Genomic DNA, 57,671 nt, shown 5'->3' with positions numbered 1-57,671 from the left:
TATTGAAACTTGAGCGAGGATTCTCTCATCTTCCCAGAGCTACTCAAGTTTCAATCCCTCATAGGGATTAATGTTTATTGAAACGTGATTTTGAATCCCTTGAAAAATACAATATTAATTGTTTCAATCCCTCATAGGGATTAATGTTTATTGAAACTATTGTTTGTTTGCATCCTAGTTTTTTTGAATAGAGTTTCAATCCCTCATAGGGATTAATGTTTATTGAAACAATAGAGAATGCTAAAGTGAGTGATGTAATTCAAATGTTTCAATCCCTCATAGGGATTAATGTTTATTGAAACCCCATCATCTAATTGCTTACAAGTTTTATCTAGTGTTTCAATCCCTCATAGGGATTAATGTTTATTGAAACTTGTTCCCCGTCACCAGTTTTAGCTCGGAGGAAGTTTCAATCCCTCATAGGGATTAATGTTTATTGAAACCCTGTTGATAGGATAAATTTTGAGTTTTTTATATAATGTTTCAATCCCTCATAGGGATTAATGTTTATTGAAACTGCCCGGTGTTGAAACCCTTACTGTATTGAGTTTTCAAGGTTCAGTTCCGTATACCGAGACTCAATGTAGCATTTCAGCCATCGATCGCGCAAGACCCTCCAGAAAAAATTGCTGAAAACCCTTGCTCAATAAAGCATTCAGCGTTTCCGGATACCCCTTAACAGGCAAAAACGGAGTCAAACCCAGACCAGACCAGACTTTGACCTCTATTGGAATGAAAAGTCCAAAATGAGACCCCCCGGTATCCGGAAAAATTGCCAAGCACAGTTCACTTGTTCTGTTAAATAAAAAATATTATTGAATCTCAACATTTAATTCGTTAAGATTGCCCCTTCAAGGTTGGCATTTTCCAAAATTGCCCCAGTCAGATCGGCTTCCGTTAAATCAGCATTTTGTAATAATACCCCGCGCAAATCTGCATAGCTGAGATCGGCTTCCCGCAGATTTGCTTCTCTGAGATCTGTTGCTGCGGATTGCATTCCCCAACTTAAGTTAGCACGACAGAGTTTTGCTCCCGCTAAATTGGCTCGACGCAGAATTGTTCGGGAGAATTTGGCGTAACTTAAATCTGCTCCCTGTAAATTTGCCCCCTCGAGATCCGTTTGATGGTCGGAAATCGGACGAAAATCTGCTTCAATGAGAAGCGCATTTTGCAAATTTGCCTTACTTAAACTTGCCCCGCTTAAACTTGCTCTCACTAAATACGCTCCTTCGAGACGCGATCGCGTTAATTTTGCACTACTCAGATCCGCATCGCGAAATTTCGCCCCCGACAAATCTGCCTCGCTTAAATCCGTTCCCCAAAGCAAAGACTCGCTGAAATCTGCATTGCAAAAACGCGATCGCGAAAAATTGGTTTTCCCCAAACGTGCTTGACGAAAATCCCCCCCCGAAAAATCAGCCCCAGACAAATCTACTCCGAGCAATTCGATTTCTTGAAAATTGCGTTCTCCGGCAGCATAACGCCGTAAAATCTCCTCAACATTCATTGATTCTCAATTTAAAATCAAACTTGTATTTTACCGTTCTCAGTTACTTTTTCTGTTGGAATAAAGAATTCCACAACAGTCGCCGATAGGGAAGCAGCCAAAACACGAACCAGAATATCCCGCCATGTTGCTGCATTAAAATCTTCCATTCTGCAAAAGGATGCAACGTGACATCCTGTAAAGCTAACCCCTTCGGCTGTCCGATTTTCTGCAATCCTTCCTGTAATTCTGGGGTACTTTCTGGGGAAGGTTTGGGGTTGCGAGGACAAGTTCCTTGGTATCCCGGCGCGATCCAAATGTTACAGCCTGCTTGTTTTGCCCGCAAGCCGTAATCCCAGTCCCCGGCATAATGAGTTAAGCGAGGATCTAAATTCCCGATCGCTTTGACAACACTGCGAGGAATCAAAACAAAATTACCGCACATCGTATCGCACCGTAAGGGCATATCGGTAGGATAAACTGCCTGCATTTTAAACGGCGGATAAAACCAGCCTTTTTGCTTCATCCCTCCATAGGTAAACTCCTGCGTTTGCGGATCCTGTGTCGAAGCAGCCACGATCGCTTGCTCAAATCCTTTCTCTGCCAAATTTGCCATCGTATCGAGAAGCGATCGCAAGGCATCGGCATATAAAATCGTATCGTCATTGAGCCATAAATAGCCATCATAATCATGAGCGATCGCCTCCCCAAAAGCTAAGCGCATTCCCCCATTCCAAAATAAATTCCCCGTCCCTTGTATGACCTTAATCTCGGGATATACTGCTCTGACCGCTTCTGTCGTCCCATCAGTGCTACCATCATCCACCAAGTAAACATCGAGGGTAATTTTGGCTAACCCTTCTTGCTGAAAAAGAGCATCGAGACATTCTAGGGTTTTTGCCTTGCGATTGTAACAGGTCAATAAAGCGGCTAAGCGTTTCATGGGATTATTGGTGTAGAGAATGGGTTAGATTTAATTTACCGCTTTAGTCCCTACCGATCATGTTGGGGAAACCGCCTCAGAACAAGAAGCCACCCCGATCCGAGAAACTGGGCGGCGTTTACCCTCATAGGTGAGGCGGAATAGATTTTTGGTTCTCGATAAGATTGATTGTAAAATTGATAATGATCGACACGATCGCAAGAAGTACATTTTAATTTTGTAAAAATGCGATCGGGACTTCCCTAATCCATTTCAATTACGATTATCCATTACGATTACCCATTACCGATTATGCAAGACTTTGGCGTTATTATTGCTTGTTGCTTTCAAGATTATCTCTTAGCTAAAGGCGCTTGTGCTAGCGTTCGCCATTTTCTCGGCGATGTTCCCCTCTGTTTACTCGTCGATGGCACATTTTCTACCGAATCTTTAGAAAAGGCTTATGATGTCACCATTATTAACCATAAAACCATTAAAAATGATGTTTTACGAGAGCGGAGTTTCGGCTGGGGAACAACCCGTCTAATTGCTTTTTGGGAGAGTCCTTGGCAGCATTTTCTCATTCTCGATGCCGATACCAATATTTGGGGAAATGTTCTCAAATTTGCAGATTTTGAGAACTATGATGTCATTATGGACGAACCGAATTATAACTATCCTGATGAAGAAATTATCGAGTATTTCTTTGATATTGAAGGGATGGAAAAGCATTTCCCCGATTTTGATTGGCGATCGCACCGTACTCAATATTGCTGTCCGGGGGTTTATTTTGCCAGCCGCGATATTTTTTCCCTCGAAGAATATGTAGAAATTTTAGACTTTATCGATCGCTATCCTCATATTTTTAAATACGGAGACATGGGATTTTTGAATTTTATGCTCTGGCGGGCGGCAGATGCCGGTAAAATCCGTGTAGGAAACGCAGATTTTCAGATCCTCGCTCCTAACTACGACCAGAAGGACTTAGAAAAGCGTTTCTCGATGACAAAAACAGGCCCGATCGTGAAAGATAATGATGCAGCAATCCTCCATTGGTGCGGTTATAAACCTCTCATGTCAACGTCGAGAACTTATGCAGAACCCATGAAGTTCTCGCGACGAAAATGCGTAGAAGCCGAACGCAGTTTAACGGGAATGCCAGCAGATTTATGGTTACAATGGGAAGACTGGTATAGCACTTTTGTAAAATATAAAAATAAGGCGCGGAAAAAAATTGGGAAATTATTAGGTTAAATTTGATTTGATGCGATAAAAATGCCGAGGACTGTCCCCTCGGTATGAACTAAAACTAAAATAAACAATTCCTCTCTCAAAAAAACATGACGCAAAAGCAAACAATTCTCGTAACGGGAGGAGCCGGATATATTGGTTCTCATGCTGTTCTGGCTTTACAACAAGAAGGATATGAAGTGATTATTCTCGATAACCTCGTCTACGGACATCGAGAATTAGTGGAAACGGTTTTAAAAGTAAAATTGATCGTTGGAGATACTTGCGATCGCGAACTATTAGACCAACTTTTTGCAACGCATAATATTGCCGCCGTGATGCACTTTGCAGCTTATGCTTATGTGGGAGAATCTGTAACAGCACCGGATAAATACTATCATAATAATGTTGTTGGGACTTTAACACTCCTCGAAGCAATGTTAAAAGCAGGAGTGAATAAATTTGTCTTTTCTTCGACTTGTGCAGTGTATGGAGTCCCGCAACAGTTTCCTATTCCTGAAGATCATCCCAAAGCGCCTATTAATCCCTACGGACAGAGTAAATTAATGGTCGAACAAATGCTTGCAGATATCGATCGCGCTTACGATTTGCGATCGGTTCGCTTTCGTTATTTTAATGCTGCTGGAGCCGATCCTCAAGGTCGTTTAGGAGAAGATCACGACCCAGAAACTCATCTCATTCCTCTCACGTTATTGACTGCTTTAGGGAAACGAGAAGCTATTTATATGTTTGGAACAGATTATCCCACTCCTGATGGAACTTGCATCCGAGATTATATTCACATTAGTGATATTGCCAGCGCTCATGTTTTGGGGTTAAATTATCTTTTACAAGGTGGAAAAACCGAAGTTTTTAATTTAGGCAATGGGACGGGATTTTCAGTTAAAGAAGTCATTGAAACGGCTAAAAAAGTAACGGGAAAAGATTTTCCGGTTAAGATGCGCGATCGCCGCCCTGGAGACCCTCCAAAACTTGTCGGAACGAGCGAAAAAGCACGAAAAATCTTAGCATGGACTCCTCAATATACTGAGATTGAAGAAATTATCTCCCATGCTTGGCAATGGCATCAAAAACGACATTGTTAGAACAATGCACAGTTTGAACCAAAAACAGAAATCCTATTCAAACTCAATTTTTTATTAAGTTTTGTTAAGAATAGCTTCTCGTTTCTTCTGCAAAATATTTCAGATTTTTACGAGTTATAGTCTGTGCGATCGTCGATCTGACTTGATTTTAAGGGATTTTTGATACAGTTCGATTGAGACTTCATCTATTCTAGATCTACTGAGTGGGGAATTAAGAGCATCACAAGCCGGATTTGATATGATAGGAATAAACAATAGAAAAATGACCATCGCTCATTCTCTTTGCTGATACTTACTATCATTTGTATAAAAAATACAAATTTTAAATAAAGTGCATTGCAAATCTACTTAAAGTGAGAAGGCAAGGGTTGGGTCGGCATATTTTAGAGATTTATATCCGATCGTTAGAACATTTGGTTAACTTACAACAAAATGGAGATTTTCATGCGACCGAGAATATTACTTGTTTTAGCACTCAGTGCTTCTATTTTCGCGTTTGTAGGTTGTTCTTCTAATTCTAATAATAAAGAAAACACACCTACAGCCACGACATCTCAAAGCGATACGGCTAAAGACACGCTTCGCGATCGCCAACAAGATTTTAGCTTAAATCTAGATGAACGAGGACGCGCTTTGAAAGGTTACGATCCCGTGGCATACTTTAGTGAAGGCGAACCGGTAGAAGGGACAGACGAATTTAGTTTTGATTGGGATAATGCAACCTGGTATTTTGCCAGTGCTGAAAATCGCGATAAGTTTGCCGCAAATCCTGAAAAATTTGCACCAGCAAATGGTGGTTATTGTACTTTTGGCATCGTTTTGGGTAAAAAATTTGATGGCGATCCGAGTGTGTGGTCATTGCATGAAAACAAACTTTATGTTTTTCTGAATGAAGAAGTGAAAACTAAATTCTTTCAAGATCCAATTGGCAATCTCAAGAAAGTTAGTGAAACTTGGCCGGATATTGCCAGTAAATCCCCAGCAGAATTATAAATTAAATTTTGCTCGTATTTTCCTTCTAATTTCTGTAAAAAATACCTTGCTATCCGATTGATTTGTAGTTGGATGGCAAGATATTTATTGAAAACAAAAAACGTTAAACTTATTAATGCGATCGTAGATGAAAAAACAGAAACATACTATTTTACATCAATTTTCTTTAGTTGCGGGTGTTGCCTTATTTTTGATTATCGCTTTAGCTTTTTTGAATTTTCGCGATCGCTCCAAAACCGATACTATTTTAAAACAACAATCAAAATATTTAGGACACAAAAAGCAAGTTGAAAATATTCAATTAGAAATGACCTTAGCAAGATTAGATGAGTCGCAGATGATTAACTCGAGAAATCTTAAATTTTTTCAGAGTTTTCAGCAACGAATCAATTCTATTTTAATTTTATCTCAAGCATTAAAAGAAAATTGTCAGGATGAAAAAGAAATTCTAGAAATCATTAACAATACAACAAAAATTTTAGATAAATATCAAAATTCCGTTAATCATATTTCTAAAATTCAAACAAAAATGGGCTTAATGGAGAAGGAAGGGATTTTATGGGCAATACAAGAAGTAAAAGAAAAAGTTCAATCTAATTTAGAACTCGCTAACCGCGAAGAGATAATCATTGAATTTATTCAAATGCAGTTGGATGAAAAAGATTTTAGTAATTCTTTAGATATGAGGATTGCTGATGGGTTAATTGCCAGAACAGAAAAACTCAATCATAAAATTAAAGAGGGAAATATTTCAGCAGATTTAAAAATCATTTTACAACAAGACCTCGATCGCTATCGAAAACTGGTATCTCAACTGACAGCCAATACATTAGAGTTAGAATTAGTCATGGCTGAAAGTACCTTGCAGTACGATCGCATTGCTCCCGAATTAGTTAAAACCCATGCGGCAATCGATTTACTCTTAAGCAATACCGCAGAAACATTACGACGACAAAGGCGGATTTCGCTTTATCAAACGCTAATTGTTTTTAGTAGTGCTTTAATTATTCTGATTATTTTTATGTTTTTGCAAATTCGCAATGCACGGGAATTAGTCTCTCGTTTGCAGCAATTAACGCAAGGAATGCAGGAAATCGCCACAGGAAATTTTGCAAAAGCCAGAGATTTACCGCAAGGAGATGACGAAATTGGTATACTCACCGAAACTTTTTCGCTGATGTCTTCGCAAATTCAATCTCACATGGAAACGATCGAACGAGAACGAGAAAAAGCAGAAGTTGCCAACCGTGCAAAATCCCAATTTTTAGCCAGTATGAGTCATGAATTACGAACCCCTCTCAATGCAATTTTAGGATTTACCCAATTAATGAACCGAGATACTGCTCTCGATCGCCACCATCAAGACAATTTAGATATCGTGCTACAGAGTGGCGAACATTTGCTTTCGCTCATTAATGATGTTTTAGATATGTCAAAAATAGAAGCGGGACGCATGATATTAAATGAGCAGAGTTTTAATTTATACCGCTTGCTCGATACGATTGAAAATATGTTACATCTGAAAGTAAATGCTAAAAATATTCAGTTACTTTTTGAGCGGAGTCCCGATCTGCCTCAATATATCAAAACCGATGCAGGAAAATTACGTCAAGTCTTGATTAATTTATTAGGAAATGCGATTAAATTTACCCACCAAGGTAAAATCGTATTGCGAGTCAATCAAGTAGCAGAAAATAATCCAACAACGAATAGGCAACAACGAATTAATTTTGAGATTGAAGATACGGGTCCTGGAATTGCACCCGAAGAAATCGATCGCTTATTTGATGCCTTCGTGCAAACGGAAACGGGACGAAACTCCGGACAAGGGACGGGGTTGGGGCTACCGATCTCGCAAAAATTTGTCGGTTTGATGGGAGGAGAAATTACAGCGAGGAGTATTGTTGGAGAAGGGACTATCTTTAAATTTGATATTTGCGTCGAACAAGTAGAATTAGCAGAAATTGACCCTGAAATTGAGACGAGACGGGCGATCGCCTTGCAACCTAACCAACCGAATTACCGGATCGCGATCGTTGAAGATAAATTTGAAAATCGTTTATTATTAAACGAGTTTCTTGTTTCTGTTGGCTTTGACGTTCGAGAAGCAAAGAACGGGAAAGAAGCGATCGCACTCTGGGAAAGCTGGCAGCCTCATCTCATTTGGATGGACATGCAAATGCCAGAAATGGATGGTTATGAAGCAACTCGCTATATTCGCAATATTGAAGGAAAGAGAAGAGCGGAAAAAAAGCAAGCTAAATTGGTACAGCCTATTATTATTGCACTAACAGCTAGCGTACTGGAAGAAGAAAGGGCTGCTGTATTTGAGGCAGGCTGCAATGATTTTGTGAGTAAGCCTTTCAAAGAAGCCGTGATTTTTGATAAAATGGAAAAGTATTTAGGAGTATGTTATATCTATGACGAACTCAAATATCCTTCTGTTAGATCCAACGACAAATCGACGGATCTTCAAGATTTGAGTGCAGCACTTGAGGTTGTTGCAATTGATTGGGTTTTATCTCTGTATCAATTTTGTATTGAAGCTGATGCCGATCGCGTCAGAGAACACATTGAGAAAATTCGCGATCGCTATCCGGTACTTGCCGATTCCTTAACTCATTTGGTTGATAATTTTCAGTTTGAACAACTCATTCAAGTCATGCAACCAATCTTAAGCACGCATTCTCTTCCTTACAAGCAACTCTCAGAAATTGGTTATTAGTTATTAGTTATTAGTTATTAGTTATTAGTTATTAGTTATTAGTTATTAGTTATTAGTTATCGGTTTAACAAACAACAAATAACAATTAACAAACAACATATTCTTGTATCTCTTCTCGTTCGTGTAAATCTCTCAAGGTATTTTCTAAATCAGCAGTTAGTTTTTGGGAGGTTTTTTTAGTGGCTTTTCCTGTCCTGTAGCGAGAAACGGCGATCGCTTCACCGATATCCACTCGGACATCACATCCCCAACGTGGATAAAGTTGGGAGTAGTGAATGCTAATGGGAACAATTTTAACAGTTTCTTCGGTGAGTTTTGCCTGTGCTTGGAGGGCGATCGCAGCCAAACCTCGTTTTAAGGATTCGACAAAACGTTGATGATAAATATTACCTTCGGGAAAAATAGCCAGCATTTCCCCTTGGCACAAGAGATCGATACTGTGATACAAACTATCCGAACTCGGGCGTTGAGGGTTGACGGCAAATCCTCCCAAGCGGCGAATGAACCATCCTTGCACCTTACGATTCATTTCATTGCTCGACACCATAAAGCGCACATCTCTTCCCGTCGCCAGTCTGCCCGCAGCATAGGCTACAATCAGCGCATCCCAACGCGATCGATGAGTGGGTGCGAGAATTACGGGGCCATCAAGGGGAATGTTGTCGCGTCCGTTGACTTCAACACGATTAAAGTAAAAAGGCAGCAGGCCGTAACGTCCGAAGAAATAGGCACAACGCGCGAGCCAAGGCGAGATTTTTGAGGGAGCGATCGAGGTCATGGAACGAGAATTTTGCGAGAGTCTCGATTTAGGGCGATGGGAACAAACTAAAGTCATTGTAGGATAAGAACAAAATTAACTTTCTAGTTTTACTGTAAAGGGAAAACCTGCATAAATTTGTCTAAACGGGACAGTCAATTGAGTGTCTGTTGGCAAAATTGAAGATCGAGGATAAATTTTCTCTCTTATCTCCGACGGCTGAACCAATGTTGTAATATTTCTCGACAAGGGGTTTCTAGGACTCCGGCAATGACGGGTAAGGCATGATTGGAACAGGGACTATCAGGAAGATTGAATACTGTGCGGATCGTGCCGGTTTTGGGATCGTCTGCTCCATAAACCAAAAGACCTAATCTTGCTTGCATAATCGCTCCGGTACACATAGGACAAGGTTCGAGGGTAACATAAAGCGTACAGTCTTCAAGGTGCCAGTTTTGTAGGACTCCAGCCGCTTGACGCAGGGCTAAAATTTCGGCATGGGCCGTGGGATCGCGATCGCGTTCCTTACGGTTGGCGACGGCGGCGATCGCCTTTCCTTGGCCATTGACCACCACGGCCCCTACAGGAACATCCCCCGCGTCTCCGGCTTCTTTGGCCAGTTCTAACGCATGGCTCATCCACTGGGTATGGATGCGATAATTTTTTTCATTGAACTCTAAAGGCATGAGGATTTTGATGTTCTTCCGGACGCTCTACGCCGGGTTTGAAAAAAGTATATCGATAACCCCGCATCCCCGAGTTGAGGATTTGAAACTATGATGCTCGATGCCAATCTACCATCTCTCGATCCGATTAAACCTGTTGTTACCGCCCCACCAACCTCTCCTTTTCAATCCTATCTCAGCAGTCTCCACAAGAAATATATCGATCTGGATGAAGGGACGATCCCCGATCGCATTCCGGAATTGGCCGCCGCAAAAAAAGAATGGTTCGGGATCGCGGTGGTGACGACGGGAGGAAGAATCTTTGAGGTGGGAAATAGCGATCGCCTCTTCACCCTACAATCTATTTCTAAGGCTTTGGTTTATGGGATGGCTTTGGAAGATTGCGATCGCGAAACCGTTCGCAGTAAGGTGAATATTAAATCCGCAGGAGAGTCGGAAAATGCGGTGGCGTTAGACGAACATAGCAAACTGCCCTACAATCCGATGGTCAATGCAGGCGCGATCGCCGTGACGGATCTGATTAAGGGTAATAGCACGACGGATCGCCTCAATCGCATTTTAAAGAAGTTTAATCTTTATACTGGGCGGGATGTGAATATTAGTTTTCCCATCTTTCTCTCGGAAAAAGCAGCCGGACATCGCCATCGCGCCCTCGCTCACCTTTTACTCGATGTCGGCGCGATCGGCGATCGCATTGAGGAAACTTTAGATCTCTATTTTCAGCACACTTCGATTCTGGTTAATGCTAAAGATTTAGCGGTTATTGGGGCGACTTTGGCGAATGGGGGAATTAATCCCATTACGAAAGAACGCGCGATCGACGAGCGTTATGTCCGGGATGTAATGAGCATGATGATTGCTTGCGGGTTAGATGATTATTCGGGGGAATGGGCTTATGAGGTTGGTATTCCGGCTAAAAGTGGGGTCGGGGGGGGAATTTTGGCGGCGGTTCCGAGTAAATTGGGAATTGGTGTTTTTTCTCCTCTTCTCGATCCAACGGGAAATAGCATTCGCGGTATTGAAGTCTGCAAGGAACTCTCGCGTAAATTTGGCTTGCATCTTTTTGATACAGTCAAAGCTGATAAAGATATGAAGGAATGGCTCGAGAGTAATGGCTCGGTTGATGGCTGGTGATTGCAATGAACAACGAAAAGGAATGCGATCGCTTTCTTTAATACAACGGCCTAGCCCTGAATCTGCGTAACGAGGTGAATCAGTTCGGGTAAAATGAGCGCGTTCATGGCTAACTTGACAGCATTACTGGATCCCGGCAAAGAAAAAATTAACCGTTGGTGATAAATGCCTGCAACGGCACGAGAGGCGATCGCTCTCGAGCCGATTTCTTGATAGCTTAAATAACGGAATATTTCTCCAAAACCGGGTAAAGTTTTCTCAAGGATACCCGCTAGCGCGTCGTAAGTGGTATCTCTGGGAGCAATTCCCGTTCCCCCATTAACAATCAGCGCTTCGATTTCGGCGCGATCGCAGAACTCCCGGACTTGTTCGAGAATTTGTTCGGGTTCGTCCTTCACAATCGCATAGGCTTCGACGTGATGGCCTTGTGCGTGTAGTAATTCTTGGATAAACTGGCCGCTGCGATCGCTTTGGTGAGTGCGGGTATCGCTTACAGTAATAACCGCACAGCCAACAGAACGCAATTGGCGATCGGGATGGGGAGACATTTTCTGAATGAGGGGCAATAAAGGAATAATGGTCAAAGAAGGAAAGAGTGAGGATAAAAGATATGAAATTCTCCTCTATCTTCCCTCTCTCCCTACTTCTGGCTACTTGTAAATCCCAGTCCATTTTCCTTAGCATAGCGTTCCATGAACCGCATAAAACGATCCCATTCTGCAGATGATTCCATGATTAACACCGCTTCCACTCCAGAGGCTTTCCCATTAATAAATTTAGCTTTAACTTCTCGCGTGACGATCTCCCCTTCTTCATCGACAAGATAACATCCTGTAATATCTTCGTTATAGTCTGGAGCAAGAATTTTGGGATTCTCAAAAAAAAATGTTGCCGTCCCACTATCTCCACTCTTGCCTCGCGTTACGCGCACATCGGGTACATCTTCTTCAACAATGCCTCGGGAAAATTGAATTTGAGCAGTCATTCCGGTTTGTCCTTAACATTTCGTAATTTTTCTTTAATGAAGTATAGCCCATTACGCTCCTCTTGCTCAATAACTAATGACCCATTATTCAATTAAACAAATGAACGCCAATCTTGAAGTCCTGCACAAAACCTTACTTGAATTACTGGTAAAATATGCTTATAAAGAGGGGGATTTTGTTCTCTCTTCCGGACAGCGCAGTAGTTATTACATTAATTGCAAACAAGTGAGCTTAAGAGCAGAAGGAGCCTTAGCGATCGGAAGACTTATCCTGTCCCAACTTCCAGAAGACACGCAAGCCGTGGCAGGATTAACCTTGGGTGCAGATCCCCTCGTAACTGCCGTTAGTGTCATCTCTGCATTAGAAAATGAACCCATTCCCGCTCTCATTATCCGCAAAGAAGCCAAAGGACACGGTACCAAGGCCTACATTGAAGGTCCGAATTTGACAACGGGTGCAAAAATTGTGGTTTTAGAGGATGTTGTCACCACAGGAAAATCAGCGATGTTAGCGGTGCAACGCTTGCGAGATGCAGGCTATATTGTGGAATGGGTTATCGCCTTAGTCGATCGCGAACAAGGAGGAGGGGAATTATACAAGTCAGCAGGATTAAAATTTAGCGCTCTTTTCTCCATTGAAGACCTAAAAAATAATTATGGTAAGTCATGAAAAAATAACTAACAACAAATAACCAATAACAAAATTTAATGATTAGTTATCTCAAAGGACAAGCGATCGCAGTCAGCAAAACTCTCAACAATCGCGTTATTTTAATTGTCGAAACTAACGGAATTGGCTATGAAATCCAAATTCCTTCCCGTTTGTCGCGACAACTTCCCATTGGGACGGAAGAGATGATGCAAGTTTTTACCCATCAACAAGTTCGGGAAGATAATCTCATTTTATATGGGTTTACTTCTGCCGCCGAACGAGATTTATTTCGTCAATTAATTGGAGTCAGTGGGATTGGCGCACAATTGGCGATCGCATTAATCGATACCCTTGGATTAACGGATCTGGTGCAGGCAATTGTGACAGAAAATGTTCGGACTTTGGCGAAAACGCCAGGTGTTGGCAAAAAAACGGCCGAACGCATTGCTTTAGAATTAAAAACAAAATTAGCACAATGGCGACAAGCGGCAGGAATTTCTCTTTCGCCATCCTCTGTCGGTCCTTCCGCAGAAATTCAAGAAGATGTCGAAATGACTCTCCTTGCATTAGGATATGAAAATGAGGAAATTCAACAAGCGTTATCTGTTTTGAGTGCAGACGCGCAATTGTTGAAAAATCCTGCTCCCGAGGAATGGATTCGGAGTGCGATCGCATGGTTGAGCCAATAAAATTTTCTCGTTCTAGAGAAATTTACCCATTTTTAATAGAGTCCCAATGCTGAATAAAATTGTCGTGACGTTGAAACAACAATTATTAGTTTTATTGATAGGCAGCACATCGATTCCTGTCTTAATTGTAGGACTTTATGGGCTATACTCTTCAACAACTGCTTTGTCAAAAGTAATTACAACAGAAGAACAAAATCGAGTTGCTGAACGCCGAGAAAAACTGGAAACTTTTTTAGAAGGAATTCGCGGTGATGTTTTATTTTTAAGTAAAGTTCCTCCCGTTCAGGGCATCATTCGTGCTGAAAATAATGCAGGAATTGATACCGAAAATACTTCAACATTAGAACAATGGGAAGATCGCCTCAATAATATTTTTTCTTCCAAACTAGAATCAAAACCCTACTATTTGAGTTTTCGGTATATTAATGAGAATGGAAATGAGCTAGTTCGGGTTGATTCAGAGGATAACAAAATTAAGATAATTCCGCAATCGCAATTACAAAATAAAGCAGATCGTCCCTATTTTCGGGATACCATAAAATTATCCGAACGAGATATTTATGCCAGTCCTGTTAATCTCAATCAAGAACGCGGCGTTATTGAATATCCTTACAAATTAGTGATTCGCTATGCGACCCCAATTTTCGATTCAGTGGGAAATCGTCAAGGATTAATTATTGCTAATATCTCGGCAAAACGTTTAATCGATTTTATTAAGAATGAAATTCGCGAAGAGAATACAGAAGTCCTCATCCTCAATCAAGATGGCTACTATATCTATCATCCTAATTCTAATAAAGAATGGGGTTTTGATGTAGATAATGATGATAACATTACTCAAGATTATCCTGAAGCAATTTCCAGCCAAATTTTAAATCGCGATCGCGGTTATCTCGATCGCGGAACGAAAAAATTAATTAGTTTTGATACGGTGATCCTCAATGAAGAAACGGGAGCCGCGTTAAAAATTATTTATCTCATTCCTAAAGCCATTGTTTTTCAATCCATTACTCATTATCGATGGTTTGCGAGTTTTGTGATTCTAATCTCTCTGGCGATCGCTTTATTAATTGGGGTTCGTAAAATTCAGGAATTAAGTGATTTTGTCAAACAGTTGAGCGATCGCGTTGTCATTGCCTGCCAAGAAATTGTGAACACAATGGTTAAACAAGAAAGAATCGTAACGGATCAATCAACTTCTACAAATCAAACCAAAACAATTATGGACGATTTGGGGATATTTTCACGTCAGTCAGAAGAACAAGCAAAATCCTCTGTTTTTTCAGCGCAAAGAGCGTTAGATATGACAGAAAGTGGCAATCATTCCGTTGAAGAAAATATTGTTACCATGTCTGAATTACGAGACAAAGTCAATGCGATCGCCCAACAAATTACAACTTTAAATCAACAAACCAATGAAATTGGCAAAATTTCGCAATTAGTATCTGAGATTGCTAATCAAACCAATCTTTTAGCATTAAATGCTTCTGTAGAAGCAGTTCATGCAGGAGAGTATGGCAAAGGTTTTTCTGTCGTTGCAGTGGAAATCCGCAAATTAGCCGACCAAAGTAAAGAATCTGCCGATCGCATTAATACGATTGTGATTAATATTAACAAGGAAATCAATTTAGCAGTTCGAGCAGTGAAAGAAGGCGATCGCACGGTAGAAGAAGGAGTAAAAATTGCGCGATCGACGGATATGGCTTTTAGTGAAGTAAAAAATGCCGTTAATGATGTCGTGTTAAACAATCAACAAATTGCCATGAATGTGCAACAACAAGTCGAAGCCATTCAAATCGCGATCGATGCGGTTGATGCGATCGATCGCGGGGTCCGAGAAACTGCAACAGGAGCCACTCAAACTCGACAGGAAACCGAGAAATTGAATCAAACGGCGATCGATCTCAAACAAATTGTTTAGTATGAGCGTGCAAATTATTTTTAGGGTTTTCTAGCACTAACCAGTGAATAATAACCGTAAGTTTGAACGATGAATATATCGACAAACCCAGCCTCTTGTAAAATTTGCTTGAGTTCTGCTGCACTATATTGCTTACCTTCAGTAACCCAAAAGAGACATATTGAAAATGAAGTTGCAATGAGAGGATTGTCTTTCGTATCCGCTAAGAGTATTTCATGTAGATAAATTCGACCTCCACTGGGTAAAGCTGCAAAACTTTGCTTAGCTAAGTGTAAGCATTTTTCCCATCCCCAGTCATGAAAAATATTACTCAATAAAACTGCATCATAACCCAAAGGAAAAGGTTCTTGGAAAAAATCTCCTATATATGTATCAATTCGGTCAGAAAGTCCAGCTTCTGTAATATACTCTTGGGCTATTTTGCATACTGTTGGTAATTCTAAAATAGTGCAGTGAATTTGAGAATAACGTCGAGCTAAAGCCAAACAAAACGCACCGGATCCTCCTCCAACATCAAGAAGACGTTGGACATCAGAAAAGTCAACTTTCCCAACAGCACCGATCGCCGGAGAAATGGTTTGACTGTGCATGTGTCCAGTAAAGGCTTTAGCTTGTTCTTTATCAATATCATGAGTTTCCCACACATCCTGTCGATCGTAAATGCTGGCGCGATCGTTCCGAAAAGCCTCTAAAAGAGAAGCATGAGAGAGAGGGTTATCTCGGATAAAATGAAGTATGCCTCCCCAATAGTAGGGGCTATGAGGGAGTAAAAAAGTTTGCGATACTGGAGTCAGATGGAATTTGCCATTAAGCTGCACGAGATAACCGAGTGATGTCAGGATTCCCAGAAGTCCTTCGGTAGCACGAGAGCCTAAAGATAAGTTTTCTTGTACCTCTCGTGCGGTTGCAGGTGCTTCATCTAATAGAGGAAAAATCCCGAGTTCGTCTGCAACAGTTAGTGAAGGAAAATGGAACATTGATAGCCATGTATCCCAAAGCAGTTTATCATCACAAGTTAATACATCTTGTTCTGGTTTTTGACCTAAGATAGACATCAAATTTCTTCCTCCTAAAAAGTAAGTATTCTGATAGAGTTAGCACTCGCTATCGCGAGAGGAGGGACAACCCTTTTTGCTCGATTGACTCCTTTGATAGTTTACCTCATGACGGAAACGCGATCGTAAGGGAATGATATTCTTTTCTTGTTTTGTGATAGTTGACTCATCGCGATTTATTCTGAACTATTTTTGTCTCTAAAATAGCTTGTAGGCATTCTCCAAATGATTGATGCGATCGCTATTTTAACAAATATCACTTTTCCCATTCAACCTTTAACCCCTTCGATATCTTCATCAATACGATCGTATAAATCTCGTAACTTTTGTAATGTCTCTTCGTTTGGCTGCCAAAAACCTCGACCATTTGCCTCTAACATACGTCCGACAACATTGCGAAAGGCTTCCGGGTTCGCTTCTTGCAGCCGTTTGGCCATCTCTGCATCTAACGCATAGGTATCTGCTGCTTGGTCGTACACCCATTCATCGGTAAAATCGGTAGTTCCGCCCCAACCCAATAACGCCGTCATGCGTTGAGAAATCTCGTAAGCACCGCCGCTTCCCTGATCTACCATCGCTTCTGCCCATTTCGGGTTTAATAGCTTGGTGCGGTATTCTAAACGTAACAGGTCTTCTAATTTGCGCGGGGTGGTATCTTTAGAGAAACTTTCGATAAAACTCGCGTTTACCTTCTTCCCACTGCGTTTCTCTGCGGCTTTTTTCAAAGCCCCCGTGTTGGCGTAATATTCCTGAATATCCGTTAAACCGTATTCTACTGAGTCGATTTCTTGGACGATGCGATCGCATTTTCCCAACAATTGCTGCAAAACTTCCGGCCTTGCTTGTCCCTTATCTTTGCGTCCGTAACTGAAAGCATTGCGTCCTTCCCATGTCTGCGCTAACTCGTCCCCCGAGTCCCAATTTCCATCCACAACGCGATCGTTTACTAAAGAGCCAAAATCTCCCGCAGGATTGGAAAATAAACGGGCAGAAGCATTTTCTACTCCTTGTTTTTGCAGTTCTAAAGCGTGTTTGCGAATGTAATTTTGTTCCTCAGATTCCTCTGCATTTGCTGCCCGTTGAAACAGGTCGTCTAACAATTCGATAATATTAACAAAACTATCGCGAAAAATGCCGGAAAGATTGCCCAAGATATCAATGCGAGGATGTCCGATTTCTGCGAGGGGTTTTAACTCATAGCGCACGATCCTTCCCGTCCCTTCCTTAACGGGTTCAGCCCCGACTAATTCCAGTAAAATTCCTAAAGATTCTCCCTTGGTTTTAATCACATCTAATCCCCATAACATCACGGCGACAGTTTCAGGATAAGTTCCCTTTTCTGCTAAATTTTGCTCGATAATTTTGCGAGCGATTTCTCGTCCTCGGGCATCGGCAGCAGGAGAGGGCATTCGATAGGGATCTAAAGCGTGAATATTCCGTCCAGTAGGCAGTACACCAACACCATCTCGTAATAAATCTCCTCCCGGTGCGGCTGGAATATATTCCCCATTTAACCCACGTAATAAGTTGTTTAATTCATCTTCTGTTTGCATGAGTAAATGGCGAATTTGTAAGGCTTCTTCTAGTTTTTGAGGGAATGCCTCTGGGAAGTTCATTTCTTGTTTGAGATGCCAATATTCGGCGGCTTTGAGAATGCGATCGCACTCCTCCCCCTTATAAATCGCTTGCATTGTCTCATCGGGAAAATAATCTTCGCCAAAATATGCCTCTAAATACGATCGCAGCGTTTCCAAAGAAGGATTTTCTCCCAAGGTATGCAAACCAGAAGAGAAGAGACGCTGTTCGACAATTTGTAAATACTCATACACCTTGACAAAATACACGTTCAATGCTTTTGTGCTGAACAATTTTGCATTTTCCATTGTAAAGGCAATGCCTAGTTTTTCTCCTTCTTCAAAAGGACAGTCGGCATCAATTCCCGAATCAATAATTTTTTGACAAATTGCCTCTTTAAGAAGCTGATTTTTATCAGGATCTTCTCGATATTCAGTAATTAATTCTCGTAATGTCATTAACTCTTTATACAATCCTGCTCGACCGTAAGGCGGTACATTATGAGAAATGAGAACGCCATATCCTCGACGCTTTGCTAATATCGACTCAGAGGGATTATTACAAGCATAAATATATAAATTTGGCAAGTTTCCCAACAAAATATCCGACCAAGAATAACCTGTATTTCCTAATGGCGATCCGGGCAACCATTCTACCGTCCCGTGCATCCCAAAGTGAATCACAGCAGAGGCTTGAAATTCATTTTGCAACCATTTATAAAAGGCAGCATATTGAGGATGAGGGGTTAAATCTTTTTCAAACATTAAACGCATAGGATCGCCAGAAATACCTAAAGGAGGTTGTACGCTGAGCCAAATATTCCCCAATTGTATGCCCCCCATGAGAAAGTCATCCCCAAAGGTTTTAATTCCTGTATCTTTGAGATTATTCCATTGTTTCTCAATTCGAGTAGTGAAGAGATAGCCCAACCATTGTTCTAGGGTTTTGATGTCGACTTTATGAGGAGTTTGCGTATTTTCATCTTCTTCTTTTATACGAGCGATTATTTCTTCTCCTTCTTCTGGCAACTCTCCCACATTATAACCTTGTTCTTGTAAAGATTGGAGTAGATTTAAAAGACTTTTAGGAACATTTAATAGAGCCGCCGTTCCCGTTGCACCATATCCCGGTGGAAAGTTGTAAAGTAGAATAGCAATTTTTCGGTTTTCTGGTGGAGTTTGTTTTAATTTAATCCAATTTTTTAATCTGCCAATTAAACGATTAACTCGTTCGGGGATGAGATAAATATCTTCACCGACCAATCCTCCCAAAGGAACGGTATCGATCGCACCGTCTAATTCCGGTAAGGCATAGAGAACAACACTTTGCAGTCCGCCGATCCCCTGTCGCGTCCAGGAGTAAATATCTTGAATAAGCAAAGGTGCGGCAACAATATAGGGAACATTTTTAGAAGTGAGAATACGCCGTGCAACTTCAATTTGCCGTCCCGCTTCCATCGATCCGGCGGGGCCACCTACGAGAGGAAAACCAATCGTAGACACAATCGTATCAACTTCTACTGCATCTTGAGAAAGAGTGGGATTATTCGGCTTATTTCGTCGTTCATCTGCTGTCGTCATCCAGTCTCTTACAGCAACGTGACCTTCAATCCCATTAATAAAAATAGGCAGGGGAATGAGTCCAGCTTGTTCAAATTTACGAATTAATTGCGGAATATAAGACTGTTGGCTAATAACGTGCTTTCTATATAATAAAATCCCAATAACTGGTAACTGGTGACTGTCTTGATGTGTGTTTTCTTGCGCCTTGCGCTGGCGTGAGTTCGTATCGCAGGTGACGAATAACTGGTGATGGTTAAGATACCAGTCTAAATACTCTCGTGGTGAGGTAAAATAATCGTTATAATCGGGGTGCAAAAGTCCCATATTTGGCGTTTCAATCGGGGCGGGAATTTCGCCAATTTTTAAATTGAGATATTTCTCTCCTAGCGTCCAAAATAGAGCGGCAACATTTTGTAATCCTCCGGCATTCCAATAGCCGTAAATAATCAGCCAGTTTCGCAAATCTTGAACTTTTTTGGCAGGAATGAATTTGAGGAGTTTCGGACCGATTTTGAGAAAACTAATATAGCCTGCGAGTTTATCTTCTTCTCGTCCGCTTGAGAATTTACTGAGGATAAATTTAATGGGTTTCGGCATTCCTTTGGGTTTATCTGCGATCGCAAATTTCCCCAATTTTGTCAAACTCATTAACTCCAAAGCAGACTCAAAAATGAGGCGAATGGGAATCTCTTGCACCCTTTCTCGCAACCACATCACTTGTTCGTAATCAAACAGGAGACTGGCGAAGAAAACATCGGCATTTTTGAGGGATGCTGTAACATTATCTGGTTGAGCGACCAGATCGCGATCGCTAAAAGTAAAGATTTCCAATTGAGGACACTGCGATCGTGCCAAATCAGCAGCTTTTCGGTACAAGTCCGCGTTAAAGGTTTCAAGCCCGGCAATTAAAACGATGCGTTTCATCTCCCCAACCCTGCCAACTTGCTTCCTTTTCATTGTAACCCTCTTTTGTCACGCTAGGCAGAGTATAATTAGGGCTATTTTTACAAATACGAGATATTTTATAATTCCTTTAATTTAGCATTTGCCAACTCTAGAAGTTCTTCTGCTTTTTTATAGCCACTCGTTCCGGGTTGAACTTTCTGTAAATTAACCACCCAGAGAAATCCCGTGCAGACCAATAAACCGATCGCACCAGATTTAATGAAACCGGAAATATTAGCAGAACGATTGGCGCGATCGGTAGTTTTTATGACTTTTTCGCTAAAGTTGGGAAACATATCTTGAACTGTTGCCCACAACTCTTCTTGGCTCACCAGAGAACCCGATTGTAATCTGAGTTTTTCCAACCGTTTGAGAACAATGCGATACTGGGTGTCACCCTGCGATCGCGTTGCACAGTGTTTGGCTTCTTCAGCGAGAATTTTAAAAGCGCGATTGTTGAGACGAGTCATTTCAGTGAACAGTTATCAGTGAACAGTTATCAGTGAACAGTTATCAGGATCTCCAGTTTAAAGCCTGAGGTATTATCAGACTATCCCTTTTAAAGGGGAAACAGGAAAACTCTTTTTGGGGTAAAAACTAGGATTTTGATGAAAGAAAATATTGGGGAAAGAGATCGCGAGATTCCGCAAGGTGCTTATATTCACATTCCTTTTTGTCGCCGTCGCTGCTATTATTGTGACTTTCCGGTTTCTGTAGTCGGCGATCGCCGTAATGGAACAAATTTTAACGCGATCGCAGAATATGTCAACATCTTGTGTCGCGAGATTGAAATAACGCCGAAAAGTAATCATAATCTCAAAACTATCTTTTTCGGAGGCGGTACACCCTCATTACTGTCTGTCCCACAACTCGCGCAAATTCTCGCCACTCTGGAGAGATATTTTGGCATTGCGATCGATGCAGAAATCTCGATGGAAGTGGATCCCGGGACATTTACCCGAGAACAAATTCAAGGCTATCGGGATTTGGGAATCACTCGTTTTAGTTTGGGAGTACAGGCATTTCAAGACGAACTCTTGCAACGATGCGGGCGATCGCACTCCGTCGAGGATATTTTTACCGCGATCGATCTCCTCCGTCAAGTTGGAGCAAGTAACCTCAGTTTAGACCTAATTTCTGGCTTACCCGAGCAAACCATCGAACAATGGCAATTTTCCCTCAATTCTGCTTGCGATCTCTCCCCAGAACACCTTTCCTGTTATGATTTAGTTCTCGAACCCGTCACCGCCTTTGGCAAACAATTTCAACCCGGTAAAAGTCCGCTTCCCAGCGATGAAAATGCCGCCAAAATGTATCGCATGGCACAGAAAACTTTAACACAAAACGGGTGGAATCATTACGAAATTTCTAATTATGGGCGATCGGTGTATCAGTGTCGCCACAACCGGATTTATTGGCAAAATCGCCCTTATTATGGCCTTGGCATGGGTGCCGCCAGCTATACGCAAAGTCAACGTTTTACTCGTCCGCGCACCCGCCGAGATTATTATACTTGGGTGCAAAATGGCGCTAAAATTGATAGTCCGAAAACATCGCCACGCGATCGCCTTCTCGAAACCCTCATGTTAGGATTGCGCTTGGCTGATGGCGTACAATTAGAGCAATTTACGCCAGAAGTAGCTCGCAGAATTGCGATCGCGATCGAACCCTACTATCACAAAAATTGGATTGTTTGTGCCAATGCTCAAAATCAACCTGTTTCTTTCCCCAACTATTTTGAGTCCTCCCATCGAGGAAAACTAAAATTAACCGATCCTGAAGGTTTCCTCTTTTCCAATACCATTTTAACCGCCTTATTCGAGCAATTTGATAATTATTGAGATTGATTATTCATTGTTCATTGTTCATTGTTCATTGAAATGCTTTCCTCCGAATTAGAACGAGAAATTTTTGAACTCCACGCTTGTAATTTTACACCCCGGCAAATTGCTCGGTACTTGGGGATGCGAGTTGCAGATGTTAAAAACGCGATCGCCACTCGAAGAGAAACAGAGACTTCCGACTTAAAAGGCGATCGCGAGCCTTTTCCTGTCGCCCATTGTTGGGTGAATCTTCATTGCGGAGAACGCCTTTTAGACGATTTGGGGCGAGATAAAGAAATATTGAGTGCTTTGGGATTGGTTATCGTTGCTCGCTTTCAAGATTACCATCGCTTGCTTGTTTGTACCTATCTCATCGATTATCTCTGTTTGGGCTTAAAAGATACAATGGGGGTCAGGATGGTCGATAAAAACCGCTACGGTTATTTTTTGCGAAGTTCCTTCCAGCCGTTTTCAGAAGGTTATCGAGAAATTAGTTTAGAAGAAGCCCAAGCGATCGTTCTCGGTTCCGTCTATTATGCTGCCCGTTTGGGATTTGAACCACATCCAAATTTTGAGACAACGCGGAACCATTTAGGAAACTGGGATACGATCGTCCCGCTTCAGTTTGGCTGCCAAGGTAAACCCCTCTATATTAATGGACCCTACGATAACACCAGACAAATTATCAAAAGTTTAGAGGCAAATGTCGGTCGGGGAAACTTTGATTATATTTTGGGAATCGGGTAAGATAGGAAACTGATTGTATTGATTTAATTTCAAGGAGCGATCGCAATGACTGAAGTAATGGACAAACAAACCCTCAAAGAACGTATTGAAACTGTTAAAGGCAAGCGTGAATTTTTGCTCAATTTACTCGAACAACCAGACTTAGGGACCTTGCGCCTCGATGTCAATCAAGCCTTAGAAGAACTAGATGAATTAATTGAAGAATCTACAGAAATTTTTCCTGCTTGAGTATAAATATGTAAACAATAGTTCATTGCTTCTCTAATTGTCACAAACTCAGTATGTTACCAATTATCAGGCTTCTTAATTATTCCACCTCTTTTATTGGAAAAAGAATGAGGATATTGAGCTTTTGATAATAAATTCAAAGGTAAATTTTTGTGGCGATCGACAATCTTTCGCCACTTAACTGCCGCACCTCTTTTCTCGTCTCGTGCGGGAATATAAACAACAATTTCCATTGTAGGAAATCTATTTTTCACAAATTGTAGTGCAGAAACGAGATCGGAATCTCCAGACACTCAAATAATGCGATCGCATTTTTCTGGATAAGCATCATCGAGTATGTGCAAAGTAATATTGACATCAGTTCTTTTTTCTTCTCGGCCTGAGTATTCTTTTGAACCACGGAATCTACAATCAGCTACTCCGCATTCAGATCCACTTGACAACTCACAGCAAACATAAATTATTTAAACGATGATAATTAAAACACCAGATTGGGTCAAAAATGCAGTTTTCTATCAAATTTTTCCCGATCGCTTTGCCAAAGGGAAAAATAGCGCCTCTCAACAAAAATTTAATCCTAGACTCGAGCCTTGGGATACAAAACCTACATTACAAGGCTATAAAGGAGGAGATCTATGGGGAGTTATCGAACGCCTCGACTATTTGCAAGATTTAGGCATTAACGCCCTCTATTTTACCCCCATTTTTCAATCCGCCAGCAATCATCGCTATCATCCCCACGACTACTATAAAATCGACCCCATGTTAGGTGGAAATGAAGCCTTTGCTGCCTTAAGAAAAGCGACTCGCGATCGCAATATAAAAATCGTCCTTGATGGCGTTTTCAATCATGCCAGTCGCGGCTTTTTCTTCTTTAGCGATATCCTCGAACACGGTCCCCATTCCCCGTGGTTGGATTGGTTTAAAATTGAAGACTGGCCGCTTTCTGCCTACGATGGCAGTATGCCAGCAAATTACAAAAGCTGGGTCGATAATCGCGCCTTACCTCAATTCAATCACGACAATCCCGACGTGCGAGAATATATCATGCAAATTGGGGAATATTGGCTAGAGCAAGGTATTGATGGCTGGCGTTTGGATGTACCGAATGAAGTAGAAACTCCCGGATTTTGGCAAGAATTTCGCGATCGCGTCAAAGCCATTAATCCCGAGGCTTATATCGTCGGTGAAATTTGGGTAGATGCCAAGCAATGGCTGGATGGGACGCAATTTGATGCCGTCATGAATTACTTATTTGCCGTCCCCACGATTGCGTTTACGGCTGGCGATCGCGTTAATGAGGAACTATTAAACAATCCCGAATATTATCCCGCCCCCGCGATCGATGCTGCCGAATATGCTCATAAAATCAAAGAATTATTTACCCTTTACGATTGGGAAATTCATCTCGCCCAACTCAATCTCCTCGACAGCCACGATACAGCACGATTATTGAGTATTGCTGGACAAGATATTGACAGCTTAAAACTAGCAACATTACTTTTATTTACCTTTCCAGGCGCACCTTGTATTTTTTATGGCGATGAAATTGGTTTATCGGGAGGTATCGATCCCGATAATCGCTGGGGTTTTCCCGATGAAAAAGATTGGCAGCAAGACTTATTAAAACTGCACAAAACTTTAATTGCTTTACGTCATCAATATCCGGCTTTGCGGACAGGAACTTATGAAATGATTTTTGCCGAAAAAATGGTTTATGGCTTTAAACGAACCTTGGAGAATTCCGAAATCTTGATTTTTGTGAATGCTGACATAGAACCCACTTTAGTTAACTTAAAACTTGAAAAAACAAACTATAATGTTATTTATGGTGCAGCAGCAATAAATCTAGCAGACAAGAATACTTCAGTCATTAATATTCCTTCTCGACAAGGCTGTATTTTAGCTTGAGGATGTACATTTAAAAATTCTTGAGGCATAGGTGAAAATCAAGAATGGAGAAGAGTACGAAAAAATACTGAGATAAAGTAATTGGTTCGACAAATACAACTTTGAGCAGGTATAAAAAAGAGTAAGAGTATCATAAAAAAACAACCGCAATAAACTCATGAAGTATTCTTGCATTCCTCGCAGACTGGTATTGTTCGCGATCGCTCTCCTAACTTGTTTCTTTGTGGCTTGTAATTCTGCGCCCAAACAACCTTTAAAAGTCGGTATGGGTGTTTGGACGGGATACGAGCCTCTTTATTTAGCTCGCGATTTAGGCTATTTTAATGACGCTCCGATTCAGATTATTGAATATTCTGGTGTTGCCGAGATGCGACGAGCATTTGATAATGGTGGCATACAAGTCCTCGCTTCAACGTTGGATACTACTCTACTGCGTGCAGAACGAAATAGCGATATTCGAACATGGCTGCTATTAGATACTTCTAATGGTGGGGATGCGCTAGTGGGACAACCTGATATTAAAAATATTCAAGATTTGGAAGGTCGTACTGTTGGCTTAACCCCCGAGGCTCTCTCTCTACTTGTTTTTACGCGCGCATTGCAAAGTGTAAATTTACCCCTTGATGCCGTTAAACAAGTTTCGCTGGATGGTATCGAACAAGAAACAGCTTTTACTAACAAAGAAATAGATGCTACCGTGACTTACGATCCAGCCCTTTCCCAGTTCCTCAAACAAGGAGGGAACTTACTTTTCGATACTCGTCAAATGCCTGGAGAAGTCATCGATCTGCTCATCAGCTATCAAGACACACAAGATAAATTCTCTCAAGAATTACAAACTTTAGCAGCCGGTTGGTTTAAAGCTTTACAATATATTCAAGAAAACCCCGATGATGCGATACAACGGATGGCAGAGCGTCAAGGTATTAGCAAAGAAGAATTTTCTCAATCTTTGCAAGGGTTGAGCTTTTTCGATTTAGAGAAAAATAAAGCCTTACTCTCTGGTAAAAATCCGGAATTGTATGAGGGAGCTAAACGATTAAGCACTTTCCTTATCGAGCAAAAATCACTTAAGCAAGAAGTCGATTTGGAAAAATTATTTGACAATCGCTTTATTGAGGCAATTGACCCATCTTAAGATCTCAATAAATTTTTCGTATCATGAAAGAATATCTAGCTTTCTGTTGTTTATGAATCGCTTCCCTTTTCCTCTGCGGTTTTCGATTCCTGTCATTCTGTTCCTTTTTGCTCTGGTATTTAGTACCGTGTTTTTTCAGAGGGAAACCTTCCTCGCTCGGAAACGAGTGGAAGCCGATATGACACGACGCGCTATTTTTGCAGGCAATCAAACCGTGGGTTTATTGGAATATCTTCATCACAATCAAAATGAGCGAGGGGTAGATTTACTCATCGATCAATTGGGAGGTGCACCCAATATTAATATTGCTTTAATTCTCGACGAAAAAGATCGCGTTTTATGGTCAACTCAGAGGAAATTAAACGATCTCCCTCTCGAAAAAACCCCGATTTCTTCTTTTCAAGAAAACTTGAACGCGGTTCGCCAGCAAGTCGGAGCGCAAGCCCAATCTTTGGAAGCTCTAGACACGCTGTGGGTGTTTCATCCTATTGGGTTAGAGTTTAAAGTGGGTAGAAGTTTTCCCGATCGCGTCGGGATTTTAGCGATTGAATACGATTTAAGCATCGCCCGAGGAACAGCTTATCAAGATGCTGCAATGCGATCGCTGGCTTATGGCGCTGCGATCGCTATTTTGGGAACATTACTCTGGTTTTTCTTCGATAGAACCGTAACCAGGCGAGCCTCGCATTTGGTGGAAACCAGTAAATTATTAGCCCGAGACAATTTGGCAGTTCGAGCCAATTTACAAGGCTCAGACGAATTGTCTCGTATTGCAGTTGCTTTTAACCTAATGGCTGAGGAAATCCAGAAAAATCACGATGCCTTAGAACAAACCCTCAGAGAACTCAAACAAACGCAATCGCAATTGATCCAAGCCGAAAAAATGTCAGGTTTAGGACAAATGGTAGCCGGAGTTGCTCACGAAATTAATAATCCCATCAATTTTATTTATGGTAATATTCCTCATGTCGATCGATACACGCAAGATTTGTTAGAACTTGTTCATGAATATCAAAAATTTTGTTCCAATCCTATTCCAGAAATTGAAGATAAATTAGAAGAAATAGACTTTGAATTTCTTCTTGCTGATTTGCCTAAACTTCTCAGTTCAATCCGAAAGGGGGCCAGTCGCGTTAAAGAAATTGTTGTCGGATTGCGAACATTTTCTCGTTTAGATGAATCTCAAAATAAAATCGTCGATATTCATCAAAATCTTGATAGCACAATTTTGATTTTGCAACATCGCTTGCAAGCGAATAAAAATATTCCAGAAATTAAAATCGTTAAATCCTATCATGATTTGCCCCAGATTGAATGTTATGCCGGACAATTAAATCAAGTTTTTTTTAATATTTTAAGTAATAGTATTGATGCTCTCATTGAAATCGCACGAGATAATCAAGAATTTCAACATCCAATCATTTCAATTCACACAAAACCACTGAACAATAATCAGATTGAGATTGCAATTACGGACAATGGGCAAGGTATCGATCCAAAAATCAAAAAGAATATTTTCGATCCTTTTTTTACAACAAAACCTATCGGTAGTGGAACCGGTTTAGGACTTTCGATCGCTTATCAAATTATTGTCGATAAGCACAAAGGAACTTTGACTTGTCATTCAGAACCGGGAGCAGGAACAAAATTTATTATGGCAATTCCCAAAAGACTTTCCTCACTACAACAAGAAGCTGAAGTGACTCATAACAACTCAAATTAAAAATGTTCAAACTTTGACGATCGCGAATGCCTCTCGCTTTGACACAATACGAAGAGTGAAGGATGCAATTCTTATTTTCTCCTATTATCGTACATGTTTGAGAGGCATTCCCTCTAAAGTTCCTCAATCATCCATTTGCCACGGCTCGATAATATTATTTTCATCTAGGATTCTTTTGGGGCGTAAAATCACCGCAATTTGCCCTAAAATTTCGCGATCGGGGGCTTCAGGAAACCACTGAATTTCCAATTCGTCATGGTTATTCACGAGAAAGTAGGAATTTGAGTTCCATTGACGCGATCCGCGATCGACGACGATCGCAACAGCTTCAGACTTGCCCGAGGGAGAATTGGGCAATTCATCGCTTTTACCTAAAATAGCAACGGGATCTTTGGCTTTTAAAATTGCCTGCCATCCCGGTACGGGAATAAAAGCGATCGGACTCACAGATCTCACCATGCGAAAGGGTTCGATTTCCTCAATGGGGGCAACGGCTTCTAAATCTGCTAATTTGAGCGGGAGTGTACCGGCAATCGGGATAATGCGAGATAAATGTTCCTCCAGTTCCAACCGATAAATCGGCAATAAAGGAGCGCGTTTTGTCGGCACGATCGTGAAATCGCTCAAAAGTCTTTCAATTTGTTCTCGTGCCGTCCCAGAATGAGCAAACTTTAATCCCCGGGCAATGAGACGCGATCGCTCTTGCAAATCTTTTTTTCCCCTTGCTGTTTTCCAACATTGATAGGCGACAGCATCTCCCGCCGCTAGGGTAAAGCCTTCTGGCGGTGTAGAATAGCGAGAGAAATTTTTCATCGCCCTTGCCACTTCATGGGCATCATCCACATCGAGACGCTTTTCCATCGCTAACTCTGCGGCGGCAAAGCGCTGTTTTTGGTTGAGAATGCGAAATTCATAGAGAACATCGCTGCGAGGACCGTGAAAGTAATTTTGCACGGCTTCGGAAGCCCCTTCGCTGCGAATGCTCTCGAAAACTTGCGCCGCAACAATCGTTAAATTTTGGTATTTCCCCTCAATCCCTGTTTTCTCAAAAATGGTGGCGGGAGAATAACCGGCTTTTTGTAACTGCTGACAAATTTTCCCCCAATTTACCCAAGTCCCTTCTTTGCGCCGCAGCCGTAAAAATAAAGCTGTCGCTTCATCTTCAGTGAGTTGATTCGAGATAGGCAGTCGATCGTCATTCATTGATAATTGCTCATTACTCATTGTTCATTGACCAAGGACACCCCTTGCGCGTCGAGTTGCTCTCGCGCGAGATCGAAAATAATATCAACGCGGAAGTTATTGACCAAGTTCGTCAAATTTGCTTTTAACGTTCCTTGGTTTGCGGGGATTTGTTCGATTAACTCCAACAAAAGTTCATTATCCACAGAAAGGGCCGCATCGTATAAACTTTCTAGCCATTCTAAGGACATGGCTTGCAAATCTTTTGATTCCAATGCCTGCATTTCTGATTCACCATCGGTTTCTACCGTCGTCTCGTCTTCTTCGTATTGGTAGCAAACCCCTAAATGTTCGGATAATTTTTCTAACAACTTGTCTTTGCGAAATGGCTTAGTGACAAAATCATTGCCTCCTGCATCGAGTAGTTTTTGCCGATCTTCAATCAAAGCACTGGCAGTGAGGGCAATAATGGGAATTGAGATAGAATCTTGATTGATTTCCTCTCTTTCTTTGCGGCGAATTTGTTCGATCGCTTCATAACCGCTCATCACGGGCATCTGAATATCCATTAAAATTAAATCCGGCTGGCAGTTTTCCCACTGGGCGATCGCTTCTTGGCCATTGGCCGCCTCGCAAACCTCAAAACCCAAAGGTTCGAGAATACCCGTTAAAAGCTGGCGATTTACCACCACATCTTCCACTACCAAAATCCGATACACGGGTCGATCGTCCGGTAAAACCAAACCGACAATGTGACGGCGATCGTCAATAGCGGCGCTCTCTGTTGCTGTCCCGACTCGCACTTTAATATCGAATGTAAACGTAGACCCTCGCCCTAATTCCGTATCAATCGCAATATCGCCCCCCATCAAACGCACAAACTCCCGACTGATAGAAAGCCCCAAACCCGTTCCTTCCATAGACTGGCGACCGATTCGAGTTTGCATGAAGGGTTCAAACAGGGTTACCAATTCGGCTTCATCAATGCCAGGTCCCGTATCTTCTACCGAAAATACGAGGATATGTTCGCTCTTGTCCTCTGTATTACCTGCGGTTGCTCCATTATGGCTCAGAGATGCCCGCACGATCGCCCCTCCGGATTCGGTAAACTTAATCGCATTGCCCACCAAATTCGTCAGAACCTGTCGCAATTTTCCCTCATCGATTTCCACATACTCCGGGAGATCCGGGGAACGTTCAAAGGAAAGCGTTAATTTTTTCCCTCTCGCCTTTAATTGCAGCATCTCGTTAAGAGAATCCAGCAGGCGATGTAAATTGCAGGCTCCCTCATTAAGGGTAATGCGCCCCGCTTCAATCTTGGAAACCGAGAGAATATCGTTAATCAGCGTTAGCAAATGTTCGCCGCTACGGTTGATAATAGCAAGGCTTTCGCGCTGTTCTGCCGTGAGAGCATCATTGCCGGCGAGTAATTGCGAGAATCCCAAAATGGCATTGAGAGGGGTTCGCAATTCGTGACTCATACTGGCGAGGAAGGTACTTTTCGCGCGGTTGGCAGCTTCGGCAGCATCCTTGGCAGTTTTCAACGCCGTTTCTGCTTTTTTGCGATCGCTAATATCCCGCACGATCGCCAGCACCTCATTATCTCCACTCACCACAATTCTTGCTTCCACATAGCCCTCTTCGCCATCTTGAAGCAGGGGAAATTCAAAAACTTGTAAATCCCCCGTTTCTAAAGCGCGATGTAAATAATTCAAATAATTGCCCGCCAGTTCCGAGGGCAAGAACTTATCCACAGGAGAACCGATTGCATTGGATCCCATTTTCAGAATATTGGCATTATCCGGAGCGATCGCATTTAAGCACACTCCCTCTTGGTTCATCTGCAAGAGTAAATCGGGAATTGCCTTCAAGATGGCGCGGTTGGTGGCTTCACTTTTATCCAGTTCCTTCGTCGTCCGTACCACCCGAGTTTCCAAAAGTCGGTTGTAGTCCGCCCATAACTTCTCAATGCGCTTGCGTTCGGTAATATCTTGAAATGCCGCGATCGCGTAGACCAGCTCGCCAGCTTCATCATAAATGGGAGTAGCCGAAATTTCCAGAGGAATCGTTTGTTGACCCCGACGCAACTCAGCATCATCTACGGTCATGCTTTCTCCCTCTAAAGCCCGCATTAAAGGATGGCGCTCCTCGGGATAACTTTCTTGAGTTTGGGTGGCATAAATTTCCTTGAGACTTTGTAGATGACGCACCTCCATCTCCTTCTCGGTTTCCCCGTCGCCGAGGGCAGTTGCCGTCCCTAAAATCTGTTTGGCCGCATTATTGGTATAGTAGGCTTCTCCCTTGGCATCGACGACAAAAACTCCCACGGGAACCGCCTCGAGAACCTGAATCAAACGACGTTCGCTTTCGCGCAAAGCCTTTTGTCTGGATAATTCTTCTCGAGCTTCTTCTGCCCGTTGCTTTTCTTGAATTCCTTCCTTCAGTTGGCTGACATGATCTAACGTTTTGTTAATGGTAATTTCAAGGTCTTCAAAATTAATCGGCTTGGTTAAAAAATCAAAAGCTCCTCGATTCATCGCCGTTCTAATATTCGTCAGATCGCCGTAAGCCGAAATAATCACGGTTTTGAGAGTTGGGCGCTTGAGTTGGGCGACTCGTTCCAATAACGTCAGCCCATCCATTTTCGGCATATTAATATCGCTGAGGATCGCATCAATGTCCGGTTCGGCTGCCAATGTTTCGAGGGCTTCTATGCCATTATTGGCAAACGCAAACTCGAGTTCCCCTTGGCGAATGCGCTTCCTGAATGCCTTGCGGATCAGAAGTTGCATGGTTGGTTCGTCATCTACCACCAAGATTTTCGCTGGCATTGATCCTTGTCTCCCTGTTTGCTGTTCGTCTTATCAAAATGGAAAGCGATGTTCTCTTTGTTGGGGTATCACCCTCTAATTATCGTGCCTTTATTGTCAATGGTATTCAATTTCATCCTAGAAGAGAATAAAGTAAAGAAAAATAGGGATTCTCGGTAATACAAAGCACAAAGAATCTCGAACGCAGGAAAGTTTCTTCGCAAGCATTTTTTCATGAGGGCAGTTAATGATTGTTATGGTATAAGTATGACGCGATCCAAAGCATTAGGGAATGAAAAATCAAGATTTGTTTTTCATCTTAAATTCTTCCGGAAAAAATTAGCAAACTTAGTAGATTTGTCTGGCAGGTTTTTTTCTCATTTCTGCTAAATTTAAGGTATATCTATCTAGATGGAGTCCATCCATGAAGACTTATCTCGCAAAAACACTGGCTGTCTTGACTGTTTTGGCAACTGCAACCGTAACCGTAGTTGGCGGAGTCAGAAGCACGATCGCCGCGCCCTTTAACCCCAACAATCTGCCCGATCACGGAGCTCCCGAATCTACGGCAGGGGGCGGTACCCGGGGTTGTCCGGCTGTCAATAACCAGACCAAATCTGCCAGTGCTGGCAAATTGACGGTATTAACGCCAGAAAACCTCAAGTTGGCAAGCAATCAAGTGGTCATGTCCTTAACGGTACAGCCCCATCCCGAGTTTTTCTGGTACGTTCCGGAAACAACGGCACAAGAAATTGAATTCGCTTTGAGCGATGAGAACGGCAATCCCATTTACCAAACTCGTTTGGCTGTCCCGGAAACCGAGGGGATTATGAGCGTCAGCTTGCCCCAAGAGGAAGGGTACGCCCTTCAAGAAGGCAGTCGTTACTATTGGGTTGTTTCTCTGATCTGCGATCGCAGTGCCGATCCGTTAGCCGCAACGGGCTACCCTTATGCCGATGGCTGGATCGAACGCCTCGCTGACAATAGCGACCGTGCCAGACAGGTTGCACAAAGTCAAGATCACCACGATTACGCCACCGCCGGAATTTGGCAAGAAGCCTTAGCTTATTTGGCTCGCCAACGTCGTGCCAACCCAGACAATAGCGCGATCGCTCGAGATTGGCAAGAATTCTTAGAATCTGTCGATCTCGGCCAATTTGCTCATGTTGAATTTGTCAGTTCGCAACCCCTCAATCGCGTTACCGCCGACTCTTTCGTTCAATAAGCGTTCTGAGGAGAAAAAAGGTGCATCGAACCATTTCTGGCTTGTCTCCCGTATCAATCGTCATTACTGGTCGGGGTTTACCTTAATTGGCTCTCCTTGGTAGCTTTTGAGGCCAGATCCATGCTCAAAATTGTGCGGTTGAACCCATTTACTCGTTCGTAAGCAAAGCGATCGACGCTTTCCATGGCCAAAAAGATCCCCAAACCGCCGATCGGCCGCAGTTCGGGGGGTTGCTCTACGGATTGCAGGGCGAGGGCTTGGATGTGTTGGGGATTGTACGTCATGCCCGTATCCTCGACGCAAATGGTCAGACATCCTTCCTCAATACAAGCGACAAGATGTAATTGTCCCTCGAGTCCCGCTTCTCCATAACCGTGAACGATAATATTCGTCGTCACTTCATCCACCGCCAGCCGTAAATTATAGGCTGCTTGGCGATCGAGTCCCGCACTGTCCGCCGCCGCTTTAACATAGCAGGCGATCGCTTCGAGGGCATCCAAGGTTCCCGTAACGGTTAATGTTTTCATTCTCTCTCCTTGCGACGCACTGCAATTGCGGTCATGTCGTCAAACTGTTCGGCACCGATCGCGTGTTCCATAACGCGATTGGCAATGTCTTGGAGTAAACCCTGTGCGGAGGATATGCCCGCTTGGAAAACCGCTTGCAATCTTTTGTAAGAAAAAAAGCGATCGTCGGCGGCCCGCGCTTCGGTAATGCCATCGGTATATCCCAACAAGACCTCACCGAAATCTAAATAGGTTTGGCGCACGCGATACGTCATCCCCGGTAGGATGCCCAAAGCCGGCCCCGTTGCTTTGAGTTCTTCACAGACATTGCCCTCGCGATCGAGAATTAAGGGGGGTTCGTGACCGCAATTAATATAGGTTAGCGTTCCCAGATCGGGGTCTAGAACACCAAAAAAGAGAGTGGCAAACATTCCCAAATCTCCATGATTGATAGCAATATAGTCATTGGTGAGGCGAATGGCTCTGAGGGCGTTAAGATGGGCGGGGCTTGCGGATTCGCCAAAATTGCCCGATAGGGGCAGGCCATCATCGTCGAACTCTGTCGGTTCTACAAATAAACTGGCTGTTAAGTCGCTGCGAAAGCTCAATCCTTCTAAACTGGTTTGTCCGGAGAAAATGCGAATTAAACTGCGGAATAAGCCCATAAATAAGGCAGCCCCGACCCCTTTATCGCAAACATCGGCAATAATTAAACCGGCCTGTTCTCCCGGTAAGGCAAAAATATCGTAAAAATCTCCAGACATTTGACGCGCGGGTTGAAAAAAGGCAGAAATTTCCCATCCCGGCCATTGCGGAATGCGCTCGGGCAGAAAGTTAATTTGAATATTGCGTCCTTTTTCGAGTTCTGCGTTTAAGGTATCAGTGTAATGCTGCAATTGGCCGTACAGTTGGGCATTTTCTAAAACCATCCCCAGTTGATCCCCCATCGCTTGCATGAGGCTGACCTCATCAAAGCCAAAATGATTGGGTTGGGAGTGCAAGAGGGTTAACAGGCCAAACAGTCCGTCTCGCCTGAGAATGGGGATGCCCAGCGCCGATCGCGCCACATAAGGCTGTTGGGGAAATTGTAGCCAACGCTCGTCCTCCCGCGTATCTGCGATCAAGCCAATTTTACGGTGTTGGCAAACCCACCCGGCCAAACCTTTATCGAGAATATTTTGATAAATGCGAAATCGTCCGTCGGGATCGGCATCCTCGCGAGTGAGAATGGCATCTTGGATTTGACCCGAGGAGTCGATGAGGAAGAGACTGCCTTTTTCTGCTCCAGTCATTTCTGCGGAAATGTCTAGGGTTTGCCGGAGGAATTGAGGGAGTAATTCGGTTTGAGAAGGGGAACGAGCGATCGCGATAAATCCTTCGAGTAATTTGCGTTGTGCCTCAAAAGCGGCTTTTTCCATAGCCATTTCGGCCACTTGCTGCCGCAGTCGTCGCAGTTCTCGGTGAAGTTCGGATTGTCTTTCGTCCTCTGTCATGCTGGCATCGCGATCGGGGGGGCGATCCTATTTTCTCCTTCTAGCGTAAAAGTTCCAACCCGATCTCTTGGGTTTCGCAGGTGGTAAAAAAGTTTAAAAACCCAGTAACGGACATCGTGCGGTAGATTTCTTGCGCTAACCCGACGAGAACCAATTGGCCGTCTTTGGCGCTGGCTTGTCGGTAGAGAGACAGTAACATTCGCAGTCCCGCACTGGACATATAGGGAACTTCGCTCATGTTGAGCAGAATTTTACTTTGGGGAAGTGCTAGAGGTAAGACTTGCTGCTGTACCTCGGGCGCGGTATTGGCATCGACTTCCCCGATCAGTTCGACGACGGTGATATCGCCAACTGTCTTGACGTTGATGTTCATAACTTTCATGGTCGGTTACCGGGATGTAAGGAACAGAAGGTCGTGCAGTCTCAGAAAACGTTGCACCCTTAATATCGGACTACAGCCTTCAAGGTCGGGTTTCCCTTCTCTTGATTTAATCTTGGCATTATATTCGAGTTCATGTTAATGAAAAACTATGCTAAAGTTGCGACCGTTCATATTCTCTATCGATCGCGATCGCTCTAGCATGTTAAAACTTGCTCGTTTATTCTGACCGAATCCTATCGCGGCGATCGCCCCCTAAACCCTTATTTTTATCGGGTCTCTCTATGTTATAGGAGAGTGAGAGCTAATTATCTATCCGAAAGATAATGAGCGGGGGCATTCACTACAGAATATCTTCAGATTTGACTTGATTCCAATCCATCCTTTCTGTGCTTCAAGAATATTACAAGAAGCCCTTCGATCTTTCTCTGCTTTTTGCTTTTAATCTGAAGCAAATGTCTGAATGGATGCGTGTGATGCTATACTGAAAGAAAGTTAAAAGTCAATCATGCCTCTCGATTTTATTATTCTCATTGCTGCTGTTATTGTAACATGGTTAATATTCACGTGGTTGATTAAAATTGTCAAAGTCAGCATTAAAACAGCGCTTTCAATTGCTGCGATCGTTCTTATCTTACAACTCATTTTCGGGATCGGTCCGAGAGACTTATGGGAACAAGTTTTGCAAATTCCCGAAATGCTTCAGGATACATCACGCTAAACGCAAAACAAATTGTTCAACAATAAGAGTTTCCTTTTTCGAGTATTTGCTAAAGTATAGACGTTTTTTCTTTCGGGATTTATCATTCGTCCAATGAATTTCGTCCAATGAATGTGGAGCAGCAACCCTTATCTCAAACTGAGTTAACCCCAGAAGAGAATGTTAAAAGCACTCGAGTGGCTCTGAAAAAAGGGCAACTGAAAAGAGCGATTTTTCATCTCAGTTCTGCTTTGAGTACCGAGCCGCAAAATTCTGATTGGCTCGCTCTCCTGCAGCAAATTATCGCAAGAGCAGAAGACCCTTTTCAACTCGTTCCCATTAAACAAGATATTTATTTTGCATTGTTGGCGGTGCGAGCTTATATTTTAGCCTATCGCAGTCATTATAACGAAGCGATTTATTGGCTCTCTCAGGTGTTGCAAGTTCTCCCAGAACCGATTTATTTACCTTGGGTTGCCGATTGGCTTTCCCTTCCCGAAGTGGCGACTTCTCTAACATCAGAAACTCGCACACTTTTTTTGCAAACTTTGCTGGCAAAGTTTCCGGGCGATCGCATTGAAAACGAAAATTTTCGCGAACCTCTCGATCGCATTCTTGTTACTCTCTCTCAGTTGCGTCAGGTTATCCCGGACGATGAAATGCTGGCTTTTTCCCATATTGCCTTATTGCGGAAATTGGGTTATTTAGAAGAAGCCTTAGAACTGGCTCGAGATAATTATAAGATGCTTCCTTGTTGGAAAACGGCGGTGAGTTTGGCGTTAGTTTATCGCAGCCGAGAGGAGAGCGATCGCGCGATCGTCGCCTATCAAAAGGCGATCGAGTACGATGCGAACGATCTCAGCGCTCTCCTCGATTTAGCAGATCTGTTTTGCGATACGGGCCAATTTGCCAAGGGCGTTACTTATTATCAAAAAGTTCTCGATCGCGAACCAGAACACCCTTGGGCAAAACCTTATTTTCTTTATTATCAATTTTTTCAACAACAGGATCTCATTTGGAAAGAGCACTTACAAATTTATGTCAGCGAATGCCCCGATAATGTTAATGCAGCAAATTTATATAATCACCTTGAATTCTTAACTTCTCCTTATCTCGGTTATTTGCCCGAGCCAAATGATGCAACCATAAATATTCTCCTTGCTTGTGCAGACAATCCCGAAAAAGGCGCTCTAGAAGCCTTAACATTAACTTCCCTAGAAGCGCCGAGTTCGCGCTTGGCATTGCAATGGTACGCGCGAGAAAAATTTGCATTAGAAAAGATAACTGTCAAGATTATAGCGCTACAAAATCCCGATCCGCGCCAGCCTCGTATTCCTGTTGACTATCTTTTGTGGCGCTATGAAGGGAGCGATCCTTATCCTAATGTTAATCCTCCACAAGAAGATGTTGCCAATGCGATCGCTGCTTTAGCCGTGCAACCTTATCATTTAAGTCATTGGTGTCAAAATGCCCGCCAAATTGCAATTTCTTTAGGCAAAGAACACCTCGACTCTTTCTTGGGTATCATGGTTCATCCTCCTCAAAATCCCCCAGATATTCCCTTCTGGATATGGCTGCATCGCCTTCAAGTTGCAGCAGCTTTGACGATCGCCTATCTCGATGAAGGGTGGCAAAATTCTCTCAGAAAGAAAGTTTTATTCGACCTTGCACGGGGTCCGATGGATTGGACAGCAGAAGCGGCAATTATTGCTTTAATGCAGCTTGCTTTAGAAGTTGAAGAAGCAACAAAGGATATTATTCCGCTCTTTCAAGAACTATTAGAAAATGTTCCTTCTCCCGGTTATTGTCCTTATTTATATGGGTTGATTGAATGCAGTTTATATTTACCGTTTATCGATGCTGAATTTCGCCAAATTTTAGAACGAGAAAAAGCAATTCTCGCTTCTCAATGATGGTATACTAGCGAGGCTGTATTGTAATTTTAGGGCGAACCGCCATCTGCGCGATCGCCTGCTTGGGATTAGATAATGATAGAACGCTATACTCTGCCTGAAATGGGCAAATTTTGGACGGATACCTACAAAATGCAAATGTGGCTGCAAGTGGAAATTGCCGTTTGCGAAGCCCAAGCAGAATTGGGCTATATTCCCGTAGAAGCCGTCGAAGAAATTAAAACTAAAGCCAATTTTGATTGCGATCGCGTCTTAGAAATTGAAGCGGAAGTGCGTCACGATGTCATTGCTTTTCTCACGAATGTTAACGAATATGTGGGAGATGCCGGACGTTACATTCATGTTGGTTTAACCAGTTCCGATGTATTAGATACAGGCTTAGCCCTGCAAATGGTATCCAGTTTGGGGCTTATTCTCGAGAAAGTTGAAGAATTCATCCAAGCCTTGCGCTATCAGGCACAACAGCACCGCCAGACGATCATGGTGGGGCGTTCTCACGGCATCCATGCAGAACCGATTACGTTTGGGTTTAAATTAGCAGGATGGTTAGCAGAGATGCTGAGAAACCGCGATCGCCTCGTGCGCTTGCGAGAGGATATCGCCGTCGGAAAAGTTTCCGGTGCCGTGGGAACCTATGCCAATGTGGATCCGCGTATTGAAGCGATCGCCTGTCAAAAATTGCAACTGACCCCTGATTGTGCTTCTACCCAAGTGATTTCCCGCGATCGCCATGCAGAATTCCTACAACAACTTGCCCTCCTTGCCGCTTCCATCGAACGCTTTGCGGTGGAAATCCGCAATTTGCAGCGTACTGATGTGCTGGAAGTGGAAGAGTATTTTTCTAAGGGACAGAAAGGCTCGTCAGCCATGCCTCACAAACGCAACCCAATTAAATCGGAACGACTGACGGGAATGGCGCGAATTTTACGAGGAAATGCGATCGCGGCCTTAGAAAATGTCGCCTTGTGGCACGAACGAGATATTTCTCACAGTTCCGTGGAACGAGTCATCCTGCCAGACAGTTGTATTTTAGTCCATTTTATGCTCAGGGATATTACCAATTTAGTCAAAAATCTTTTGGTTTACCCCGACAATATGCAGCGAAATATGAATGTTTACGGGGGGGTTATTTTCAGCCAGCGCGTACTTTTAGCCCTCGTTGATAAAGGGATGGCACGAGAAGAAGCGTATGCCGTGGTTCAGTCTTGCGCCCATACTGCTTGGAACGTTCCCGAGGGAAATTTCCGCCAACTCGTAGACGAAAATGCCACAATTTCCCAACATTTGTCCTCAGTCGAAATTGCCGCTTGTTTCGATCCCCAACACCATTTGCAAAACTTAGATCGGGTATTTCAGCGTTTGAATATCTAAAATGTGCGATCGCCAGTCTTCGAAGTGTGGAAAAGTTGGCCCGAACCCAGACTGTATTCAACAATTGCATTGATAAATACCACATTCGAGAAATTCCGAGGCTACAATTGACTATTGGGAAACTTTATCGGTCATACTCATATCAGTAATGAGATGCCCTCAAAGTACCCCGTAGCGATCGCGACAGATATACAGAATGATGACCAAAATCGTTCCTTGCTTCCAGCCTCACAAGGCTCAAACTTCCTGCACTGGCATTCAAGATTTCTCATTTGGGTTACGCGGAAAATTCAACATTATTCATTCCCTCGGTTGGGCGATCGCGATCTGGGGAATCGCGGCGATCCCCGGAATAGCCGCCGATCGCCTGCTGTTGCGCTTTGGACCCCTCGAAAAAACCATTGAAGTCGAAGAGATTGAAAATTTTGTCGATACGGGACAAATTCCCGAATCTTTGCAATTTTTATCAGTCCTTCTCACCCCTCAGTTGCAAAATATTTTAGCCAGTCGCTTGAATATCGACCCAGAAATTGTCGATTCCTTTCTCGACGAACTCCTCAATACCCCCGATGGCAAATGGTTGATGGAAGAACTCCAGAAAGCAATTCCCAACAGTAGCGTTGTCGAATTGAGAGCCGCATTATATTTAACCCTGCAACAAGTTGATGGGGTCAGCGTCACGGGCTTTTTACGCGCCTATCCTCAAGAAACTCTCGTTATTGATGCCAGTGCGGCGGTGAAGATTGCCTTGCAACTCAACGCGTCTAACTTACAAAGTCAGGCTTTAAGTCCCGTTTTAAAGCGAGAACTCGCCATTGCCCCCGAGGAGGTTGCCGCCTTCGTTCCCAGTTTCGACCCGACTCAACCCGGTTCGGAACGAGTTCGCCGGCGATCGCTCATTCTCAACGATCGCGATCGCGATCGCCGCATCCCCGTAGATTTGTATTACGCCCGAGAAACGCGCGGTCCTCTGGTGATTCTCTCCCACGGTTTTGCTGCCGATCGCCGCTTTTTAGCCTATGTCGCGCATCATTTAGCATCCCACGGCTTTAGCACCATTGCCCTCGAACATCCCGGAAGCAACATTGAAGCCTTATCCGGTTTAACCCTTGACTTTAACCCGACAGATGTTTTACCCGCCGAAGAATTTCTCGATCGCCCCAAGGATGTGAGTTTTGTCCTCAATGAATTGGCACGCTTGGAGCAAAATAGGGGCTATTTGGGCAATAAGTTCGATACGCAACAGGTAATGGTTATCGGTCACTCTCTAGGCGGATATACCGCCCTCGCCTTGGCGGGAGCAGAGTTAGACTTACGAGAATTGCGCTCTTTTTGCCAACATCGCACCCCGTTAGGACGCTCCCCCGCAGATTGGTTGCAATGTTCGGCGGCAGAATTGCCCTACAGCAAGCTTCAATTGCGAGACGATCGCGTTGTGGGCATAATGGCTTTTAATCCCTTAGTAGGCAAGCTCTTCGGCGATACGGGACTGGCCAAGGTGCAAACTCCTGTATTAATCGGGAGCAGTAGTAAAGATGCCGTGACACCGCCGTTGGATCATCAACTGCATCCCTTTAATCGGCTGTCTGGAGAAAAATATTTTGTCACCGCGATCGGGGCAACTCACATGAGTATTACCGATCCGGGAAATTTGGATAGTGCTGTCGCGCAAAGTAGCGTCGTACAGGAATTAATGGGGATAGAAGCAGAACCTGTGCGGAAACTCGTTCGAGGTTTGAGTTTGGCTTGGGTCAATCAATTGAGCGATCGCGCCATTATTCATCGTCCTTTTCTTTCCGCAGCCTACGTTCAATCCCTTTCAACGCCAGATATTGCCATGCGGTTCAGTCGTAAATTACCCACAACCCTCAACCTCTGGATGCAGGTGCTAGAAAAGAGCAATCAACCTTTGGTCTATCAAGATAAAACGGAAGAGCGATCGGCTTTCCGTTTTTTTGAGGACGGATTGAACCAAATTAAAGGGATATTCCGTCCTCCTGCCTACTGTACGGCACAACTCAAGCGGATTTTTACCAAAGTCTTGAGTAATGAAGCGTAATTCAGTTATCAGTTATCAGTTATCAGTAGGGACGTTGCATGCAACGTCCGTACACCAGTCACCAGTTATGGAAGTTAAGGAAATAAATCGGTAATTTGTGGAACAGGCATCTTGCCTGTTTTCCGCCATCAACCTCATGATGTTATTACCGAATTTAAGATTTAACTTTCATAACTGTTAACGGCGATCGCTGCTTAAACCAGTTTGAGATCGGGGTATTCGGCGAGAATGTCGTCGGTGCTGAGGGTGTCGCCTTCGGCTTGGGGAGTCCAGAGAATTTCGAGGGCGAGGAGGCGATCGCTACCAACGCCACCAATGGTACGCAAGGATTGAGTTAAGTCTTCGGTCCCATTAATTTTGGGGAGTTCCAGTTTTCCTTCTACACCCACCAAAAGCGTCACGATAATATATTCTCCGGCTTCTGCGCGAATTTGTTGGGCGAGATCTGCAACGGCTGCCGAGATCGTATCCTTGTTTTGCACTTGGCGATCGACGTTAGAGAGGGTTTCGGCGCTGAATTTACTCCGTTCTGAGAGAGCCAATTGATTGAATTTTGCCTCGGCGGTTTCTCGTGCTGCGGTTTGGGAAACTGTGGAGCCGTAAACCCAATATTCAGGATGGCGCAATAAGGCCAAACTCACTTCTTGTAAGACTTTAGCGCGTCCGGCATTGGTTCCGGTATCGGCACTGCGTCCGAGGCGATCGAGGTCTGCTTTCAGGTTACGGGCTTCGGCGAGCAAACCGACCTGTACTTTCCCGACGGAAACTTTGGCATTGCGAGATGCACCATCGCTATTACCTGCCAAACTGATGCCACTATTGCTCAGAGTCCTGACCATAAAACTCCCCAAAGCAATGATAATGAGGAGGGTAAATAAACTGCCACCGCCGCCAAATCCAAAGAAGGGAATGAGAAACGGAAAGCCGAAACCGAAACCCGGGGAGCGAGAATAGCCGCGACCTCGGGGTGAAGAATAGCTGCGACTGGGGGCAGAATAGGAACGAGAAGGAGTGCGGAAAGAGCCGCCGCCAATACGTCCGCCACTGCGACGAGCAAAGGCTGCATCGCTATGGGCAAAGGTTAATATCAAAATTAAAACGCTGGCGAATAAGGTTTTTAAAAGGGGTTTGAGTTTTGTTAAGAGTTTGGGCAACATGACGATTTAGTGCTTTTGATTACAGTTCTCAATTTAACGTGAATTCAGAAGCGGTGAAAATCCTGTTAGATTGTCTGAAGGTCTCTGGAATTCTGGCAGTTGTGGGAGTGCGATCGCATTATATTAAGAGGATTACAACAAAAATAGAATCAGCAATGCCCTTGGTAACATGAAAAAGGGCAGCAAGAAAATTCGAGTTAGCCGCCCAGTCAAAAATTTAAGTCACAAGAGAAACCTATGTCAGATTTATCACCCAATTCCGAACCCTCCCTCTGGATGATGACTGCAACGCCAACCACTACACCATCTGAAGGGGAGAAATCCGGGGGCGGTTTTCAAGGGGGTGTTTTGGGAGGTGGCAAGCAAGAGAAGGAAACTAAAGCGATCGGTAAAGTTCCGGTGACAATTCGCAAACTGCAAGAGAATCTCAATCAATTTTTCGGGGTGGTTGGGGATTTGTTCGCACAAGCGGAACAACAGGCTCAAATTGTCTCAACAGAGGATGAAAAGGAGGTAAAACCGAGTATACAACTCGACCAAATTGAGTTTTCTGTGGCGGTGAATGGGGAAGGAGAGGTCGGTTTTTGGGGTTTGGCAGGGGGTAAAGTCGGGGGTGCGACGGAAATCAAGCTCACTTTTAAGCGTAAAGAGAGTTAGAACATGGGCAAGAATTGGGCGATCGCGATCGGCATTAACAAATACAGTTATTTAGAACCTCTCAACTTTGCTAAGACAGACGCGGAGGCAATGTCTCGATGGCTGTTGAAGGAGGGGGATTTTGACCGGGAAGGGCTGTTTTTGTTTACCGACGACTCGCCACCCATTGCCACCGATCCACCTATTCCCACGAGTCCTACTTTCGGTCATTTAGATACTTTTTTTGATGTACAGTTTGAGAGGCCGCTTTTGACGAGTGCGGATAATCTCTGGTTTTTCTTTTCGGGACACGGAAATCGAGGGGCAGCAGGGGATTATTTGATGCTGTCGGATAGCAACCCGCGACGATTGGAAAAAACGGCGCTTTCTGTGAGTTACATTACGGAACGGTTGCGGAATTGGGGTGCGGGAAATGTGGTGATGTTTATCGATGCCTGCCGCAATGTGGAAGATGGAAGCAAGGGAGGAGAAATTGCAACGGAAGATTATCAGGGAATTATCGCCTTTTATTCCTGTCGTGCTAAGGAGAAATCTTTGGAGATTAAAGCGATCGAACGAGGGGCTTTTACTCACGTTCTCTTGCAATCTTTGGAGATAACAAAGAAACAAAATCACTGTTTGACGGTGGCAGAATTAGAAAATTGTCTAATGGGAGAAGTTCCCAAGCTCAGTCCGAATCAGCATCCTCTCGCGAGGGTAGAACCGACTTATAAAAGAGATTTCGTTCTCTTTGGGGAAGCGGGCAAAAATGATGTGGAGTCTCTGAAGAATCTGGCTTACAGAAAATGTTTTAAAGGTAAAAAGGAGGAAGCTAAAGAGTTATTGATTCATGCTAATTTAGTAGCAAAAGGAGGCGATTTTGAGATCGTTGATGCTCTGGGTAAATTGCACGGTTCTTCTTCTATTTCAATGCCTAAACTGCCACATCAACCTAAACCAAGACCTATACTATCTCCAAAGAAAAAGGGTGCGCCAATTCAAATTTTAAAAACAAAGGCATCAAAACCAGAAATCGAACTCAAAAGCGAGAAAAGGGTTGACTATACAAAACTTCGAGACCTTCTCGCAGCAGGACAGTGGAAAGAGGCTGACCAAGAAACGTGGCAAGTGATGCTTCAAGCAGCAGATCGGACAAAAGAAGGATGGTTGAGAACAGAGGATATCGATCGCTTTCCTTGCGAAGATTTACGCACGATCAATCGTCTTTGGGTGCATTACAGCAAGGGTAAATTTGGCTTTAGCGTCCAGAAAAAAGTTTATCAAGAATTGGGCGGAACGAGGCAGTATAATCCAGAAGTCTGGAGAAAATTCGGCGATCGCGTTGGTTGGAGAAAAAAGGGGAAATGGTTGAGCTATTATGACTTGACTTTTGACTTAAAAAATGCTTCTCATGCCCACCTGCCGGGTGGGGTGTTGGATGTGGGCGGGGTGGGGACTTGGAGTTTGTGGATCTCTTCTCTCGCACAGAGACTTGTAACCTGTAAGATATAACGACTTCAGGTATTTGTCAAGTTTAATTTTGAGGTCAATTTTCACGCAAACATCTTTATTCAGTCACCAGTTTTTTTACACTTATCGGGTTTTGAGCATTAATTAACAGCTTTGTTCGATCGCTTTCAATTTTAATTCAACGGTATGTATCGCGATCCAACAGGGAATAGAATTCCCTGTCTCATACAAAAAGTCCTCTCAAAGAGGACTCTGGCTTTATCGTATGCTTTCTTTCAGCGATTCATACAAAATTACAAGATGAAATTCCCCAATCCATTTCAATGGATTTTGTGTATGAGACAGCGCTTGGGGGATGCTGAGGTTTCCTCAGCTTATACAACCAAGTAAGAAGGGATTTTCAATCCTTGGCGGATCGAAATAAGAAGGACAATTTAATTACCGATTTATTTTCTTAACATTCATCAATAACCGTAATAATAAAACGGCTCATACTTGCGCCCCTGTTTGCGAATCTCGTTGCGATCGCACCCTATTCCGCAATCGCGCAATAACTTCTTTTCCATCTAAAACCTCACCGCGTTTTGACTGTGCTAATCCTTCCTCAATCTTCAATCGAGTTTGTTCTAGCCATGCTAAATATTTCGGACTTTCTTCAGCATCTTGCTCAGAAACTGCATCAGCTAAAAGCACTAAAGCAGTATCGATCGCCTCCTCCATCGAAGCATAGCCGCCATTCCGAGATAAGAGTTCCAGCACTCGAGTTTGTTCTGGATTTAAAGTAATCTGCATTGTTTTTCTTGAATTCAAAAGGTGCTACTTGCAATTTTACCAATTCGGATTCGGATTTATTGCGATAACGATTGCCATATTTGTCTCTGTTTTCTAACTAAAATAATTGTTTCTTTGCTAATTGTTTGCGTCATTGGTTTATCCTCCAATAAAAATCGATAATCTCGACATTTCGCTGAATCTCTCTGGGTTTAGTCCTCTAAGATTGAAGAGCAATGAACTTCTATTCTAAAGCGATCGCACTTCCTTATGTCCTTATCATTATGTCCTAAAGCGATCGCACCTCTCAAGAATCTTGCCTCTCTACTCAAAATCATTACGAGTCCGAATTACCTTGTAACGGTTCTTAAAGTTTGCTTAAATTGAGCAGTGTGGGACAATTCCCATGCAAATTGATTTGCGTTACTGAAAAATTGTCATCTTTTAGGTTAAGGAGTGTTCATCATGGAAGGATGTCTCAGAGTCGGTCAACCCGCTCCAGAGTTTACAGCTACAGCCGTTTTCGATCAAGAATTCAAAACCCTGAAACTCTCTGACTATCGCGGTAAATACGTTGTTCTCTTCTTTTATCCCTTAGACTTCACTTTTGTTTGCCCCACAGAAATCACGGCATTTAGCGATCGCTACGAGGAATTTAGCAAGATCGATACAGAAGTTCTCGGAGTTTCCGTCGATAGCGAATTTTCTCACCTTGCTTGGATTCAAACCGATCGCAAGGAAGGTGGAATCGGCGATATTACTTATCCTCTCGTCTCTGATATCAAAAAAGAAATCAGCACGGCGTATAATGTCCTCGATCCCGATGCTGGGGTTGCTTTGCGCGGACTCTTTATCATCGATAAAGACGGTGTTATCCAACATGCAACTGTTAATAATCTTTCCTTTGGGCGCAGCGTTGATGAAACCCTGCGAACCTTAAAAGCCATTCAATACGTGCAATCTCACCCTGATGAGGTTTGTCCGGCGGGATGGCAAGAAGGGGACAAAACGATGGTTCCCGATCCGCAAAAGTCGAAAGTTTATTTTTCTGCTGTTTCCTAATTCAGCATTGCCAGATTATTGTGAGAGAGGAAGATATTGTAATATCTTCCTCTATTTTTTTCACTTTAAAATCCTCTAATTTTGGCAAATTGAGAAAGAAATCTGCCAATAAAGTTCATGCTCAGATCGAGCCAATGCGATCGCGCCAACTTTTCACTGTTCGCTGAAATAATCTATTTCCGTGTTTAAGTAAGTATAGCTATTTAAACTAGATTGATAATTTCTTAATAGACGTTGAGATTCTTCTAAAGTAATTTGATTATCTTGGATTGCTTGTTCGGTACGACGGCGAATTTTTTCTACAAGATTTTCGGCATTATATTGAGCATAATTGAGAACATCGACTAGCGTATCGCCTTTGACAATATGTTCGATTTGATAGCCTTTAGGAGTCATTTTGATATGAACGACATGAGTATCGCCAAATAAATTATGTAAATTTCCCATAATTTCTTGATATGCCCCTACTAAAAACATCCCCAGATAATAAGGTTCAATTTTATTTTGCTCTTTAATGGTTTTGAGGGGATGTAATTCTAAAATCTCCTTACCTTCGTGCCGATCGATAAAACGACTGAGCTTACCATCGCTATCGCAAGTTAAATCGGCAAAAATTCCTCGTTCTGTTGGTTCTTCTGTTAACCGATGAATAGGCATAATCGGAAATAACTGTTCGATCGCCCACGCATCGGGAGCGGACTGAAAAATTGAGAGATTGGCATAATAAATTGATGCCATATTTTTCTCTAAATCGGCTAAGTCATCGGGAACATAATCGCGATCGCGAGTAATTGCAAGGATTTTGCAACAGCATTGCCAATACATTTCTTCAGCTTTTGCGCGTTCTTCTAAACTCAAATAGCCAAAATTAAATAAACTAATCGCTTCGTTTTTAAATTGAATAGCATCGTGATAGGATTCCTGATAATTATCGGGAGAAATTGCAGTGTAAGTTTCCCAAAGATTGCGAAGGATGAGATTTTCTTTCTCTGCGATCGGCTGTAATATTTTTACTTCAGAACCATCTCGGTTAATGGCTTGACTGGTACCGAGAACATCAAAGATTAAAACCCCTTGATGAGCCGCGATCGCTCTGCCACTTTCACTAACAAGAATTGGAGCAGGAATATTGCGTTCTTCACAGGCTTCTTTCACTTCTGCCACGATATCATTAGCATAGTTCTGCATATTGTAGTTTTTAGAAGCAGAGCAGTTAGTTTTCGAGCCATTGTAATCGACGGCTAACCCTCCACCTACATCGAGATATTGCATATTTGCGCCCAATTTGACCAACTCCCCATAAATTTGACTGGCTTCGCGAATGGCATCTTTAATCGTGCCGATCGCGGAAATTTGCGAGCCGATATGAAAGTGTAATAATTGCAAGCAAGGTAACATTTTTGCTGCGGTTAATTGAGCGATCGCTGCCAAAATTTGCGGCACGCTCAAACCAAATTTTGCCCGATCGCCCGTAGAATTTCCCCAATGTCCCGAGCCTTTCGTCCCCAACTTGGCTCGAATGCCCAAGATCGGCTGAATGCCCAAAGATTGACTCATCTCGATCGCGATCGCCAACTCTTCCATCTGTTCGATAACAAGAATAGAACGATGCCCCAACCGCGTCGCCAATAACGCCATTTCCATATATTCTCGGTCTTTATAACCGTTACAAATTAGCAAAGGGACTCGATCGTCATTTTGAGAATTTTGCGAGGTTTCTAAGGTCGCTAAAGCGATCGCTAATTCGGGTTTAGACCCCACTTCTAAACCAAATTGATAGGGTTTGCCAAACTCAACAACCGCCTCAACTAAATGGCGATGTTGATTGCATTTAATGGGATAAACGCCGCGATAAACATTTGGATAGTGATAGCGAGCGATCGCTCGAGCGAAACAAGTATTTAAACGAGCGATGCGATCGGCCAGAATATCGGGAAAACGAATCAGTAACGGTAACTCGATCTGACGCTGGCGCAGGGATCTCACTAATGCGTAAAGATCTAGCGATCCCCCGCGATCGCCATGAGGGGAAACCAAAATACGCCCCGCAACATCGATCGAAAAATACGGATGTCCCCAGCCCTGAATTTGATAGAGCTTTTCGCTATCTTCAATTGTCCACGCCTTCATTGGTATGATAGTAATGCTGCCATGACTCAAAAGTATCAGCAACTCGGCTCATGTACGAATCGGATCGAGGAAGCGATCGCTCCTCAACTCATTCCCCTATCTCTTGGATTACCCGCTATCCCATTCTTCTTTGGGGCGGACTTTGGACGATTGCCCTTTCTGTTACAGTCGGTGTTACCGTTGGACTTCTCCACGGTCGGCTGTTTGCTCCCCAAGATTCTCTCAATATTTCCCCCTCATTGAAACAAGATTCATTGAGACAAGATTCCCGCACAGGTAGAGACGATCGAGAATTTGAAGAATGGCGCGATCCCCAAGGATATCCAGAAGCGCGATCGTTTCAGGAAAACAACCTCCCTGCGCCAAAACCGAAAATGTTTTTGCCTCTTTGGTTAATTGGCGCGATCGCTCTCAGTTGTTCGGTCGGTTCATTTTTTGTGACCTTAGTTTTAAAATCTTTTAGCTCTTCTCAAAATGCGATCGAGCGCTTGCAACCCACCTCAACCTCACAAGAGTTAACCTCTACCAGTATGGCGCGATTTCAGACTCAGTTCGGGGCAACTCCCTATCAAACTCCCATTATCGCCGAAACGCAACCCAGAGTGACAGTATTGCCCCCAGAAGCAACCACTCCCTTAGATTTTCCCGAACGCGATGGCAATCTCCTCGAACAACTCGATCTCCGTAAGCGTCATTCCCTCTCATCTCTGATGGAATATACGGAAGAAGAATCGTATTAATCAGTCATCAGTCACCAGTCACCAGTCACCAGTCACCAGTCACCAGTTAATAGCAATCGTCTAAATATGTTTAAAAAATTATGGCAATGGTTAAAAAATTTAGTGGGGATATTTTCTCCTCGTCCCGAATTGCCAAAATTAGAAGCGATCGCTTCTCCTCAAGAAGATTCTCCTACTAATAATCCGCCTCAAAATGATCCTTCTCCAGTCTTGAATGAGAACGACTATGAATTTCTTTTTAATCAAGTTTTAGAAGGCGTTGCTCATGGTTGGCAAGCCTCTCGCGTCAAACAATTTTTCGAGCAAACTCAAGATCGCATTACCCTAACTCAATGGGTGAATTGGTTAATAAAATTTGGACAGAAAGCGGTCAATTCTTCCCCAAGCGATCGCGAATTGGCAAGACGGCTTGATTTACTGGCCAGACAGACACAACATTTACCCGGAATTATGGAAATTGGCGCGGCTTCACTGGCAATTTCCCAACAATTATTGCGGCAAACTCCGCAAGAGGAAGTTTGGGAATACGACGGTCCCGATCTGGCTGCCAATACAACCACTTCTCAGCCGGAATCGGTTGTTTTTACCTTGGAAGAACTACATGCGAAATTAAAAGAAGATGCCAATTTTCGACAAGCGATCGCACAACAAATGGGTGTTGATTCCGAAGATCCAATGGTAATCCTTCAAGCAGTCACCCATCAAATTATGCAACAAAATAAAGAATAACGAGTAATCAGTAGTAATTAGCCCATAACCCATAACCCATAACATGATTTTTGATATTCCTCTTTCTCATTGGCGCAGTAGTAGTTATTTATATCGATGGGTCGGACTTTTGGGACGATGGCAAGATAGTAGTTTTCTCTTACAATGGGGAGAAGCGATCGCAGCAATTCTCATCTGTATTATCCTTGCCGTCGCACCATTTGTTTCAACTTCACTGATCGGTTTATTACTCTTTGCTTGCGGTGCATTTTGGGCATTATTAACCCTTGCGGATAACTTCAAAGTCGGCATGACCCCCATTCACCTCTGGGTCTGCATTTATTGGGGGATTTCTGCGATTTCCACGGCATTTTCGCCGGTCAAAAAAGCGGCATTTTCAGGATTTGTTAAATTTAGCCTGTTATTATTGTTATTCTTTTTAGCCGCACGAGTATTGCGATCGCCGCGTCTCCGCAATTGGGTAATGACCGTGTTTCTCCATGTTTCTTTAATAGTAAGCGGCTACGGCATTCGCCAAGAATTTAAAGGAGTCGAACAACTCGCCACATGGAATGACCCGACTTCACAACTCGCCCAAGATACTCGCGTTTATAGTTATTTGGGAAATCCCAATCTTTTAGCCAGCTATCTCATTCCCGCAGTCGCTTTGAGTTTAGCTGCTTTTTTCCTCTGGAAGCGTTGGTTGCCGAAAATCTTGGCAGCAATCATGTTTTTAATGAATACAGCCTGTCTATTTTATACAGATAGTCGCGGTGGCTGGATTGCCATGATGGCACTTTTTATTGTTTTTGCACTTTTACTACGGTATTGGTGGGCAAAATATTTACCTGCATTTTGGCGTATTTGGTTCGTTCCCTTAATGATAGGAATTGGCGCGGCTTTAATTATCACTGCTGTTGTTTTTGTCGAACCTTTGCGCCTGCGAGTAACCAGTATTTTTGCTGGACGGGGAGACAGTAGCAACAATTATCGTATTAATGTTTGGGAAGCTGTCTTTAAGATGATTAAAGAGTATCCTGTTGTGGGAATTGGCCCTGGAAATAAGGCATTTACCCAAGTTTATCCACTTTATGCAAAGTCTGGATATGAAAATGCTCTCGGGTCTTATTCTATCTTTTTAGAACATATTGCTGAAATTGGCTATGTAGGATTTATTAGTTTTCTCTGGTTAATTTTGGGAACTTTTAGTCAAGGATGGCAACAACTGGCACGATCGCGAGAAAATCGTAATTTACAAGCCTTTTGGTTAATGGCTGCGATCGCTTCCACCGTTGGACTTTTGGTTCATGGTTTATTCGATACAGTCTGGTATCGTCCCCAAGTGACTGTTCTGTGGTGGTTGGGAGTGGCAACAATCGCCAGTTTCTATGACGAAACGTCAACAAATAATCAATAATTGGTTATTGACACTGAGACCAATTTTATTTTCTGCTCTATTTTGCTATGAATCACCCAACAAAACAAGAAATTGCTGCGATTGATAATAAGCTCTCCAAACGATTTATCAAACTCGATCCGGATGGTTATTTCATTATTTATTTAGATCGAGAAAATCAGCTTATTTGTGCCAAACATTACACCAATGAAATTAATAAAAAAGGGTTAGCCGTCGATCCTGAAACTGGCCAACCCATCCCCGTGCGCGGAAAAGTTGTCAGAACGCCAACAGCAATTTTTACTGGGAGAACGGCTAAGGAAATTGGTATGAAAATTACCGAAGAAATCAAACCTTGTCCCCTTTCTTATTTAGATCATGCTTTATATTTGGGACGAGAATTCGTGCGTGCGGAAATTGCTTTAATTAATGGAGAAGAATACATTCAAGATTAATTCAGGATTGGATTGGTGGCGATCGCAATCTCTATTGCTGAAAATGCGATCGCCAGTTTTGCGCCTGTATTCCCTCCTCCACCCCCAAACCAGACAGCAAGCAAGCTATCCTAAGAAAGTGAAGTTCTAAGAGTCCTAAGTGCCATGAAAGTCGGTTTGCACCCCATTCTCAACGATTCCCACATCGATGCCAACCAAGCAAGCTCTCAACGTCAACTCTCGATTTCCCTCTCGGCTTTAGCGGGAGAACAAGATAGTACGTTACCGCTTAATTTATGCCTCGTGTTGGATCATAGCGGTTCCATGAACGGAAAACCTCTCAAAACCGTGAAAGAAGCAGCGATGAGTTTAGTGGATAAACTGAAGCCAAGCGATCGCCTTTCTGTCGTCACCTTCGATCATCGCGCTAAAGTTCTCATTCCCAATCAAACCGTCGAGAACATTGCACAAGTCAAACGACGCATCGAAAAACTGAGACCCGACGGCGGTACCGCGATCGATGAAGGCATGAAGTTGGGGATGGAAGAAGCCTCGAAAGGCAAAGAGGATAGAGCCTCGCAGATTTTTCTCCTCACTGACGGCGAAAACGAACACGGAGATAACGATCGCTGTTTGAAACTGGCCAAACTAGCTTCAGAATATAGCATTACCCTTAATACTTTGGGATTTGGCGCACATTGGAATCAAGATATTCTCGAAAAAATTGCCGATACTGCAGGGGGAACTTTATCTTATATCGAACAACCCGAGCAAGCCTTAGATGAGTTTGGCAAACTTTTTACCCGCATTCAATCGGTGGGTTTAACGAATGCTTACTTATTATTAGATCTTAATTCTCTTACGAGACTGGCAGAACTTAAACCCATCGCTCAAGTTGCTCCTGATACTATCGAACTTCCCGTCGAACAAGAAGGCGATCGCTATCGCGTGCGTTTGGGAGATTTAATGAAGGAAGAGCGGGTCGTCTTAGCTAACCTCTATATTAATCAACTTGCCCCCGGAGAGCATCAAATTGTTAGCGTACAGGTGCGCTATGACGATCCGGGATTGGGAAAAGAAGGACTCTTATCGGAAAATATTCCTGTATCGGTACAAGCACAGCAACTTTATCAACCTGCTCCTAATAATACCGTCCAACAATCTATCCTTTCATTAGCTAAATATCGTCAAACTCAAATCGCTGAAACCAAACTCCAACAAGGGGATAAAACGGGAGCCGCCACGATGTTACAAACTGCTGCTAAAACGGCGCTGCAAATGGGCGATCGCAGTGCGGCTACCGTGCTGCAAAAGAGTGCGACGCAATTACAAGCAGGAGGAGAATTATCGGAAAGCGATCGCAAGAAAACTCGCATTGTTTCTAAGACTATTTTGCAGGAAGAAACATAAAGCATTATTTTAGCGATCGCATAGCCCACTTCTCTTAAAAAATGCGATCGCTCTTTTCTCAATGGCAAAAGCTGAGAACAATCTTGACAATAGCGATCGCCTTCCTAATTTTACCGCACCGCGAGTTTGACAATGGAAAAACAGAAAAATATCGACCACGATCGCTTATTTAAAGAACTATTGACTATTTTCTTTGTAGATTTTGTGGAGTTATTTTTTCCCAAACTGCGAGAATATCTCAATCCCGATTCTATCACCTTTTTAGATAAAGAAGTTTTTACAGATGTAACAATGGGAGAACGCTATGAAACTGATATTCTCGTGCAGGCTCGTTTTGCCGAACGAGATTCTTATTTTTTGATCCATACTGAAAATCAAGCCTCTCCCGATACGACATTTAATCAACGGATGTTTCGCTATTTTTCACGATTGCACGAAAAGTTTAATTTGCCTATTTATCCTATTGTTATCTTTTCTTACGATCGCCCTAAAAAAGCGGCTGGAAGTTATTATCAAGTTGCCTTTCCCGATCTGGAAGTTTTGAAATTTCAGTATCGCGTCATTCAACTCAATCGCCTCAACTGGCGCGATTTTCTCGAACAGAAAAATCCTATTGCATCGGCATTAATGGCAAAAATGAAGATTGCACCAGAAGACAGGCCGAGAGTTAAAGTAGAATGTCTGCGGTTGTTAGCAACGTTACATCTCGATCCGGCACGAATGCAATTAATTTCGGGGTTTGTGGATAGTTATTTAAAATTAAATGAAGTGGAAACTCGCCAATTTGTCGAACAAATCGCTAAAATTAGGCCAGAGGAAAAGGAGGAAGTCATGCAAATTGTCACAAGTTGGATGGAAGAAGGGATCGAGATCGGTCTCGATCGCGGCCGCAAAGAGGGTCTCGATCGCGGTCGCGAAGAAGGTAAGCTAGAATTACTTTTACCACAGCTTACCCGACGTTTTGGCAAACTCGAATCAGACGTAGAAGCACGCATCTCTAAACTCACTCTCGCGCAGTTAGATGCCTTGGGTTTGGAGATGTTAGATTTTGAGAGTGTGGCAGATTTAACAACTTGGTTGCCAAAAGTTGCAGAAAATTCCGAGGAGGAGAATAGCGATCGCATTGATGAGGAAGAATAGATTCTGGAAGTGCGATCGCATTTCCCAAACTGTTTACAAAAAGCGATCGCTTAATTTTGCAGTTCAGCAGATTGAAAAATAGCATCGGTTGTTAATTCAAGCTGAGAGAAAATCTGAGATCGCACCCTTTGACCTGTAATAAAACGCTGCATTTGATACTCTCCTTCAATCAGTTGACAAACTGTAATTGTCGGCTGTTTCGGTTTGCCAATATAGCGAACTGCACCCAAAGCACGATAATCTACTAACCAATATTCGGCAATTCCCATCGCTTCATATTCAATTAATTTATGACCGTAATCGTCTCGCCAATTGGTACTCACAACTTCGATCGCAAGAGGAATAGTTCGACCGTGCTGCACCACGGACGATCCTTGCCAAAGGGGTTCTTCTACTATCAATTCTCGATTTAAAATTGTCACATCCGGTTGATATCCCGATCGCAACGCATCTGGCTTGACAATACAAGTTCTGGGAATAGAATAAGGCAAATTGTGCCGTCGAATCTCAAAGTTTAATTCAGCAACGAGAAAACCACTTAAATCTTCGTGAGATCCCGTTGGTGACATTTCAACAATTACTCCTTCAATTAATTCATACCGCTTGCCATCTTCTGAATACCCTGCCAAAAATTCCTCAAAAGAAAGCAATTGCGTTTGGCTTTGAATCATTTCGATCCTTCCATGAAACTGTTGCTATTTTAGATCGATTTTGGTGCGATCGGACAGATGCGATCGCATTTCCCAAACTGCTTACAAAAAGCGATCGCTCTTTTCTTAATGGCAAAAAATGGCATAAATTGTCATAATAGAGCAAAATCATCAAATTTAATCGTGCCATGAAAACGATGAATGTCTCTCTTCCCGACACCATGCGGGACTACATCGAACAGCAAGTTAAAGCAGGAGGTTATGGAAGTATTAGCGAATATGTCCGCGATCTGATTCGTCAAGACCAAAAACAGAAAGCAAAAGAACAGATTGAAACTCTTTTATTAGAAGGGTTGGACTCTGGAGATGCAACCCCAATGAGCGATCGCGACTGGACAGAAATTCGACAAGCAGTTCGAAACAAACTCGATCGCCAATAATATGAGGGAAATTTGCAAACATCCGCAGGTTATCCGCGATCTTCTCGATATTGCGACCTATATTGCTGAGAATAATCTTGACAATAGCGATCGCTTTCTTTTTGTCGCGGAAGAAACATTTAAGCAACTGGGATATATGCCGCAACTTGGCAAACAATGTCAATTTTCCCACCCTCGCTTACAAAATATTCGTCAAATTGCAATAAAAGGATTTAGAAAATATCTCGTTTTCTATAAAATCAAGACAACAAGCGTAGAAATCATTCGCGTTATACATGGTTCGCGAGATATTGAGACAATTCTAGAAGGAAACGAACCCGAGGAGCTATAAAACTGCGATCGCATTTTCTAAACTTCTTAAAAAAAGCGATCGCATTTCCTAAAATTTAAAAGGATTCCACTTGTGCCTTATCTAAAAGTTCATTTGCAGGAATCCCTCGTTGAACTTCTTGCCATTGGGGAGAGATCGGATCGTATTTGCAATAACAGACGACAATCCGCATATCTGTATCAAAACTGGCAAAACGTTCGACGCGATTCACGACCCAATCTCCTTCTCTGGCATGAGTAATTGAATCATCTCCATGTTCGGATTTGTAAGCACGAGTGCGATCGCCGGGTTGGGGAATATTCGGATTTTCTTCTGCACTCCAATTTTCTTCGAGAATATTGGTTAAACTATCGCGAGGCATTAATCTTCTTTCCTCCCAACCAACTGCACTCATATCTTCGGTTTTATAAATAATCCATGTTTCAGTCGCCATAACGAGTATCCTCAAAACTGGATTGAAATTATTCAAATTACCAGTATTTTATAATCTATTTTCTTCGCGAGCAAGCGATCGCATTTCCTAAACTGCTTACAAAAAGCGATCGCAAAACTCCCCAATCCATTTCAATGGATTTTTTATATGAGACAGGGATTTTCAATCCCTGGCGGATCGACAATGAGAAGAACAATCTCATTAACGCGATCGCTTCTCCTGAAAATGTAGCGCGATCGCATTTCCTCAATCTCCCAAAACTCCACTAAAATAGAACAAAAAATCCTTTCTCGCTTCCCCTCGGACAATGTGGAATCCTTTCAAAAAACACCCCCCGCAACCCCCAGAACCGGAAAAACCGAACTATCGCGCCCTGTTTGAGGAACTGACAGAGAAGATGAAAGGCGGCGCGACGGGGGAGGAGATAGAAGCATGGATGCAGAGTCGCGGGGTGAATGAGTCGGAGTGGGTGCAGTGGTTGGCGGGATATGTGGGAGAGGTGAAAGGAAAATCGAACGAGGGGGAAGTGCTGGCGGCGTTGCAGGGTTTGAGTGAGGTGGCGCGAGAGGAGTTGGGACGGATGGTGCGAGAATTTGCCGCATATTTACAAGGAACTGACACAGGGAGAGATTCTGAGCAGAGTGAGGAAGAGAAAGAGGAGTCTAACGCCGATCGCGAATGGTTTATGCGTGGGAATGAGTTATTTAATTTAGGAAGGTTAGAAGAAGCGATCGCCGCCTATGACCGTGCCTTGCAATTTAAACCCGACTACCATCAGGCATGGTACAACCGAGGGAATGCGCTATTTAATTTAGGAAGGTTAGAAGAAGCGATCGCCGCCTATGACCGTGCCTTGCAATTTAAACCCGACTACCATCAGGCATGGTACAACCGAGGGAATGCGCTATTTAATTTAGGAAGGTTAGAAGAAGCGATCGCCGCCTATGACCGTGCCTTGCAATTTAAACCCGACCTCCATGAGGCATGGAACAACCGAGGGAATGCGCTATTGAATTTAGGCAGGTTAGAAGAAGCGATCGCCGCCTATGACCGTGCCTTGCAATTTAAACCCGACTACCATGAGGCATGGAACAACCGAGGGAATGCGCTATTGAATTTAGGCAGGTTAGAA

Annotated in this window: 52 protein-coding genes and 1 CRISPR repeat array (1 of these 53 cut by a window edge); of the genes, 32 read left to right on the top strand and 20 right to left on the bottom strand. The window is 43.1% G+C overall.

The features are described from left to right. A CRISPR array of direct repeats spans nt 1-517; the repeat unit is 37 nt; unit sequence GTTTCAATCCCTCATAGGGATTAATGTTTATTGAAAC (it extends 1,939 nt beyond the left edge of the window). A gap of 312 nt (nt 518-829) precedes the next feature. Together hetL and AC6RV6_RS01190 are read right to left on the bottom strand one after the other, a co-directional pair. Beyond that, complete coding sequence (gene hetL, locus AC6RV6_RS01195; RefSeq protein WP_500238258.1) at nt 830-1,507, bottom strand: heterocyst differentiation pentapeptide repeat protein HetL; 678 nt, start codon at nt 1,505-1,507, stop codon at nt 830-832. A 43-nt stretch (nt 1,508-1,550) separates the two neighbouring features. Then, nucleotides 1,551-2,429 (bottom strand): glycosyltransferase family 2 protein, encoded by an 879-nt coding sequence (locus tag AC6RV6_RS01190; protein WP_500238257.1) that lies wholly within the window; start codon nt 2,427-2,429, stop codon nt 1,551-1,553. Nucleotides 2,430-2,720: 291 nt separating this feature from the next. On the opposite strand from AC6RV6_RS01190, the gene AC6RV6_RS01185 reads away from it, so the two are divergent. The 4 genes from AC6RV6_RS01185 (at nt 2,721) to AC6RV6_RS01170 (ending at nt 8,462) form a co-directional block, all read left to right on the top strand. Further along, nucleotides 2,721-3,662, top strand: coding sequence for a hypothetical protein (locus AC6RV6_RS01185; RefSeq protein WP_500238253.1), 942 nt, complete (start codon nt 2,721-2,723; stop codon nt 3,660-3,662). A gap of 86 nt (nt 3,663-3,748) precedes the next feature. Next, nucleotides 3,749-4,744: a UDP-glucose 4-epimerase GalE gene (gene galE / locus AC6RV6_RS01180; RefSeq protein WP_500238251.1), complete on the top strand. Its 996-nt coding sequence runs from the start codon at nt 3,749-3,751 to the stop codon at nt 4,742-4,744. A 444-nt stretch (nt 4,745-5,188) separates the two neighbouring features. Continuing rightward, nucleotides 5,189-5,737: a YHS domain-containing (seleno)protein gene (locus AC6RV6_RS01175; RefSeq protein ID WP_500238250.1), complete on the top strand. Its 549-nt coding sequence runs from the start codon at nt 5,189-5,191 to the stop codon at nt 5,735-5,737. Nucleotides 5,738-5,864: 127 nt separating this feature from the next. After that, entirely contained in the window at nt 5,865-8,462 is a 2,598-nt protein-coding gene (locus AC6RV6_RS01170; RefSeq protein WP_500238248.1) for an ATP-binding protein, read from the top strand. A gap of 85 nt (nt 8,463-8,547) precedes the next feature. On the opposite strand, the gene AC6RV6_RS01165 is transcribed toward AC6RV6_RS01170, so the two are convergent. Further along, complete coding sequence (locus AC6RV6_RS01165) at nt 8,548-9,297, bottom strand: lysophospholipid acyltransferase family protein (RefSeq protein WP_500238246.1); 750 nt, start codon at nt 9,295-9,297, stop codon at nt 8,548-8,550. 128 nt (nt 9,298-9,425) lie between these two features. Next, nucleotides 9,426-9,905 carry a tRNA adenosine(34) deaminase TadA gene (tadA, locus tag AC6RV6_RS01160; RefSeq protein WP_500238244.1) on the bottom strand — a complete coding sequence of 160 codons (480 nt, stop codon included), beginning with the start codon at nt 9,903-9,905 and terminating at the stop codon, nt 9,426-9,428. Between the two features lie 93 nt (nt 9,906-9,998). Here tadA and glsA point away from each other — a divergent pair, with 93 nt between their 5' ends. Next, nucleotides 9,999-11,039, top strand: coding sequence for a glutaminase A (glsA, locus tag AC6RV6_RS01155; RefSeq protein ID WP_500238354.1), 1,041 nt, complete (start codon nt 9,999-10,001; stop codon nt 11,037-11,039). A 50-nt stretch (nt 11,040-11,089) separates the two neighbouring features. On the opposite strand, the gene AC6RV6_RS01150 is transcribed toward glsA, so the two are convergent. Next, nucleotides 11,090-11,587, bottom strand: coding sequence for a MogA/MoaB family molybdenum cofactor biosynthesis protein (locus tag AC6RV6_RS01150; protein WP_500238353.1), 498 nt, complete (start codon nt 11,585-11,587; stop codon nt 11,090-11,092). 92 nt (nt 11,588-11,679) lie between these two features. Continuing rightward, complete coding sequence (gene psb28 / locus AC6RV6_RS01145; RefSeq protein WP_500238241.1) at nt 11,680-12,024, bottom strand: photosystem II reaction center protein Psb28; 345 nt, start codon at nt 12,022-12,024, stop codon at nt 11,680-11,682. 100 nt (nt 12,025-12,124) lie between these two features. Here psb28 and pyrE point away from each other — a divergent pair, with 100 nt between their 5' ends. Genes pyrE through AC6RV6_RS01130 form a run of 3 tightly spaced genes read left to right on the top strand, consistent with a single transcriptional unit; the run spans nt 12,125 to nt 15,286 of the window. Further along, nucleotides 12,125-12,694 (top strand): orotate phosphoribosyltransferase, encoded by a 570-nt coding sequence (gene pyrE, locus AC6RV6_RS01140; protein WP_500238240.1) that lies wholly within the window; start codon nt 12,125-12,127, stop codon nt 12,692-12,694. Between the two features lie 38 nt (nt 12,695-12,732). Beyond that, a complete protein-coding gene (ruvA, locus tag AC6RV6_RS01135) occupies nt 12,733-13,365 on the top strand; it encodes a Holliday junction branch migration protein RuvA (protein ID WP_500238237.1) in 633 nt (210 codons plus the stop codon). Between the two features lie 46 nt (nt 13,366-13,411). Continuing rightward, nucleotides 13,412-15,286, top strand: coding sequence for a methyl-accepting chemotaxis protein (locus tag AC6RV6_RS01130; RefSeq protein WP_500238234.1), 1,875 nt, complete (start codon nt 13,412-13,414; stop codon nt 15,284-15,286). 20 nt (nt 15,287-15,306) lie between these two features. Here AC6RV6_RS01130 and AC6RV6_RS01125 read toward each other — a convergent pair whose 3' ends face one another. The 3 genes from AC6RV6_RS01125 to AC6RV6_RS01115 form a co-directional block, all read right to left on the bottom strand. After that, nucleotides 15,307-16,341, bottom strand: a complete 1,035-nt coding sequence (locus AC6RV6_RS01125; RefSeq protein WP_500238232.1) for a methyltransferase — start codon at nt 16,339-16,341, stop codon at nt 15,307-15,309. A 269-nt stretch (nt 16,342-16,610) separates the two neighbouring features. After that, on the bottom strand, nt 16,611-20,402 hold the full coding sequence (bchH, locus tag AC6RV6_RS01120) for a magnesium chelatase subunit H (RefSeq protein ID WP_500238351.1): 3,792 nt from the start codon (nt 20,400-20,402) through the stop codon (nt 16,611-16,613). Nucleotides 20,403-20,500: 98 nt separating this feature from the next. Next, nucleotides 20,501-20,893 carry a hypothetical protein gene (locus AC6RV6_RS01115; RefSeq protein WP_500238230.1) on the bottom strand — a complete coding sequence of 131 codons (393 nt, stop codon included), beginning with the start codon at nt 20,891-20,893 and terminating at the stop codon, nt 20,501-20,503. Nucleotides 20,894-21,031: 138 nt separating this feature from the next. Here AC6RV6_RS01115 and hemW point away from each other — a divergent pair, with 138 nt between their 5' ends. The 3 genes from hemW to AC6RV6_RS01100 are packed head-to-tail and all read left to right on the top strand — an operon-like array spanning nt 21,032 to nt 23,221. Next, a complete protein-coding gene (hemW, locus tag AC6RV6_RS01110; RefSeq protein ID WP_500238228.1) occupies nt 21,032-22,264 on the top strand; it encodes a radical SAM family heme chaperone HemW in 1,233 nt (410 codons plus the stop codon). Between the two features lie 39 nt (nt 22,265-22,303). Continuing rightward, nucleotides 22,304-22,993: a DNA-binding response regulator gene (locus tag AC6RV6_RS01105; protein WP_500238227.1), complete on the top strand. Its 690-nt coding sequence runs from the start codon at nt 22,304-22,306 to the stop codon at nt 22,991-22,993. A gap of 45 nt (nt 22,994-23,038) precedes the next feature. After that, the gene (locus AC6RV6_RS01100; protein ID WP_500238360.1) at nt 23,039-23,221 is read left to right on the top strand and encodes a hypothetical protein; all 183 of its coding nucleotides are present in this window, start codon (nt 23,039-23,041) and stop codon (nt 23,219-23,221) included. 56 nt (nt 23,222-23,277) lie between these two features. Here AC6RV6_RS01100 and AC6RV6_RS01095 read toward each other — a convergent pair whose 3' ends face one another. Continuing rightward, a complete protein-coding gene (locus tag AC6RV6_RS01095; protein ID WP_500238226.1) occupies nt 23,278-23,514 on the bottom strand; it encodes a hypothetical protein in 237 nt (78 codons plus the stop codon). A gap of 178 nt (nt 23,515-23,692) precedes the next feature. On the opposite strand from AC6RV6_RS01095, the gene AC6RV6_RS01090 reads away from it, so the two are divergent. The 3 genes from AC6RV6_RS01090 (at nt 23,693) to AC6RV6_RS01080 (ending at nt 27,993) form a co-directional block, all read left to right on the top strand. Then, entirely contained in the window at nt 23,693-25,132 is a 1,440-nt protein-coding gene (locus AC6RV6_RS01090) for a glycoside hydrolase family 13 protein (protein WP_500238225.1), read from the top strand. 157 nt (nt 25,133-25,289) lie between these two features. Further along, the gene (locus AC6RV6_RS01085) at nt 25,290-26,270 is read left to right on the top strand and encodes an ABC transporter substrate-binding protein (RefSeq protein WP_500238223.1); all 981 of its coding nucleotides are present in this window, start codon (nt 25,290-25,292) and stop codon (nt 26,268-26,270) included. A gap of 127 nt (nt 26,271-26,397) precedes the next feature. Beyond that, entirely contained in the window at nt 26,398-27,993 is a 1,596-nt protein-coding gene (locus tag AC6RV6_RS01080; protein ID WP_500238222.1) for a sensor histidine kinase, read from the top strand. A gap of 123 nt (nt 27,994-28,116) precedes the next feature. On the opposite strand, the gene AC6RV6_RS01075 is transcribed toward AC6RV6_RS01080, so the two are convergent. Together AC6RV6_RS01075 and AC6RV6_RS01070 are read right to left on the bottom strand one after the other, a co-directional pair. Further along, a complete protein-coding gene (locus AC6RV6_RS01075; protein ID WP_500238349.1) occupies nt 28,117-29,196 on the bottom strand; it encodes a RuBisCO accumulation factor 1 in 1,080 nt (359 codons plus the stop codon). A gap of 17 nt (nt 29,197-29,213) precedes the next feature. Beyond that, nucleotides 29,214-32,006, bottom strand: a complete 2,793-nt coding sequence (locus AC6RV6_RS01070) for a response regulator (protein WP_500238220.1) — start codon at nt 32,004-32,006, stop codon at nt 29,214-29,216. Nucleotides 32,007-32,409: 403 nt separating this feature from the next. Here AC6RV6_RS01070 and AC6RV6_RS01065 point away from each other — a divergent pair, with 403 nt between their 5' ends. After that, complete coding sequence (locus AC6RV6_RS01065) at nt 32,410-33,210, top strand: DUF928 domain-containing protein (RefSeq protein ID WP_500238219.1); 801 nt, start codon at nt 32,410-32,412, stop codon at nt 33,208-33,210. 77 nt (nt 33,211-33,287) lie between these two features. Here AC6RV6_RS01065 and AC6RV6_RS01060 read toward each other — a convergent pair whose 3' ends face one another. Genes AC6RV6_RS01060 through AC6RV6_RS01050 form a run of 3 tightly spaced genes read right to left on the bottom strand, consistent with a single transcriptional unit; the run spans nt 33,288 to nt 35,582 of the window. Then, a complete protein-coding gene (locus AC6RV6_RS01060; protein ID WP_500238217.1) occupies nt 33,288-33,737 on the bottom strand; it encodes an ATP-binding protein in 450 nt (149 codons plus the stop codon). Beyond that, nucleotides 33,734-35,209, bottom strand: coding sequence for a PP2C family protein-serine/threonine phosphatase (locus AC6RV6_RS01055; RefSeq protein WP_500238215.1), 1,476 nt, complete (start codon nt 35,207-35,209; stop codon nt 33,734-33,736). The genes AC6RV6_RS01060 and AC6RV6_RS01055 overlap by 4 nt, the downstream gene beginning before the upstream one ends. A 40-nt stretch (nt 35,210-35,249) precedes the next feature. Further along, the gene (locus AC6RV6_RS01050; protein ID WP_204105416.1) at nt 35,250-35,582 is read right to left on the bottom strand and encodes an anti-sigma factor antagonist; all 333 of its coding nucleotides are present in this window, start codon (nt 35,580-35,582) and stop codon (nt 35,250-35,252) included. 514 nt (nt 35,583-36,096) lie between these two features. Between AC6RV6_RS01050 and AC6RV6_RS01045 the strand changes: the two genes are divergently transcribed. From AC6RV6_RS01045 to AC6RV6_RS01030, 4 genes are all read left to right on the top strand, one after another. Next, on the top strand, nt 36,097-36,309 hold the full coding sequence (locus tag AC6RV6_RS01045) for a hypothetical protein (protein ID WP_500238213.1): 213 nt from the start codon (nt 36,097-36,099) through the stop codon (nt 36,307-36,309). Nucleotides 36,310-36,416: 107 nt separating this feature from the next. Continuing rightward, nucleotides 36,417-38,201: a tetratricopeptide repeat protein gene (locus AC6RV6_RS01040; protein ID WP_500238211.1), complete on the top strand. Its 1,785-nt coding sequence runs from the start codon at nt 36,417-36,419 to the stop codon at nt 38,199-38,201. 75 nt (nt 38,202-38,276) lie between these two features. Then, nucleotides 38,277-39,572, top strand: coding sequence for an adenylosuccinate lyase (gene purB / locus AC6RV6_RS01035; RefSeq protein WP_500238210.1), 1,296 nt, complete (start codon nt 38,277-38,279; stop codon nt 39,570-39,572). 196 nt (nt 39,573-39,768) lie between these two features. Further along, on the top strand, nt 39,769-41,631 hold the full coding sequence (locus AC6RV6_RS01030) for an alpha/beta hydrolase (protein ID WP_500238207.1): 1,863 nt from the start codon (nt 39,769-39,771) through the stop codon (nt 41,629-41,631). Between the two features lie 194 nt (nt 41,632-41,825). Here AC6RV6_RS01030 and AC6RV6_RS01025 read toward each other — a convergent pair whose 3' ends face one another. Next, nucleotides 41,826-42,788 carry a DUF1517 domain-containing protein gene (locus tag AC6RV6_RS01025; RefSeq protein ID WP_500238205.1) on the bottom strand — a complete coding sequence of 321 codons (963 nt, stop codon included), beginning with the start codon at nt 42,786-42,788 and terminating at the stop codon, nt 41,826-41,828. Between the two features lie 237 nt (nt 42,789-43,025). Here AC6RV6_RS01025 and AC6RV6_RS01020 point away from each other — a divergent pair, with 237 nt between their 5' ends. After that, on the top strand, nt 43,026-43,445 hold the full coding sequence (locus AC6RV6_RS01020; protein WP_500238204.1) for a Pepco domain-containing protein: 420 nt from the start codon (nt 43,026-43,028) through the stop codon (nt 43,443-43,445). 3 nt (nt 43,446-43,448) lie between these two features. Next, nucleotides 43,449-44,936 carry a GUN4 domain-containing protein gene (locus tag AC6RV6_RS01015; protein ID WP_500238202.1) on the top strand — a complete coding sequence of 496 codons (1,488 nt, stop codon included), beginning with the start codon at nt 43,449-43,451 and terminating at the stop codon, nt 44,934-44,936. Nucleotides 44,937-45,383: 447 nt separating this feature from the next. Here the strand turns inward: AC6RV6_RS01015 and AC6RV6_RS01010 are convergent, their stop codons facing one another. After that, the gene (locus tag AC6RV6_RS01010; RefSeq protein WP_500238200.1) at nt 45,384-45,686 is read right to left on the bottom strand and encodes a ribbon-helix-helix domain-containing protein; all 303 of its coding nucleotides are present in this window, start codon (nt 45,684-45,686) and stop codon (nt 45,384-45,386) included. 444 nt (nt 45,687-46,130) lie between these two features. Between AC6RV6_RS01010 and AC6RV6_RS01005 the strand changes: the two genes are divergently transcribed. Next, a complete protein-coding gene (locus AC6RV6_RS01005; protein WP_500238198.1) occupies nt 46,131-46,727 on the top strand; it encodes a peroxiredoxin in 597 nt (198 codons plus the stop codon). Nucleotides 46,728-46,880: 153 nt separating this feature from the next. On the opposite strand, the gene speA is transcribed toward AC6RV6_RS01005, so the two are convergent. Next, the gene (gene speA / locus AC6RV6_RS01000) at nt 46,881-48,899 is read right to left on the bottom strand and encodes a biosynthetic arginine decarboxylase (protein WP_500238196.1); all 2,019 of its coding nucleotides are present in this window, start codon (nt 48,897-48,899) and stop codon (nt 46,881-46,883) included. 8 nt (nt 48,900-48,907) lie between these two features. Here speA and AC6RV6_RS00995 point away from each other — a divergent pair, with 8 nt between their 5' ends. From AC6RV6_RS00995 to AC6RV6_RS00970, 6 genes are all read left to right on the top strand, one after another. Next, the gene (locus AC6RV6_RS00995; RefSeq protein ID WP_500238194.1) at nt 48,908-49,597 is read left to right on the top strand and encodes a hypothetical protein; all 690 of its coding nucleotides are present in this window, start codon (nt 48,908-48,910) and stop codon (nt 49,595-49,597) included. Between the two features lie 66 nt (nt 49,598-49,663). Further along, entirely contained in the window at nt 49,664-50,326 is a 663-nt protein-coding gene (locus tag AC6RV6_RS00990; RefSeq protein WP_500238192.1) for a hypothetical protein, read from the top strand. A gap of 43 nt (nt 50,327-50,369) precedes the next feature. Then, nucleotides 50,370-51,722: an IctB family putative bicarbonate transporter gene (locus tag AC6RV6_RS00985; RefSeq protein WP_500238190.1), complete on the top strand. Its 1,353-nt coding sequence runs from the start codon at nt 50,370-50,372 to the stop codon at nt 51,720-51,722. A gap of 47 nt (nt 51,723-51,769) precedes the next feature. Continuing rightward, nucleotides 51,770-52,156: a DUF4346 domain-containing protein gene (locus tag AC6RV6_RS00980; protein WP_500238187.1), complete on the top strand. Its 387-nt coding sequence runs from the start codon at nt 51,770-51,772 to the stop codon at nt 52,154-52,156. A gap of 144 nt (nt 52,157-52,300) precedes the next feature. Beyond that, complete coding sequence (locus tag AC6RV6_RS00975) at nt 52,301-53,545, top strand: vWA domain-containing protein (RefSeq protein ID WP_500238186.1); 1,245 nt, start codon at nt 52,301-52,303, stop codon at nt 53,543-53,545. A gap of 132 nt (nt 53,546-53,677) precedes the next feature. Further along, nucleotides 53,678-54,685, top strand: coding sequence for an Rpn family recombination-promoting nuclease/putative transposase (locus AC6RV6_RS00970; protein ID WP_500238184.1), 1,008 nt, complete (start codon nt 53,678-53,680; stop codon nt 54,683-54,685). Nucleotides 54,686-54,735: 50 nt separating this feature from the next. Here AC6RV6_RS00970 and AC6RV6_RS00965 read toward each other — a convergent pair whose 3' ends face one another. Then, the gene (locus AC6RV6_RS00965; protein ID WP_500238182.1) at nt 54,736-55,356 is read right to left on the bottom strand and encodes a Uma2 family endonuclease; all 621 of its coding nucleotides are present in this window, start codon (nt 55,354-55,356) and stop codon (nt 54,736-54,738) included. A gap of 167 nt (nt 55,357-55,523) precedes the next feature. On the opposite strand from AC6RV6_RS00965, the gene AC6RV6_RS00960 reads away from it, so the two are divergent. Next, on the top strand, nt 55,524-55,775 hold the full coding sequence (locus AC6RV6_RS00960) for a type II toxin-antitoxin system ParD family antitoxin (protein ID WP_500238180.1): 252 nt from the start codon (nt 55,524-55,526) through the stop codon (nt 55,773-55,775). A gap of 1 nt (nt 55,776) precedes the next feature. Further along, the gene (locus tag AC6RV6_RS00955; protein WP_500238178.1) at nt 55,777-56,106 is read left to right on the top strand and encodes a type II toxin-antitoxin system RelE/ParE family toxin; all 330 of its coding nucleotides are present in this window, start codon (nt 55,777-55,779) and stop codon (nt 56,104-56,106) included. Nucleotides 56,107-56,161: 55 nt separating this feature from the next. On the opposite strand, the gene AC6RV6_RS00950 is transcribed toward AC6RV6_RS00955, so the two are convergent. After that, on the bottom strand, nt 56,162-56,539 hold the full coding sequence (locus AC6RV6_RS00950) for a hypothetical protein (RefSeq protein ID WP_500238176.1): 378 nt from the start codon (nt 56,537-56,539) through the stop codon (nt 56,162-56,164). A gap of 134 nt (nt 56,540-56,673) precedes the next feature. Here AC6RV6_RS00950 and AC6RV6_RS00945 point away from each other — a divergent pair, with 134 nt between their 5' ends. Then, the gene (locus AC6RV6_RS00945) at nt 56,674-56,808 is read left to right on the top strand and encodes a hypothetical protein (RefSeq protein ID WP_500238173.1); all 135 of its coding nucleotides are present in this window, start codon (nt 56,674-56,676) and stop codon (nt 56,806-56,808) included. Nucleotides 56,809-56,846: 38 nt separating this feature from the next. Then, nucleotides 56,847-57,671: tetratricopeptide repeat protein (locus AC6RV6_RS00940; protein WP_500238172.1), on the top strand; the 825-nt coding region annotated here is incomplete at its 3' end.

The sequence above is a fragment of the Spirulina sp. LEGE 11439 genome (genome assembly GCF_059821285.1).
This window is presented reverse-complemented; position numbering and strand designations above follow the sequence as displayed.

Bases quoted from the DNA above. Each gene is read 5' to 3' on its own strand.
- hetL (WP_500238258.1), bottom strand. From the start codon at position 1,507: ATGAATGTTGAGGAGATTTTACGGCGTTATGCTGCCGGAGAACGCAAT.
- AC6RV6_RS01190 (WP_500238257.1), bottom strand. From the start codon at position 2,429: ATGAAACGCTTAGCCGCTTTATTGACCTGTTACAATCGCAAGGCAAAA.
- AC6RV6_RS01185 (WP_500238253.1), top strand. From the start codon at position 2,721: ATGCAAGACTTTGGCGTTATTATTGCTTGTTGCTTTCAAGATTATCTC.
- galE (WP_500238251.1), top strand. From the start codon at position 3,749: ATGACGCAAAAGCAAACAATTCTCGTAACGGGAGGAGCCGGATATATT.
- AC6RV6_RS01175 (WP_500238250.1), top strand. From the start codon at position 5,189: ATGCGACCGAGAATATTACTTGTTTTAGCACTCAGTGCTTCTATTTTC.
- AC6RV6_RS01170 (WP_500238248.1), top strand. From the start codon at position 5,865: ATGAAAAAACAGAAACATACTATTTTACATCAATTTTCTTTAGTTGCG.
- AC6RV6_RS01165 (WP_500238246.1), bottom strand. From the start codon at position 9,297: ATGACTTTAGTTTGTTCCCATCGCCCTAAATCGAGACTCTCGCAAAAT.
- tadA (WP_500238244.1), bottom strand. From the start codon at position 9,905: ATGCCTTTAGAGTTCAATGAAAAAAATTATCGCATCCATACCCAGTGG.
- glsA (WP_500238354.1), top strand. From the start codon at position 9,999: ATGCTCGATGCCAATCTACCATCTCTCGATCCGATTAAACCTGTTGTT.
- AC6RV6_RS01150 (WP_500238353.1), bottom strand. From the start codon at position 11,587: ATGTCTCCCCATCCCGATCGCCAATTGCGTTCTGTTGGCTGTGCGGTT.
- psb28 (WP_500238241.1), bottom strand. From the start codon at position 12,024: ATGACTGCTCAAATTCAATTTTCCCGAGGCATTGTTGAAGAAGATGTA.
- pyrE (WP_500238240.1), top strand. From the start codon at position 12,125: ATGAACGCCAATCTTGAAGTCCTGCACAAAACCTTACTTGAATTACTG.
- ruvA (WP_500238237.1), top strand. From the start codon at position 12,733: ATGATTAGTTATCTCAAAGGACAAGCGATCGCAGTCAGCAAAACTCTC.
- AC6RV6_RS01130 (WP_500238234.1), top strand. From the start codon at position 13,412: ATGCTGAATAAAATTGTCGTGACGTTGAAACAACAATTATTAGTTTTA.
- AC6RV6_RS01125 (WP_500238232.1), bottom strand. From the start codon at position 16,341: ATGTCTATCTTAGGTCAAAAACCAGAACAAGATGTATTAACTTGTGAT.
- bchH (WP_500238351.1), bottom strand. From the start codon at position 20,402: ATGAAACGCATCGTTTTAATTGCCGGGCTTGAAACCTTTAACGCGGAC.
- AC6RV6_RS01115 (WP_500238230.1), bottom strand. From the start codon at position 20,893: ATGACTCGTCTCAACAATCGCGCTTTTAAAATTCTCGCTGAAGAAGCC.
- hemW (WP_500238228.1), top strand. From the start codon at position 21,032: ATGAAAGAAAATATTGGGGAAAGAGATCGCGAGATTCCGCAAGGTGCT.
- AC6RV6_RS01105 (WP_500238227.1), top strand. From the start codon at position 22,304: ATGCTTTCCTCCGAATTAGAACGAGAAATTTTTGAACTCCACGCTTGT.
- AC6RV6_RS01100 (WP_500238360.1), top strand. From the start codon at position 23,039: ATGACTGAAGTAATGGACAAACAAACCCTCAAAGAACGTATTGAAACT.
- AC6RV6_RS01090 (WP_500238225.1), top strand. From the start codon at position 23,693: ATGATAATTAAAACACCAGATTGGGTCAAAAATGCAGTTTTCTATCAA.
- AC6RV6_RS01085 (WP_500238223.1), top strand. From the start codon at position 25,290: ATGAAGTATTCTTGCATTCCTCGCAGACTGGTATTGTTCGCGATCGCT.
- AC6RV6_RS01075 (WP_500238349.1), bottom strand. From the start codon at position 29,196: ATGAATGACGATCGACTGCCTATCTCGAATCAACTCACTGAAGATGAA.
- AC6RV6_RS01070 (WP_500238220.1), bottom strand. From the start codon at position 32,006: ATGCCAGCGAAAATCTTGGTGGTAGATGACGAACCAACCATGCAACTT.
- AC6RV6_RS01065 (WP_500238219.1), top strand. From the start codon at position 32,410: ATGAAGACTTATCTCGCAAAAACACTGGCTGTCTTGACTGTTTTGGCA.
- AC6RV6_RS01060 (WP_500238217.1), bottom strand. From the start codon at position 33,737: ATGAAAACATTAACCGTTACGGGAACCTTGGATGCCCTCGAAGCGATC.
- AC6RV6_RS01055 (WP_500238215.1), bottom strand. From the start codon at position 35,209: ATGACAGAGGACGAAAGACAATCCGAACTTCACCGAGAACTGCGACGA.
- AC6RV6_RS01050 (WP_204105416.1), bottom strand. From the start codon at position 35,582: ATGAACATCAACGTCAAGACAGTTGGCGATATCACCGTCGTCGAACTG.
- AC6RV6_RS01045 (WP_500238213.1), top strand. From the start codon at position 36,097: ATGCCTCTCGATTTTATTATTCTCATTGCTGCTGTTATTGTAACATGG.
- AC6RV6_RS01040 (WP_500238211.1), top strand. From the start codon at position 36,417: ATGAATGTGGAGCAGCAACCCTTATCTCAAACTGAGTTAACCCCAGAA.
- purB (WP_500238210.1), top strand. From the start codon at position 38,277: ATGATAGAACGCTATACTCTGCCTGAAATGGGCAAATTTTGGACGGAT.
- AC6RV6_RS01030 (WP_500238207.1), top strand. From the start codon at position 39,769: ATGATGACCAAAATCGTTCCTTGCTTCCAGCCTCACAAGGCTCAAACT.
- AC6RV6_RS01025 (WP_500238205.1), bottom strand. From the start codon at position 42,788: ATGTTGCCCAAACTCTTAACAAAACTCAAACCCCTTTTAAAAACCTTA.
- AC6RV6_RS01020 (WP_500238204.1), top strand. From the start codon at position 43,026: ATGTCAGATTTATCACCCAATTCCGAACCCTCCCTCTGGATGATGACT.
- AC6RV6_RS01015 (WP_500238202.1), top strand. From the start codon at position 43,449: ATGGGCAAGAATTGGGCGATCGCGATCGGCATTAACAAATACAGTTAT.
- AC6RV6_RS01010 (WP_500238200.1), bottom strand. From the start codon at position 45,686: ATGCAGATTACTTTAAATCCAGAACAAACTCGAGTGCTGGAACTCTTA.
- AC6RV6_RS01005 (WP_500238198.1), top strand. From the start codon at position 46,131: ATGGAAGGATGTCTCAGAGTCGGTCAACCCGCTCCAGAGTTTACAGCT.
- AC6RV6_RS00995 (WP_500238194.1), top strand. From the start codon at position 48,908: ATGTACGAATCGGATCGAGGAAGCGATCGCTCCTCAACTCATTCCCCT.
- AC6RV6_RS00990 (WP_500238192.1), top strand. From the start codon at position 49,664: ATGTTTAAAAAATTATGGCAATGGTTAAAAAATTTAGTGGGGATATTT.
- AC6RV6_RS00985 (WP_500238190.1), top strand. From the start codon at position 50,370: ATGATTTTTGATATTCCTCTTTCTCATTGGCGCAGTAGTAGTTATTTA.
- AC6RV6_RS00980 (WP_500238187.1), top strand. From the start codon at position 51,770: ATGAATCACCCAACAAAACAAGAAATTGCTGCGATTGATAATAAGCTC.
- AC6RV6_RS00975 (WP_500238186.1), top strand. From the start codon at position 52,301: ATGAAAGTCGGTTTGCACCCCATTCTCAACGATTCCCACATCGATGCC.
- AC6RV6_RS00970 (WP_500238184.1), top strand. From the start codon at position 53,678: ATGGAAAAACAGAAAAATATCGACCACGATCGCTTATTTAAAGAACTA.
- AC6RV6_RS00965 (WP_500238182.1), bottom strand. From the start codon at position 55,356: ATGATTCAAAGCCAAACGCAATTGCTTTCTTTTGAGGAATTTTTGGCA.
- AC6RV6_RS00960 (WP_500238180.1), top strand. From the start codon at position 55,524: ATGAAAACGATGAATGTCTCTCTTCCCGACACCATGCGGGACTACATC.
- AC6RV6_RS00955 (WP_500238178.1), top strand. From the start codon at position 55,777: ATGAGGGAAATTTGCAAACATCCGCAGGTTATCCGCGATCTTCTCGAT.
- AC6RV6_RS00950 (WP_500238176.1), bottom strand. From the start codon at position 56,539: ATGGCGACTGAAACATGGATTATTTATAAAACCGAAGATATGAGTGCA.
- AC6RV6_RS00945 (WP_500238173.1), top strand. From the start codon at position 56,674: ATGGATTTTTTATATGAGACAGGGATTTTCAATCCCTGGCGGATCGAC.